Origin of the sequence: Sulfitobacter sp. HNIBRBA3233 (assembly GCF_040149665.1) — a bacterium.
In the GTDB taxonomy this organism is placed as follows: Bacteria; Pseudomonadota; Alphaproteobacteria; order Rhodobacterales; family Rhodobacteraceae; genus Sulfitobacter; species Sulfitobacter marinivivus.
On the sequence record NZ_JBEFLP010000003.1, the window covers coordinates 1 to 55828 of the forward strand.

Below are 55828 nucleotides of genomic sequence, written 5' to 3' on the forward strand. Positions count from 1 at the left end.
CCTGGCAGCGCGCGGATTGAAGCGGCACATGGCGATGACCGTCGCAAGCTGGTTTGAAATCCCCGATATCGTGGCTAATTCAGACGTGATCGCCATTGCCCCGCGACGCCTGTTTTCACTCGACCCTCGATTGAACAACCTGCGGTCCGCCCCCCTGCCTCTGCAGGAAGTGGTTTTTTCCTTCGACCTTTGCTGGGATCTGCGAACAGAGCGCGAGCCTGGCCAGAAGTGGCTGCGCAAAGTCATCTCGGACGTGTTCGGCGAAATGCGCGTCTAAGGATCAGGATGTGCAGTATTTCGGCTAAGTGGCGGATAGGTGCTGTCAGACCAATTCGAACCAGTCTCAGTTAACCGCCAGATGTCTGAACCTATGCCGAACAAAGCTGGCGCCACTCGGCGAGGGCGGCGGTGACCTGCTCCCCATAGAGCCCGCTCTTATGGGTTAGCTCTGTTTAGGTTTGTCTTCCTTTAATCGGTTAGCATATTCGTATGGCGTCAGGTCAGCGAGTCTGGAGTGCGACCGGCAGTGGTGGTCAACCAAACTCCCAATCAAGAACGAACCGCATTGATTCAAGCGGCCGTTGCAGGGTCGCCCCTTCTTGGTATGGCAATCTTACGATGAGATGCGTAGAGTTAGTACCGACACGCTTACTCATCTTCGTTGTCGTTTCTTTCCGTTCTAGCAAACGGAACAACTTTTCTATCCTTGCGGCGGTCAATGGTGTCTTGATCCGCGTTCCAAGCCTTCATAAGGGCCAAAAAGCGACGCGTGCTTATGCGATCGATTTTGACTGATCTGGATTCTGTTTCTTCTGGCATGCCGTATGCTCTCAGGGCTTTGGTAGAGGTAGTTTTTCAATCCAATGTATTAACAAAGCCTTAACGATTGAAATTAGATTAGCAGGACATGGCTCGGAATGCTGATCCTGAGAGAGCCTGCGGTCAAAACAGCCGGGTGAGGTACCCATAGTTTCCTAGACGCCGGCCTCGTTCATTTTCTTCTGTTCTTTTTCATAGTAAATTGGCGACAGCATGCTGTCGTTGGTGTGCTTTCGGGTCGGGATGTAGAACATCTCTATGTAATCGAACACGTCCTGCCTTGCTGCGTGGCGTGTAAGATATATTCGCCGTCTGATCCGTTCGCGTTTCAACAGATGGAAGAAGCTTTCTGCGATCGCGTTGTCATGACAGTTCCCACGGCGGCTCATGCTGGCATCCAGATTGTGTTTGCTGAGAAATAATTGCCATTCTTTGCCGGTGAATTATGAACCTTGATCAGAATGAATCATGACCCTGTGCTTTGGCTTGCGCCGCCAAACAGCGCTCAACAATGCCTGCAAAGCCAAGTTAGTCGTCATCCGAGATTGCATTGACCACCCAATGACCCGTCTTGCAAATAGGTCGATCACGACAGCCAAATACGACCAGCCTTCATGCGTTCTGATTTAGGTAATGTCTGTCACCCAAACGCGATCAGGAGCATCAACTTCAAATTGCCTATCGAGGGTGTTGTCGGCAACAATAGCGGGCTTGCCGCCATAGCGACCTGGACGGCGTCTGTAGCCAATCTGCGCCGAGAGCCCTGCAAGATTGGCCAACCGTGCCAAACGGTTCTCAGAGCAGGTCTCGCCAGCATCGCGCAGATCATCGGTCACCTTCCGATACCCGTAAACCTTCCCGCTCTCTGTCCATGCTTGGCGGATCAGCTCCGTCTGCCATGCATCTTCAAGCGCACCTGGCTTAACGGTTCTTTAACCCACGCGTAGAAGCCACTGAAATGCACAGCCAGCACACGACACATCGACCGCACCGAAAACTCTGCACGGTGAGCCTCTATGAACGCGTACTTCACTGAGACTCGCGCGCGAAGTACGCGGTCGCCTTTCTTAGAATGGTCCGTTCCTCGGTCACGCGGGCCAGCTCTCGCTTCAATCGTTTGATCTCAGCAGCCTGTTCGGCAACCTCTGATCGCACATGAGGTGACTTCGCAAATTGCGCCTTCCAAGTGTAAAGCGACTTGGTGCTTATCCCCAACCGCTCAGCAACCTCGCTGACCGCATATCCGCGCTCAACAACCTGCGCCACGGCATCCTGCTTAACTCATCTGTAAACCGTATTCCCTTACTCATATCCGTCTCTCCTTGCTTCCAAAATTACCAAGCAAAGCGTCTACAAATCTAGGGGCACCTCACACATCAATGCCCCGTTCATGCAGCAGATCTTCGACATTTAGAAGTGACAACGGAAAACGAATGTAGAGCATCACTGTCAGGCGGATGATCTCAGGCCTGGTTTTGAAGTACCGAAATAGAGAGCGTTTTGCCAATAGGCCAAATTAAAAAACCGCCATGCCCGCCTCAAGCCAGTCTCCCCAGGCAAAACCGACCTTGGCGGCCCATGCGGCAAAGGTCAGCTTTGAACTTAATCCTCTGTTCTAGTATCGCAAAGATATCGTTTTTAAAGCCAACTGTTAAGCATCGGCCGCCTTATCGTGATTCAATACAGCCCTTGGATCTCCAATGGCAATTGTTTCACCTGCTGATGCTTCAGCACAGTCTTTGGCTGCGGCGTTGATTCCGCCGACCTCAGCTTGTTGTAGCGGTTTGCCGATGCCGTCGATATATCGTCGCGGCTCCGCAGGATGGTAGGTCGTAGGAAAACAAATAGCGTGCGCTGGGTGTTACGACCATTACGGGTTTTAAACAGCTCTCCCACCACCGGCAGATCGCCCAGGCCAGGCACCTTGCTGCTCCCATTGATCCGGTCATCGGTGATCAAGCCGCCCAGCACCACCGTACCGCGGTTGTCGGCCATGACGGTGGTATTAATAACGCGCCGATTGGTAACAAGGTCAGCCGCGCCTTCGACAATGGCGTTGGTGAGGCTCGAAATCTCTTGTTCGATCACCAGTTGCACCACGCCGCCTGCGGTGATCCGTGGCACCACGTTCATGGTGATGCCGACGTCGCGCCGTTCAATCGTTGTGAAAGGCGTGGCGGTATTGCCGTCCGTGGCAAAACTGCCGGTGCGGAAAGGCACGTTCTGACCCACCACGATGGTCGCTGGTTCGTTGTCGAGCGTGGTAACAGAGGGCGTGGATAAGAGCCGCGCACTGGTCGATTGCGAAAGCGCTTGAACGAGGATGCCGAAATCATTACCCCCCGCTCCGAGCGTCAGGCCGGTTGACAGTGCGGAGCCGGCAGGCACACCAACCGCAGACAATACGGAGCCAAGAGAGACCCCGCCGCCATTGGAAAAATTGGTTGCAGCGATGGCGCCATTGGGAATGTTCGGGCCCAGACCAAGCTGCGCGCCGAGCCGCTCGGCGACCTCGCCCGAGACCTCGACAATGGCCGCCTCGATCATCACCTGTGGTCGGCGCACGTCGAGCGCATGGACCAGTTGGCCGATTTCCTGAACCTGCGCAGCGGTGCCGCGCACGATGATAGAGTTAGTGGCCACCGAGGCCGTGATATTGACCGCATCGGGCGTCACAACCCGACTGAGTGGGACAAATGCACCCTCGGCACTATCTTGCCCCTCTGGCGCCGCACCGACATCGGCGGCCACGACATTGGTGATGTCGGTCGCTTCGCCCACGGTGCCTTTGATGATTTCGGCAATCACCTGAGCATCACCGTATTGCAAGTTGAAGACCGTGGTGGCCACAGCCTCGCGCGGATCGCGCCGCGGGGCCACATCCATGGCGATGGCGAGGTTGCGGATTTCGGAAATGTCCTCGGGCGTGCCACGGACCAGCAAAAGGTTCGATCCGGGATCGACGGAGAGCCGCGCACCCGTGCCGGCGGGCCCCAACACCTCAAGGATGGCATTGCCCACGGTGGCCGCATCCGCACTGCGAAAGCGCAGCACTTCGGAGCGCACCTGTGCGTCGCCGTCAAAGCTGCGGGCGATGGCCATGATCCGGTCCACATTGGCTCGGGTGTCGGTGATGACAACGCCATTGGGGTCTTCCACCGCTTCGATATAGCCTGACTCTGCCACCAGAGGGCGTAGCACCCGGACTGCTTCGACCGAAGGCAGACGGTTCAGTCGCAACATCTCGGTCACGAAGTCCTGACTGCCGGCATCGTCGGCTTCGCCCAGATCGGGGCCGCTTGCGGTACGGGCCTCGGCCTCCGGCACCACCTGCCAGATTGATCCCGCCTGTACCGCTACAAAGCCGCGCACGCGCAGAATTGATTGGAAAAGCGACCAGACCCCCTCACTATCAAGCGCCTCGGCAGAGACTACCGTGACCTCGCCCACAAGGCCCGGATCCAGCACCAAGGTGCGGCCGGTAATCTCGGAAATCTGTTCGACCAGTAGGGAGATATCCGCATCGCGCAGGTTGATGACAAAGGTCTCCTGCGCGCGCGACGGGGCGGGCAAAAGGGTCAGCAGCCCTAAAATCAAGGCGGCGAAAAGGGTAAGCGGACGCGTCACTGAAGCGGGAATGACATCACGATCGTGCGGCCATCCCTTTCCAATTCGATGCGGGCAAGGCCGGAGTCGGCGATCACGTCATAAAGCGCGCGATCCTTGTCCACATTGCCGACACTCTGCCCGTTCACTCTTGTCACGATGTCTCCTGCCCTCAATCCAGCGCGGCTTACACCCACGTCGTGCTTTTCCGCTATGGTATAGCCTTTTTCGCCTGGCACCAAACCAATCGTGTCGAGCACCTGAGCCGGATTAGCGATGATGCGCTTACGCCACATGTCGATATAGTCTTGCGTGGTTATCGGTTCGGCCCGCGCCGCGGCGTCCACCTGTTCGCTGATTGAACCGCCCTGCCCCGAAGTGATCAGCGCCATCAGCCGCTCGGCTCCGGTGGGCACTGCTTCGACATCTGAGGCAGCTTCGGCACCCGCGAAATACAGCACAATGTCGGCGCCGTCCTTTGACAGGGTAACACGGTTCTGCGCAATGGCGGTAAGCGTAACACCCGGCGCCACCTCCTCTCCGATGCGGTAATTGCCTTCTGATTGGTCCGAGCGCAGCAGGGCCAGCGAGCGGCTGTGGTGATCCCGCACAATCACCCCCAAGAGGATCAGGTTGAGCGGTGCCTCCGGGGTCTCGGCCTCGGCCACCGGCACCTCGGCGGCACCAAATGGCGCGAGCATTAAAGCAGGGCCAAGATCGGTGGGCGCGGCTTGCACTTCGACCGGCGCGCGCAGCACCGCGACGGGGGGCATGACGCGGTCATGTCCCATCAGCCGCCATGTCACATCCGCCCCGGCCACCGCGACACTGCCCAGAGCGCCAAGGATCACGGCAAGGCGCAGCCATCGACCAAGGGGCGCTATCTTTCTCATGATGGTTCTCCTATGTCGAGATAGCCATCCAAGATGTAAAGCGGCTGGTCCGTCCCCACCGGCGCGCTGCGCAGGGTCACGGCCTCAACTGCCGGGTCTTCGGTGGGGCGGCGGAGCACGATGACATCGAAGTCGATGCCGTAGATTTCCAGCGCGGCGGCCTCTGTCGGCAGCCCAGCGCGCAATTCAGACAGACGGTATTCTGCGGCCCATCGGGCGGCAACGCGATCCGACAGATCGGTGATGCGCCGAGTATGCCCCTCACTGGCCGACAGCAGAGACACCGCGCCGAGCGCCAACACCGCCATGGCCACCAGCGCCTCGATCAGGGTGAAGCCAGCATCCGCCTGCTGGGTCATGGCGCCCCCTCCAACCGCACAGCGTTAAGACCGTCAAATCGTATTACCTCCGAAGGGCCTGTCCCAGACAGCAATTCCAGCGTCAACGGCCCGGCGGCACCGGGATCCATGTCGCGTGACAGCACCATAGCGCCCGCTGCATCGGCGATCCGGGTCTCGCCCCCCAGCAGATGCGGTGCGGCAAGGATCGGCAAGTCATGGGGCTGCCATGTATTGCCATCATACAGATCAAAACGATAGCCCTCCGCCGCCCAGACAAAGCCCATCGGCACCCCCGTCAGCATCACCTCATCCGCCGCGCGGTTGAGCCGTGCCACCAACAGGTCAGCCTCCTGACCTGCTACATCCCCCCGAGGGCCAGAGCCAAAGCTCAGCCCCACCACTCCGGCCAGAATACCGATCAACGCAAGGACAACGAGCACCTCAACCAGCGTCACGCCGGCATCAGGCAATCGCGCTCGGGTTGAGCCGTGGACGGGGGAGTGCTTCACCTGTTGGCCTGCAACTGGCCATGAGCGATATCGGCATTGGCACCCTCGCCCCCCGGCGCGCCATCCGCACCCAGCGACATCAGATCAAATCCGCCAGTCTCGCCCGGCGAGGCGTAAAGATAATCATTGCCCCAAGGGTCAATCGGCACCGCGGTCAAATAGCCATCGGCGACCCAGTTGCGCGGCTCGGGCGGTGAGGTCGGGCGCACGGCCAGCGCCTCAAGCCCCTGCGCCGTCGTGGGGTAAGTGCGGTTATCGAGCCGGTAGAGTTCCAGGGCCGAACTGACCGCACGAATGTCAGATTGCGCCACGGTGACCCGCGCCTCATCTGGGCGACCAATGACGTTGGGCACGATGATCGCGGCCACCAGCGCGATGATCACCAGCACCACCATCATCTCGATCAGCGTCACCCCGGCCTCGCGGTCGCGCAGCGCTGCGCGGGGTCGCGCGTTGCGAAGGCGGGCGGGCCGCGAGTTTTTCCAATGAGACATGAAACTGTTTCCCTATCTGTCGCGTGACTTTGGCTATACTATGATAAAGACAGGATGGATGAAAAGGTAAATTTACGTGACTAATCAAAGTATTACAATGGATTTGGACGCCTCCGAGCGCCCCATTGGCCTGCGTGAAGCACATACTTTGAAACCTTCCCTGTCCCCTGCATCCGCGGGCCTTATAGCGCGGGCAGAGACCTATTGCCCGAAGGAAGATGGACTGTCACCACGGCTGGTGGCTGCCGAGCAAGTTGGCAGCTTCCTCGTCGAGGTGCCCCGCGCCACCGCACGCCAGCGCCGCACCTTGCTGACCTTTGCCGTTGAAGACCGTATCGCGGCACCGATCCAGTCGGTGCAGGTGGTCCAAGGCCCGCTTGACAGCGCCGGTCCGGGGCAGCTGCTTGCCTTTGTCCTGTCGAATGAAATTATGGCCGAGATCGCCGCCGCCGAGCCCCCCCACCTGCCCGAGTTCCTGATGATCCCGCGCCCCCGTGCCGAGGGCGGCCCGTCGTGGTCGGTTTGGCGCGAGGGCGGGCGGGCGGTGGTGCGCACCTCGGAAGGCACCGGCTTTGCCCTGCGCGCGCCGATGCTGCCCCTGCTTTGGGCCCGTGCCGGAAACCCCAAGCTCTACAGCCTCGCCGAGCCACTGGACAACGCCGTGCCCGCCGAAGACCTCTCGGCCGTGCCCCCACCACCAGATCCGCGCGACCTTGCCTTCAGCTTTGCCAGACCGCTTGCCGCCGGGACTGAGGGGGTCGCCGGATGGCGGTGGGCCGCGATGGCCGCTGGCGCGGCCTTGTTGATCCATCTTGGCCTGACTGCTTTTGAAACCGCTGCTCTGAAGCGCATCGCGCAAGACGAACGCAGCGCGGCCGAAGCAGCCATCGCCAGCGTGTTGCCTGGCGTACCGCTGACCGGCGATGTTGCCCCAATTCTTGCCCGTCTCACTCCGGCCCCGAGCGACGCAGGACGCGGCCCTTTTCTACCGCTGCTAAACGAGGTCGCAGGCACCTTGGCGCAGAATCCCGCCACCGTGGAATTTCGCCGCCTGTCCTGGGGCCGCCGCGACAATACGCTGATCGTGCTGATGCAAAGCCCCGGGCTGGAAGATTTGCAACGCATCGAGCAAGATCTTGAAACGGCAGGCTTTGCCGTGCACAGCGGGGCGGCCACCGCCGGCAATGGCGGCGCTGAAGTGGAAATGCGCATCACCGGAGGAGCGGGCGGATGACAGGTTTCGACCGACTCAGCAGGCGCGAGAAATATCTCGTGGCCCTTGTGATCCCGCTGGCTCTGCTGGTGGCGCTTTATCGGTTTGTCTGGATGCCATTGCAGCTGGCCGAGGCGCAGGCGCGCGCCGATATCGCGGCCTATCGTCTTGTTCAAAACACCGCCGCCCTGGCTGCACGGGCCGAGATCGCCCCGACCACACCGGTCAACGACACACCGCTTGCCACTCGCATCACCAGTTCCGCCAGCGCCGCACAACTGACCCTGCGACGGATCGAACCCGAGAGCGACGGCATCCGTGTCACTTTGGACGACACGCCATTCGCCACCTTGTTGCTCTGGCTCGCTGATCTTGAGGAACAGCATGACGTGACCCTCGAGGCGCTCGAAGTCGACCGCCGCCCGGCGCCGGGTGTGATTTCGGCGCGTCTGCTGCTGGGGGAGTTGTGATGACAGAAGCACGCCCACTGCCCCGGCTCGCCTACGGCTTTGCCCAGAACCAAGGCGTCATAATCACGGCGGGGACCAAGGGGCCGCTTTGCCAATACCGGAGCGACGCGCCGCTGGAAGCCCTGATCGAAACGCAGCGGGTGTGTGGCAGCACACTGATCTTCGAAGAAATTACAGCCGCAGAATTCGAGGCCGCGCTTGGCACGATTTATCGCGATTCCGCTTCAGAGGCCGCACAAGTGGCGGCTGATGCGGATGATGATCTGGTCACGCTTGCCGATACCGCCGCCTCGATCGATGACCTTCTGGCACAAAACGACGATGCGCCGGTGGTGCGATTGATCAACGCGCTGTTGCTCGAAGCGGTCAAGGAAGGCGCGTCGGATGTGCATATCGAGACAGAGGAACGCCGCCTTCTGGTGCGCTTCCGGGTCGACGGCATCCTGCGCGAAGTGCTCAGCCCCAAGCGCGCGCTGGCGCCGCTGCTGGTGAGCCGAATCAAGGTCATGGGCAAGCTCGACATTGCCGAAAAGCGCCTACCGCAGGACGGACGTGTGTCGCTGCGGGTCGGCGGCTATGACCTCGACGTGCGGATCTCGACAATCCCCTCGCAATTTGGCGAGCGGGTGGTGCTGCGTCTCTTGGACCGCGGCCAAACCCTGCGCGGCATCGACCATTTAGGCCTCTCGCCGCGCGATAATACAGTATTGAAACGCATCCTTGCCCTGCCCGACGGCATGGTGCTGGTGACCGGCCCCACCGGCTCGGGCAAAACCACGACGCTCTATGCGGGGCTCGACATGCTCAACGACCGGCAGCGCAATATTATGACGGTCGAGGACCCGATTGAATATACTATGGACGGCGTCGGGCAGATGCAGGTCAATGCCAAGACCGACCTTAGCTTTGCCCGTGGGCTACGTGCGATCCTGCGACAGGATCCGGATGTCATCATGGTGGGCGAAATCCGAGACCGCGAAACCGCGCAGATCGCGGTGGAATCGGCGATGACGGGGCATCTGGTGATCTCGACCCTGCACACCAATACCGCCATCGGTGCGGTGTCACGGCTGGTGGAGATGGGAGTGGAGCGGTTCCTGCTGGCACCGATGCTGCGCGGGCTGATCGCGCAACGTCTGGTGCGGCGCAACTGCCCAGATTGTCTGGGTGATCATGCAGTTACCCAAGCCGAAAGTGACCTGCTGGCGGGCAAGATCAAAGCTGGGGAGATCGTGCAACGCGGCCTGGGCTGCGGCAATTGCCAGAACAGCGGGCATCGCGGGCGCCTGCCACTCTATGAGATCATTGAGGTTGATGGTGATCTTGAGCGGATGATGCACGAAGGCCAGTCCGAAGCCAGCCTGATCGCGGCGGCACGGGCGCGGGGGCCGGGAATTTTGGAAGACGGCATTGCCAAGATGCGCAGCGGCCTAACCACGGCACAAGAGGTTGCCCGCGCGATCCACGAAGGCGCGGCTCTTCCCCCGCCTGCCCCCGATGCCGTGTCCGCGCCGGAGGCTGACTGATGCCCGCCTTTGCCTATGAAGCCCTAACCACCGCAGGGAAATCCGCCAAAGGGATTATCGAGGCCGCCAGCGCCGCCGCAGCGCGCCGCAGCCTGCGCCAGCGCAACCTTGCGCCGCTTTCTGTCGAACCCACAAAACAAGGAAAGGCGGCCAAACCTTCGGGCTTTGGCAAACCGCGCATCCCGCGCCGCGCGTTGACGCTGCTGACCCGGCAGTTGGCCACGCTTGTCGGGTCGGGTATCGGGGTCGAACAGGCGTTAAAAACCGTAGCCGATCAAAGTGCCAAACCGGCAGTGACCTCGCTGCTGCTCAACCTACGCGCCTCCGTGCTGGAGGGCCGCAGTTTTGCCCAAGCGCTTGGCGATTATCCGGCCGTTTTTGGCGATTTCTACCGCGCGTCGGTGGCAGCAGGGGAATCCTCGGGCCAGTTGGGTCAGGTGATGGAGCATCTCTCGAGCTTTGTTGAAACCCGCGCCAAGAACCGCCAAACCGTGCAACTGGCGCTGCTTTATCCGGCAATCCTTGCCGTGGTGTCTCTCGCGGTGATCGTGGCGCTGTTGACCTTTGTCGTGCCAGACATCGTGCGCGTCTTTACTTCGCGCGGCGCGGAACTGCCGTTTCTTACGCGTTCGCTGATCTCAGTCAGCGATTTCATCAATACATGGGGATTGGTGGTCCTTGGTGGGCTGGTGGCTTTGGGGCTGGCGGGAGCGAGTCTGCTGCGGCAGCCCGCGATCCGACTGCGCTGGCACCGTTTTCTGTCACGCTCGATGCTGACGCGAGGGTTCTCGCTCAAGACCAATGCGGTGCAGTTTGCCGGCACCCTTGCAACCCTGACTGTAAGCCGCGTGCCCTTGGTCGACGCGCTGGCCGCAGCTGCCCAGACCGTGCCCAATCTGCATATCCGCGCCAAGGTCGCTCAGGCGACGGCGCGGGTGCGCGAAGGGGTGGCCCTGTCTCAGGCGCTTGAGGAGGCCAAGGTCTTCCCGCCCATGTTGATCGCGATGGTGGCCAGTGGAGAGGCCGGCGGCGTGCTCGGCGCGACCCTAACCCGCGCTGCTGACGATCAGGAACGCGACCTGAATGCGCTGGTCGCAGCACTGGTTGCGCTGGTTGAGCCAGCGGTTTTGCTGATCATGGGTGGGATTGTCATGCTTTTGGTGCTGTCGATCCTGCTGCCCATCGTCAACCTGAACAATCTGGTGAACTAGAAGGGATATTCGATGATGATCGGGCCGCCTGTCGGCATGCCGGGCACCAAGATCGCTCCTTCGGGTTCGATCCGTGCGATCAGGCGGCGGTCACCCGTCACCGTGATCTCTGCCAACACGCTGTCACGGTCACGCAGCAAGCCGCGGGCGTCGCTGCCTTGGGTGGTCAGGTCAAGCGTCATTTGCGGCACTGTCGCCGCGCGGCCCAGCAGGTCTTCGCAGTTGCCCGCATCGACCGAGACAACCCCTGCCGCAGCCGCACGGCCCTCCTGCCAGCGCAGGGTCTGCACATCGACTACCGCACGGGACGTGCAGTTAGTTAGTGCGAGGTCAGGCACCAAAGCCAAAAGCCCCGGCCCCGCGCGGCCCACGACCGTCCGGGCTTCAAGCGCCCAAGGCGTGGCGCTTGCCACCCCGGTTAACTTGGTATCACCGCCCTGCAGCGCCCAATCGACCACGGCGCGTGCCAGCAGCAAGGACCGCCCCCGGACCTCCCAATCCAGCGAATATCCACCGCTGAGCACTGCGCGGCCTTTCCACAGGCTGCCATACAGGTCAGTAATCTGTGCAGGGACTACCGCAACGCGGTGCAGCGCGGTCGCCGGCAGGGTGACGATCAATGCAGCTAAATAGATAAGGAACGCAGTAGATGCCAAAAGCACGAGCGAAACAAACGACCGAAACCGCGATTTGCGGAGCCGGTGCGGCGCTGACGCGGCGGCGTCTGTTGCAGGGTCTTGGTGGGTCATCGGCGCTCTTTGGTTTGTCGGGCTGCGGCGGGCTGTCTTTGACGGGGGGTGACAAGCTGCCGCCAGCCAATGCGGTGGGTCAGGCGGTTCTGCTGGCGCCGCTCAGCGGGCCGCGTGCCTCATTAGGGCAGATCATGCTGGCCGCCGCAAGCCTTGGGGGCAATTCCACCACCCCGGGCGCAGAGGTGGCTGTTATTGATGCGGGTGACAGTGACGCTTCGGCAGTCGCCGCGGCCAAGACGGCGCTGGCAGGCGGTGCGCGGATGTTCCTCGGGCCGCTGTTTTCGGGGCAAAGCCGCGCCGTGGCGGCAGCCGTTAATGTGCCGGTTGTGTCGCTGTCCAACGACAGTTCGATCGCAGGCGACAATCTGTTTGTCTTTGGCATTACCCCACACCAATCGGCCAAGGCGATCCTCGGCTTTGCCGCCTCACGCGGTAAGCGCAGCGTGGTCACCGTTGTCCCGCCCGGCGCCTTTGGTGCCCTGTCGGCGACGGCCGCGCAGGCGATGGCGGCCAGCGTGGGGATCAAGATGCCCGCCCCGGTTGTCGCCGCTACTGCCGCCGGGCTGATGGACCAGATCCGCGCGGCAAACGGTGGTGCGCTGCCCGATGCGGTCTACCTGCCTGTGGTCGGTGACCCCTTCGAGGAACAGGCGGCTGCGATCAAGCCCAGCGGTGTGCAATTATTGGGCTCCGAGCAATGGGCTTCGATCACCCCCTACCGGATCGGGGCACTGCAGGACGGATGGTTCACGGCACCCGACCCCGTGGGCTTTGAAGCCTTCGCCACGGCCTTTGCTGAAGTCAGTGAGGCCGATCCCGGCGTGCTGGCGGGGCTGGCCTTTGACGCGGTGGAAATGGCCCGCATCCTTGGCCGGATCGCCCAGCAAGACCGCAAGGGGCTGCTGCGAGAGGCTGGTTTTGACGGCGTCGTGGGCCCTTACCGGTTCCAAAAAGACGGGCAATGCAGCCGCGGTTTGGCAATCCTCAGCGTGACCAATGGTGCCAACAACTTGATCGGCTCGACCGGGGCATGAATTCCCGGCGCGACCGCATGGCCGGGGTGACACTGGTCGAGATGCTGGTGGCGCTGAGCCTCTTTGCCATGGTCGGTCTGGCCGCCTTTACCACCCTGGAAACGATTCTGCGGGTGCGTGCACAGACCGATGGGCGGCTGGAGCATCTGGCCCGGCTTGACCGCGCATTGATGATCTTTGGTCGCGACATGATCGAGGCCGACCCGCAGGCTATTACGCTGGAAGAGGGCATACTGTCGGCGACGTTGCAAGACGGTCGCACCCTGCGGCGCTACTTGCTGACCGAGGGGGCTTTGCAGCGCCAGTCTGGCAAGCCAAACGCCGACCCTGATCTGATGCAGACACTTGTGGAGGAGGTCGGGACGCTGACCTTCCGGGTGCTGGACAACGAACGGGTCTGGCATGGCATCTGGCCCGATCCCGCAGGCGATGGTGCGGCCTCTGCCATCGATCTGACATTCGAAGTTGCCGGGTCGAGAACGCTGCGCCGGTTGGTGCTGCTCAGTCAGACGGTGCCGAAATGAGGGCGCACGATGCCGGGGTGATCCTGATCAACGTGCTGGTGGCGCTGGCACTGGGCGCGACCATTGTTGTCTTGATGTTCACCTCGCAAGAAAACCTGATGGACCGCACCCGCCGGGCAGCGGCGGCCACGCAGGCCGAAGCTCTGACGCTCGGCGCGGAGGCGTCGCTGGTAGCAGCCCTGCGCCGCGACATGGAAGAGGCACCCGAGACCGACCATATGGCCGAGCCTTGGGCGCTGGCCGCGCAGGGAGAAGTGCAACTGGAGACCGGCAGCTTCTCGATCACCGTGAGTGACGCACAAGCGCGATTTGATCTAAACGCCTTGGCCGCGGGCCGTCTTGCGCAGCAACAGACGCTGGCGCGACTAATCACTGCAGTCGAACTGCCCGACCAAGTGGCCCTCGACATCATTGACCACCTGACCCGGCGCGGCCCGGTGCGCGATCTGGCCGAGATCGAAGCGCTCGACGCCACGACCCGTGCCGCCTTGGCCCCCTATGTAAGCCTGCTGCCGCAGCCCGGCGATGTGAATATGAACACCGCCAGTGAGGCGGTAATTGCCCTGATGCTAGGCTCGCCCAGTGCAGCGCGGCAGTTGATCAGACGACGCGCAGCGGCAGGGTTTCTCACCAAAGGGGACCTTACGGATGCAGGAATCGTGGCGCTGAACGGGATCGGGTTCACTTCAGCGGTCTATGATGTAGAAAGCCGGGCCGAGGTCGATGGCATTACTATCACTTTGACCTCCCGGCTTTTGCGCCGCACGGTGCTGGGCCAGAAGGAAGTGCGTGTCATCACCCGCAGCTTCTCGCCGCGGGGCTCAGGCACGCCCCCCCTGCCCGCGCCACCACCTCTTCGCCCCTGAAAGCGACAGGGCAACAAAAATCGCGGCCCTCGTTGCCGAGGGCCGCGCTCCAAATGTCATGCAGTACCCTGCGTTTGGCCTGAACCTTACGGATTGAACGGCTCGCGCGTCGGGAACTTGGGCAAGGTCACACTGGCGAGCGAAATCGGCTCGCCATTGCGGTCTTGGGCGAAGGCACGGGCAAAGTCCGCGCCTAGGGCCGCAAGGCCATTCGCTGCGCTGCCGCCGCCACAGGCGACCAGAACGCCGCCCACAAGCACCAGGATCGAGATATTCTTCAACATTGGAATTTTCCTCTTCCTTTGTGTTTAGTTGTTGGGCGAACCGGCGATCGGCGTGTTTAGATAGGGGAACACATCCTGCAGTTCGGTGGCCCGCAGCGGCGCACCATCTGTCAGCGGCACAAGGCCAGCCGGTGCAGTTTCGCTGGGTTCACCATCGCCACAGAGACCAAGGTTGATGCTGTCCTCGGCATTGGGATCGCCACTAACTTCCTGACCAAGCGGCACGTTATGGCACAGACGGCCCATCACGACACGCAGAGCAAGGTCGACGGTGTCGTCACCGGGGCGACGGCCATTGGGGAAACCACCCAAGTCTTCAGCCAGCAGGCCAAAGGTGTGCTGTTGATCACGCGGGGTTGCCGGGAAGGCTGTGTTCAGACGCAGCATTTCAGACAAGTCGGTCGATGCGTCAAAGCCCGCGGGCTGGTTAACCCCCGGAAAGCCGCTAAGAAAGGCAGTCACAAGGTCGTTGCGCGGGAAGTTCGACGGCGCGATATTGTCGCTTGCGCCAAGCGCGTCGCGGAACAGGATGTCGATCAGCGCTGGCAATGTCGGATTGGTCACATAGACCGCCAGTGCCTCGTCGATTGTTGGCTCAGCGGCGTTGAAGAGATCCTTGTCGGCCAAACCGATGACGACTTCGTTGACTAGCGGGTTCGACAGACGCGACTGCTGCACCCAGGCACCGCCATAAAGTGAAGTCTGCTCATAGGTGGGCGATGGATCCTCAAGCTCACCCTGCGGCAGGCTCGCGGTTGTCCATGCGCCGATCACAGTCTCGTCACCCTGTGTCAGACAGTCGATCGGGACTTCCAGCGCCAGTGTGGTCACATTGGCCTTATCGATCAGGTCGTCATTAGCGCGGTCTTGCACGATGCCGTTCGGATTAAAACCCGGGTCATTGTACTGAGGCCACATCGGGTTGTCCGGGCCTTGGACGGGCACAAGGTTCACGAGGTCAAAAATCTCGCCAAGGTTCACCGCAAAGGCTTCTGCACGCTGGCCGGCAAAGACACGGCCAGTGCCGCAGCCTGGGATCTCGACTTTGTCATAGATATAGGCGTCAGCATAGGCCTGGTAGTCGGGCAAAGTCTTGTTGCCGACATTGTCGAGCGGCTTGGTAAAGGTCGCGCCACCGGAATGGGTCAGCGCCGCACGCTCACCGCTGCGACGGTCGCCGGTGATCATGGTCACGCCGTAAGTCTCGGTCTCGCCCAAAGCGGCTATCGGTCTGCTTGCGGTGATCTGCCCGGCTGTGCGCAGCGGGATGCCGACCATCTCGCCATTAATGTCGAGTTGGATGCCGGTGCCGTCTTTCAGATTGTTGTCGAACTGGAATTGGAAGGTGATTTCTTCTTCGGCGTCAGCGTCATTGCTAACGTGGATCTCATATATCGCATCGGGGTCCATGGTGAAATAATTCGGACCGCCGTAGGGCGCTTGCAGAGGCTGGTAGTTGGCAATCAGCGTCACATAATCGCCGCGGCCTGCCTCATAGCTCTTGAACATATAAAAATCAGTAGCGTCGATCTTTGGCTGCTCGGTTATGCTAGGCGCTTCGCGGTGTGACGAGGCTGATGCGAGGGTTGCGGTCAGGCACAATGCGCTGGCGCAGCTCCCCTGCAGCAGGGTACGAATGGAAATGGTCATTGGTCTCTCCCAAGTTGGCATTTTTCTTACATAATCTTAGGTTGTCTCTCCCTGCGAACGCTGAAAAAATGCAACTCAGTTTTCGCATTGTGGTAGTCACGTAACCCGTCCGGAAAGGTTTCAAAGTTTGTGAAAAAAGCTTGTTTCCGGGTGGCGGGATGATTTGTAGGCCAGCAACATGCCTTTGATTCCCGATATGCCACCTGCCCTATTCGTTGTAAGCACGGCCATATTGGCCGTTCTTCTGAGCCTGCTTGTCAGGACCGACCTGCGCGAGAAACGCCTACCGGACCGATATACTCTGCCGCTCATCGTTCTGGGTCTTACTCTGAATACCTTTGTCCGGGGTGCGCTACCGACAGGTGAGATCTGGGGGGCGATATTTGGCTATTTGGCCTTCTGGGCGCTTGGTAGTCTTTTTTTCAGCCTGCGAAGACAAGAAGGGCTTGGGCTCGGCGATGCCAAGCTTCTCGCCGCCGCCGGCGCCTGGCTCGGGCTTGAGGCCTTGCCGTTGGTCGTGCTGATCTCGGCACTCGGGGCTTTGGGTTTCGCTTTGATCTCCCGGCGCGAACGAACGGACCAACTCGCTTTTGGTCCTTGGCTTGCCGCAGCCTTCTTTGTCTTGTGGATAGTCAGGGTAGATACCATTTGATAGCGCCCGACAATGTCACTGAATCACCGCCCCACTTAATATTGAAGTGGTCCTGCTTTTCAGGACAGGTTTGCGGCTCAGCTAAGATGTAATCGGGTTGGTTTCATGCCGCCTTCTGGGTTCGTGCTGTGTCGAAGAATGCGTCGTCAGGGGATTGTTTGTCGAGAGCCGTGTGGGGCCGCTCAGAGTGGTAGAACCCAATCCAGTCAGTGATCACGCATTTAGCTTGGATCCCTTCCTGCAATTCGGGCAGATACGGCACCGCACCCCGGGTCTTTGTGGAACCGCCTGCCGGATGAGACGCGGGCGGATATCATCGAATTTGCCTTGGAGCATGAAGACTTGGCGCCCCGTGAGTTGGCGGTGAAATATACCGATGAGAAGCAGTATTTTATTTCGGAATCAACGGTTTACCGCATCCTGAAGGCGGAAGATCTGATCACGGCGCCAGCGCATATCGTGATGAAGGCCGCCAGTGAGTTCAAAAACAAGACCACGCGGCCCAACGAGCTCTGGCAGACCGACTTCACTTATCTGAAGGTCTTGGGCTGGGGCTGGTTCTACCTGTCGACCATCCTGGACGACTACAGCGGGTACATCATCTCCTGGAAGCTTTGCACGACGATGAAGGTTGAGGACGTGACCGCCACGCTCGACCGGGCGCTGGAAGCCTCGGGCTGCGACAGCGCAATCGTTGTCGCCAAACCCAGGCTGCTCAGCGACAACGGCTCGTCTTACATCGCAGGGGACTTGGCGGATTACCTCGACGAAAAGGGCATGGATCATGTCCGAGGCGCGCCATACCACCCACAGACCCAAGGCAAAATCGAGCGGTGGCACCAGACCATGAAAAACGGTGTCCTGCTCGAGCATTACTTCCTGCCCGGTGATCTCGAGCGCCAGATCGGCGCCTTCGTGGAATACTACAACAACCAACGCTACCACGAGAGCCTTGGGAACCTGACGCCAGCCGATGTCTACTTTGGGCGCGCTGAGCAGATCCTGAAACAGCGAGAGGAAATCAAACGAAAAACCATGATCAAGCGGCGCTTGCGCCACCAAACTGAAAACGCATAAACTCAATCAAGGATGAGCCAGAGCCTCCAAATGAAAGCATGCTCTGATGTCCCAAATTATCTGACGACGGACAGTGCGTTACTCATTGAACTCCAGACCTTATACAGGGTCGAAACACCGAGAAGTTGCGACTAAGCGGACGTTGGTACAGAGTGCAGCGAATGGCGGCTCTCCGCCCTCTGTGACCGTCAGACCATACCCACCGCCCTACCGATGAATTGGCCTTTTGCCGTCCTCCTCCTGCAGCATCGCTTCCATTTCTTCTAAGCCATCGACTGCAGAGCGCATCTGCGCCTCATCAGCTACGCTAGCAGCTTCAGAATCCGCAACTTGGCCCCCAAAATCCATCTCCATCTGGCGCTGTTCCTCAACGACGACGGCTTGAACAACTGGCGCAGTCTTCTTTGGGGCGACATCGGATTGCTCTGACGATTGGCCATCAGCCGCCTGGCGTGCGGCCTCAACGTCGGCGTTGTATCTGCCTGATCCATCCGGCGGTGTCATCGGCATGGCGCGCACACTCAGCGGCAGCGTGCCGTGCGATCCCCCTCCTCCCGGCTTCGGAAACGGCAACTCGCCCGTCTGCGCCGCATGGATCGCCTTGAACAGGCGGTCGTCAAAATACTGGATCCGCTTTGCGCGGACCGGCATCTGGGCATCGATGACCATGACGATTTCATCGAGCGGCAGGCGGCGCGCCTCATCTTCGGGCAACAACGAGCTCTCTTCAGTCCGTGTGGATTGGCTGCGCCCTTCAAAGGGGTTCTTGCCGATGGACTGGGATCGCGTGATGACGGTCTTCGTGGTCTTGCCGACCGCCTTGCTCAGCTCCTCGACGGTCTTTTCATCCGAAGGTGTCAAGTAAAGCTTCACGCCCGCGTTGCCCTGCAGGGCGCGGCGGGTGTTCTCGCCGTAGATTTCATCGAGGGCGGGGATGGTTTGGGTGACCACGGCAAGGTGACCTCGATAAGTGCGCAGGGTCTCGATGCTTTCGACCACGATGGGCATTTTTCCGAGACGGTTGAACTCGTCGAGCATGATCATCACTGGCCACGGCTCGTCTGGCCCGGGATCCTTTTCCTGCATGGCCGAGAGCAGGTCGGAGAAAAACAGCCGGATCAGCGGCGCGAGCGGCTTCACCATCAGCGGCTGGACCACGAGATAGACCGAAAAGGGCTTCTTGCGGATCGTTCGGAAATCAAAATCCGACACCGCTGTCGCCTGATCGATGGCCGGGTTCTGCCATTGATCGAGCCCCGATGTCATCAGGAGCGAGACGTAAGAGGTCAGCGTATCGTTGTTGGTCGAGGCCAGCCGCGTGAAGATCAGCTTGGCGGCCCTGTTGTCCACCTCATGGCCCCGCGCGAAATACTCCTTCTGCTTGTTCCCGCCCGAGGCGGCGATGCGGTAGATCTCGCCCAAGGTCGGACGCTTGCGCTGGAAGGCCAAGAGCCCTGCTGCCACAAAGAGATCGATCCCGCCCTTGAGCAGCCCCTGCACCCGGTCATTGTCGCTTTGCAGGAAGAGCGTCGCCAGGAGCTGCAATTCCATCTGCTGGCGCGCGGGATCTTTCAACTCATAGATGCGCAGGAGCGGGTTGTAGCGATGCGTGCGCTTGCCCTCCCAATCGGTGGGGGCAAAGCGATAGACCTTGTCGCCTTGGGCTGCGCGGTGCCGGGCCGTGGCCTCGAAACACTCGCCCTTCACATCGAGCGTCACGGCGGAGCCTTGCCAGGTCAGCAGGTTCGGAATGACAAAGCCCGTGGTCTTGCCGCGGCCCGTGGGGGCCACGATCAGCGCATGGGGGAAGACCTTGGAGCAGATGTAGTTGGCGCGGGAGCCCGGCGGCCCCAGCTTGCCGAGGATGAACCCGGTACCGGGCGCTCCGAAGAAGCCATTGGCCTTCATCTCGCGCGCGGTCTGCCAATGGGTCTGGCCAAAGCGTGTCAGAGCGGACCCCGAGAGGGCGAGGCTCAGCATCAGGCCGGCGGCGGCGAAGCTGCCGATGATCAGGTGAATAAGTTGCGCGTCTTCCGGGCGGCGATCGAGGATCGCCAGATAGTTCTGCGCGATATAGGCAAAGTCGATCTCGGCTCCGAAGCCGAGATCCTGATAGGTCAGCACCGCCGAGGCGATGGTGTAGCCTATGGCGGCGGTCACCAGCGTTACCAGCAGGACGCCCGTGGCGATCCGCGCCTTTCCCATGGCGGCGCTCAATGGACGTGACCCCGCTCGGTCTCGCCATCCACATCGCCAATGCGGTGTTTTTCGTATTCGGTGTCGGCAAGATCATCGACCACCTGGCGCAAGGCCTCCGTGTTGGCCGTCGCTGCATCCGATTGCAGGTAGACCTTGGCGACATAAAGCCGGTCGAGGCGGTCCTCGAGAACCTTGTCCAGCGCATCGGCATCGCCAGATGTGAGCCGGTCGAGTTGGCGAAGGTCCAGCACCCGCGCGATCTCGTCGCGAAATGCGTCCCGCTCCGCCTCGGTCTCGAAGGGCGCGGACAACTCCCCCGCCCGCTCATGCTCCAGAACACGCGTAATCTCGTCTGCAAGGCGGTCGGCACGGTCAGACTGCGGCGCAGTTTCACCGCGGGCTGCGAGGAGTGCGTCGCGCGTGCCAGACCCAAGCCCGTCGCGCATCTCGTTTTCACGGCGGACCTGATTGATGACCTCCGTGTCGCGTATCTCGACGACGGCCGCGTAGGTCGCGCCAAGCCCGCGGGCGAGGTGGGACGGCATGTCCGGATAGCGCTCCCTGAATTCATCCGTGACAGCATCTGCAACGGGCGTGCGGACGTCGCGTCCCTCCATGATCCGGTCGACCTCGCGGGTGATCTCGCGGGCGCGGGCGGCATCGGTAATGGTCTCCCTGTAAGGCTCAGACCGGTCAATCACATCGCCAGGGCGTGCGAGCAGATCTGGGTGTGCCTCGAGATATGCACGCTGCTCCGTCTCGATCCGGCGCTCCGCCCGTGAGACAACCTCCCAGTCCCGGTCCTCGATCTGCTGCGCAGTCAGGCCGTCTGCGCGCATCTCCTGACGGATTGTCCCTTCCATCGCCCGGACCGCGTCCCGGTGATAATGGAACCGCTCGCTGACCGGTTCCGCTTCCATGACGCCATCCCGGCGCAGCACGTTCTCGCGCTCCAAAAGCGTACCAAGCGCGACATGCACATCGTTGAGAATGTCGCGCGCCTGTTCCAGATCAGCGCGGCGTTCGAGGTTCAGATCGCGCGCCTCGGCCACTTTGGAGAGATTATCTGCGATCCATTGATGCTCGAGCGCTGCATTTGACGCGCCCGTCTCGATCCGGGCCACCACTTCCGATGTGCTGATCCCCGTGCCCCTTAGTGCCGCGTCAATGCGCGATCTCAGGTCGGGCTCGGCCAGTCGCTCGCGCTGGCTGGCGTCGATATTGGCTTCGGAATAGATCCCGCCCTCCGAGGGGGTCTCTGACAGCGTGGATGATCGCAGCCCCAAGGGCTGCATGTGCTGGACCTGCGTCTGGATCTCGATGAGGCGCTTTTCCAGCACGGGACGTTCCGCGTCAGACTTCTCGGCGATCATGCCCTGCACCCGCGCGAGCTTTTCCGCATAGAGGCTTCTGAGATCCTCGAAGCTTTGATCCTCGGCCATATACACATCTCCTGTTCGGTCCACCTGCCCGCCATGCGCCAGCACCTCGCCCGCGCGGAAGAGTGCCGCGGCAATATCCTCGCGGGCTTCACGCGAAGCCTCCGCGGCAAGCGAATGGTAGACGGTTCTGGTGTTGGCGATCTCCGCCAGCGTCCGCGCCAGGTCCTGCCCCACACGTTCGCGCTCGCGGGGCGCGCGCCCCTCTTCTTTCGCGGCGTAGACCTCGCTGGTCCGGGCTGGGTAATGTACAACCCCGCGATCCACCCGCCGCGTGGCCTCCAGCCGTACACCATACTTCTCGGCCTCCTCGACCATGGCGAGGCGGAAGTCGTCATAGTTGAAGCGGTGGTTGCGCCCCAGAAAGAAGAACTCGCCTTCCTGCGAGCGGCGGTTCAGCACCAAATGCGCATGCGGGTGATCGCGGTCCTCATGCACCGCGATGATGTAGTCGAAATGCCCCGCGTCGGTCTGGAAGAACCGCTCGGCCACATCCGTCGCGATGTCGCGCACATCCTCCCCGCGCGTGCCGATGGGGAAGGACATGAGCATGTGGGTGGTCTGCCCAAGCTTGGGCTTGAAGCCCGCATCCCACCGCTTGGCAAAGCGCTCGGTCAGATCCTTGATGTCACCCGCCTCGAGCTTCGTCTTGCCATCCAAGAACCCGCTACTGTCCACGATATGGGTGGACTTGGTGGTGAGGTAATCGAGCTGGTTTGCGAGCTGCGATTTGGTATGCGTTCCCCCGCCCCGGATCGCCTTGAAGACCGCTGGCCGGTGGCCTGCTGCCGCGCGCACAAGCTGGGTCTGCTTGGCCACGTGCAGCCCCTGCATTGAGCCCCGGACGCGGCTCCAGCCATCCCGAAACACCTCGCCCGTGACGGCATGGACGGCATCATTCAGCTGCATGCGCAAACTCCCTCAGCGCGGCCGTGGCCTGCAGCTGCATCGCATCCCGACGGCGGCGCAGGAGCAGGTCGATCTCGTCAGCGGAATCCAGGATGAACCGCGCCAGACCGCGCATCTGCGCAAGGCGTAGTTCGGTGAACTCGGCACGCGTGCCACCATCAGCCCCCTGCCCCTGCCGGTTGGCCCGCGTCATCTGCTTGGCGATCTGCGCGACCCCATTGCCAACCTCGTGCAGAGAGGCGCGGTAGCGCGCCATCTCTGCTGCCATCTGCGCGTCCGGAACGAACACCCCGCCTGCCGCCTGAATGAGCCGCCTCAGTCCCTCAGCCCGGCTCTCGATCCCCGCATTCGCCAGCACCGCATCGAGCGCCGCCAGTTCCACAGCTGTGACCTTCACACTGACCGCTGAGACCGGAATTGCGGCATCCGTCTGACGCTCGGCATTGGCTTTGAGCGTGTACTGGATCGCCCGGACCGACACGCCAAACCGTTCCGCAAGGGCAGATGTGGTCACACCTTCCGCAGCCTCGCGAACGATCTCCATGCGGTCCGCATCTGTGAGACGTTTTGAGCGCGACATGCGAAGAAAGACCCCCTATTTCCTGCCACCTTCCACCAAGGCTGCTCCTACCTTACGATAATATACCATGCTGTCAATTATATACTTACGTCGCATTCAGGCTCAGGCAGCCTTGGTGTCTGCTTCACGCCGCGGCCCGCAGGGACGCGGCTCTGCCGCCCTCACCACCGGGCGACCCACCTGTCCTAGGGGTCCCGTCCGCCAGCCCCGCCCGAGGGTCTGGCCGAACACGCATGTGTTCGGACGGAACCGCGGGCGGGCGCAAACCCCACCGACAGGGCGGACAGGCAGGGTCAAGGAGGGCCAGATTTGGCTTGCCAAATCTCTGCCGCAAAAACCGGGAGGCCCTGGCCGATAGGTTTTTGTGGATGGCCCCCTTGAGGCTGACTGGCCGGTCTGTCGCGGCCTGATCATTCCGGGCGGAGTGCGTCTGATGAATGCGCAGCGACCGGCAACTTCGTGAAGTCGCCTCGGGCGATCTGACCGCCGGACACGGCATCCCTGAACAGGGATTGGGCCGCCCCAAGATCATCCTGGGGCGGCCCATCCTCGTCAGAGGATTTAGTCCTGGGGATCTTTCGCGCTCGGCGGGAACATGACCAGCTCCGAGACCGCGACCGGGAAGTCGAGCTTGAGGCTGAAGAACTCCGAGCCGTCCCCGTTGCGAGTGTTGCGGAACATCGCACCCACGCGTTGGAAGCGGGTGCGCTCCTGGCCATCGGTGTCGGTGAACTTGACTGGGACGGTGGCGACGTAGTGGTTGGTCATTTGGGTTACTCCTTGTTGCGATGGGGATCACCCGGCACGGGGGCAAGAGGCCCGGTCGCAAGCGCAAATGCGGAGGGTCCGCGGCCCCGCCGTGGAAGCCGTATTTGTGCTTGCCGGAGCGCAAGCGCAGGGCACGATTGGGCCGACCCCGTGCGATCCACATCTATGAGCAAAAAGGAGAGACCCGGATGACCCGTGCCATCACGCAGTCGCCACCATCCGCGTCCACGTCCTGCCGAACCTGGCCGAGGTGCTGATGACGCCCGCCCGCGTGGGTGCGATGTTCCGAAACACCACCCGAGGGTTGTGCAGGTCTTCAGCCTCATGTGCGACGTCTCGACCCCTCGGTCTTGCGCTGCTGACGATGTGCGTGATGCGCGCACCATCCCCAACCCGTACCGATGCGGATGGGCCGCACTCTGACGGACTTGGTAGAGGGATAACGGTGCTGGCCGCCGCGAGCTCCCGATCACGCGTGACCGACCGCACGCGCCATGAGACATGACGAAAAGGCCGCGCCAAGCGCGACCCCCTCTGTTCAATCCTGCGACGCCTTTTTCGCCGGGTCCGCAACCCGCATGACCGTCAGACCTTTCGCTTCCGCCTTCTGCCCGAGGTTCAGCGCGACCCCGTTGCCGCCGAAGAGTACAACCCCCGTCGCCGCGAACTTGTCGTCCAGCATTTCGTCGTTGCACTTGAACGGTGCCGCCCGCCCATGCGCGGACCAGCGCGGATCAAAGCGCGCCTGCGCTACCCCGCGTGCCCGGGCCCACCGAGCCGCAATCATCTCCGCCCCGTGCTTGCCGCCCTTGTGGCAGAGGAAGATCTCCTGGTTCCGGTTCTGCTTGATCCGTTCGCGAACCTTGTCGAGCGTGTTGAAGATCACATCGACATCGGTCCAGTCGGTTGCGCCCGAGACGATCAGAGGCACCCCCTCGACTTTCGACTTCTCGGCGGTTTCACGGTCGTGCTGCTCCAGCAGTTGCCGCGCCTCGAAAACCGCGCCTGTCTCTTGCGCCCGGACGCTCGCGCGCGACCCGGCTGCCGGGATGAAGGCGTGGCCCGTCTCGATCTCATAGCATTCCGCCGCCGCCTCGCTCATCACCTCGATGGCGCTGACGATCTCGGGCAGCTGCACAAAGCGCGCTTGCGCCTCTTCGAGCGCGGTCTCGGCGATCTCCGATCCGTCATGGGATTTTGCCAGTGCGCCGATTTTGTCGGCGGTGCGGTCGATCTCCTTGCCAAGCGCCACCTTACGCCGCTGCAGTATCGTCGCCAACCCATGGGCCAGCGGTTCGATTTCTGCTTCGAGCCCGGTCCCGCGCAACTGACCAAGCAGAGCCTCGAAGCTCTCGCGGATGACGCGGTCGGTCAGGATGTGATCTTCCGGGATCGGCAGCTGTGCATCCTTCTCGGTCAGCCCGAAAAGCTCAATGGTCTCGTAGGTGTTTGCTGTGTCGTAAGCCATATTCTTTCTCCAGATATTGGGTTCGACCACCACGTGAGTGTGGTGGCATGGCCGAATGCCTGGTTTCCGAATCTGCCCGGGTCAGGGACGGCGCAGCCGCCGGCTTGCCGGGTGCAAAAGTTTTCTGCGCGCAGCACCTGACAAATGCGCGGCCTCACACACGGGACTGCCCCCGCCGCTGGCGCCAACCTCGCCGAAAAGTTTTGCGATCCTTGACGCGGGCTGATTTGGGGGCCATCCGGAGGATATGCTTCCACGCTCATGTGTGTGTGTTTTGACGGTAGGTTTGCCCGACCCGAGCAGGCAAACGGGCCGACCGGACGTGGGAGACGGATGAAGTGGCGGGATCGTTTTGGCCTCAGGCCAAAACAGACCAGAGCGCAATCCGGCGGAGCGGCCGGGGAGGAACGTGCTCGCGAGGCGGGCAAACCGGAATGCCGGGCGCAACGCCGCGGTGAGGCCGCATGGCCGAATGCGCGACGGACCGAAGGGCCGTTCTCCCCTGCGACACGCGAAGCCAAGCGGGGGAGGCCGCAAGGCTAAAGCGAAGAAGAGCTTCGCAACAATTTCCTTCCAGCAAGCCGAATAAACAAGCTAGTATCTCGCAAGGCGCCTATTGATTTCCCTAATGGGAAGTCTGCATCTCGGGTGATCACGAACCGCCTCGAGGCCCGACTTGAGGAGGACGGTCGAACAAACCTCGTGACGTTCCATCTGATCGAAGACCCACAGGACGCCGTGCATCGCGATTTCTTGGCGCTCGGCCTCAGCCCTGAGCGCACCGTCTCCGGTAAGGAGAACCCAATCCCTTCCAGCCGCCAGGCAAAATGCAAAGACATCTGGCGTCGACAACATAGATTTCGCCCGCTTCAGCTCTGTCGCACGTGCGGTTTCTTCTGGAGTGAGCTCTTCCACTCTCAGACCCAGATCGATCAGATCAGGACCCATCCAGTCGAGGAGTTCCGCTTCATAAAGAATATCTGGGACAACAAAATCATAGGGGAGGTCAAAGAGCCTCGCGGTCAGCGAGGCTCTCTCGATGTCGATCAGGACAGAAGTATCAGAAACAAGAACTTGCACACAGCGACTATGCCATGTGGTCCAAACGTTCTTCCAGTTCTTTTACTCGTATTTCGAGAAGCTCAGCCGCGCGAGACAACCCAATCAATCCCTCGGAGAGGGCACGAAAACACAACCTTTGAAAACGGTCCGGTTCTTCTCGCTCCCAAGGAATGGAATTCGGCTCCTCGAACGGCTCATCCCGCCAACCTCGTTGCTTATAGACCTTAAACAGGCGCGCAAATGTTGCCTGGTTGATGATCTCCAAATCCTTGCATCGATACGTCAGCGCTTGAATGCTAACGCCAAACCGATCCTTCAGACTAATGAGCTCACCAATGCTTATGTCCGTTCTCCGGGCACCAATCTCCTGCCGAAGCACTTCTGCCGGAACGAGGAATGCGCCAGCAAATCGATTTGCCGCGCGTTCTGAATCGCACCCTTCGGCGACTTTAAGAACCATGTGGCCCAATTCGTGAGCTAAACTGAAGCGCTTCCGCTCAGACCAGGTCTTCTTCTTGATCATGATCACCCGCGCGGAGTGATGCTCTTTTCGACGGACTTTCGCCGCAAGCCCATCAACTCGATCAACGTCCAAAGACAACACCTTGATACCGTGCTCCTCTAAGAGTTCGGCAAGCATTGGAATCGGGTCGTGACCCAGCTGCCAGGAAGCACGCATGTTGCGAGCCGCGTCTTCGGCATCACGAACATCGGCCACCCAGTAGGGCGCTTCGTGCGGGGCATCCCATTCCTGACTCGAAAGATTCAGCAAGCTTTCGATAGCTAGATACTTTTCAACCATATTGAGCGTTTTGGCTTCGATCGTCGCGATCTCCTTGGCTGACGAGCTGGCTGACTTGCGAAACTCCACGCCCTCCAACTCAAGCTCGTCATCGCTGAGCAGGAAATCCACAGAAACGTCGAGTGCTCGGGCAAGACTTAGCAGCACGCCCGATCCGGGCATGTCTTCATTGCGCTCGTACTTGCCTATGGCTTGAGCGGATACCTTGTTCTCCATGGCATCGGAAAGTGCACGGAGCGAGAGGCCAGATGCCGCCCGGGCTCCTTTGAGTCTCTTGCCAATCATAACGTCCTCCCAGTGGGTGGTTTACACTTCACCCATATGATTGATATTTTGTAAACTACAACGCTTGAAAGCGCGGCTTTTTATCCCTACTTTGTAACACGAGGCCAAATGGAAGGCAAATTTGTAAACCGCCAAGCCGCCTGAAGAGGCGCTGAACAGGCAAAGAACCGAGGAAGCAGCCATGAACGCAACGTTTGCTGGCGACCTGCCAAAAGGAATTCAGAAGATCACGGCACTGCCGGATCCGAGTCTGGCAGAACTTTGGGACTCAATCATCGTCGAAGCCGAGATGAAGGAGCGCCTGCTTTCTCAAGCGGTGCTGAATTTCACAATGCGACCAAAGATGAGCCGAACCGTGTTGCCACTCCATGGCGTCCTCCTGTTGGTTGGCGCACCCGGGACGGGCAAAACGTCGCTCGCGCGAGGGTTGGCCAACCGAACAGCGGCGGCTTTCAAGGGGGGAAACTTCCAACTGGTCGAGGTTGAAGCGCATGGCTTGACGAGTTCCGCCATGGGGAAAACGCAGCGGGCGGTTACTGACCTCTTCGCGCAGACACTTTCAGAACTTGCCAATGCAGGCCCGACGATTGTGCTGCTAGATGAAGTGGAAACACTTGCGGTCGACCGATCCAGACTCAGCCTCGATGCCAACCCTGTCGACATTCATCGAGCCACGGACGCTGTTCTGGTTCAGCTCGACCTGCTGGCAGAATCTCACAAGAACCTGCTGTTTGTGGCGACCAGTAACTACCCAGAAGCGGTGGACGATGCCTTCGTTTCCCGATGCGATCTGGTGCTTGAAGTACCCCTTCCCGGAAAGGAAGCCTGCAAGACCATATTGCGGGAGTGCCTGTTGGGGCTAAGCAGCACCTATCCTGAGATTGAAGGGCTGACTAAGGACCGTGGCTTCGATACCTGTGCTGGCGAATTCGTCGGCCTTGACGGAAGGACTATCCGAAAAACCGTTGCAAATGCGCTCGCCTCAAACACTCAGGTGGCACTGAACCCCGGCTCGGTAACACTGTCACAGTTGGCAGCAGCCGCGAAATCAGCCCAAACCAACAAAAAAGCAAATCGGGGGAAGTGATGGCAACTGTAACCCGCAGAACATTCCGAAGCTCTCCGCATCGCGACGCATTGGCAACATGGGCCGCCATCAGCGACTTGCTCACCCGTACAAATACCGGAGCGCAGCAAGAACTCAGCAGTGTCGCTGGCATTGCAAGCAGCATAATCGCGGACAAAGCCTGCGAAAACTCACCAATCATTGTCAGCTGTGAAGGGCCGCAGACGCGCATCTACTGCCTTTACGATGACGATGCGATCGACGGGTCGGACGCGAACGAAGACGTGCTCGGGTTTGACCCGCTGAAAGGTGATTGGTCGATTTCACTGCCATGTGAACCCGATGATCTCGGTTGGGTCCAATCTGCGCTGCAACAGAAGAGCAACCGCATCACAGCACGCGACAGAACCGAAACCAAAAAGCAAGACACAGCGAACAACTCGCAAGGTGCTACGCTCGAAATTGATCTCGAGGGGTTGTTGAAACCATGACAACAGTCATCACGTATTCCCGCACCCAGTCTGTCACCTATGTGGCCGATAACATCCTCAAGAGCCTCAAAGACATTATCCGTCTGAGTGGCATGGATCCAACAAATTTCGTGAACGACACGGAAATCAATATGCGCGGAATCAAGGCATGGTTGGAGAGCGAAGACCTCGAGAAGATCACACTCGAGATATACGATCCGGCAACCAATGGACTGATCCTGCGTTGGGATATCGACGTGAACTACAGTTGGTCTGCTGGAGATGGAAACTTCTGGACGGACACCGATCAGCTTCGTTGGGCAATTCGCAAAGCGGGAGTTGCGCCGGCAAGCGCCAAGTATGACCTCCTGCTACGTACAAAGCCGGGACGACCTGATGTCCCGGGTTGGTACCGGACCACCGCCCGATCTACAGACGGTATGGTTCGCCAAAGCCTTGGCTCCACCATCGAACACAACGGTCTGGGAGCGACGGCAGCGTATTGGAGGCAGGCATCATGATTTCACTCCCGGACGCATTCAAAAAGTTCAAGAGCCGAATGGAGTTGAACGAAAGAGAGCAGCAGAACGCATCCAAGCGGCAGAAGGAAGTTCGCGAGCATCTGGATAATGCCTTTCAGATCGACCGTAGCTTTTTGACAGGAAGCTACGCCCGCTGGACCAAGTCCAAACCACTCAAGGATGTCGATATCTTCTTCGTTCTTGGAAAGGACGAGGACCACTATCGAGACAAACATCCTGACAAGATACTGACCGCATTCTACGATACGTTGGTTGACGTTTATGGAAGCAGCGCCGTCAAAAAACAGGGACGCTCTGTGGGTGTGGACTTTGGTGTCGTCGTCGATTCCGACGACAACACAGATTACCGGGTTGTAAGCGTGGATGCAGTGCCCGCATTTGCAAAGGGCGACGACTACGAGATCCCGAACAACACAACCGGGAAGTGGATGGGAACAAATCCCGAAATCCATGCACAGAAGGCTGTTTCGGCCCACCAAGCTTATGGCAATGAGTGGAAGGGCCTGGTCCGCATGGTGAAGTACTGGAACCAAAACAGCCGACACGGAGAAAAACCTATCAAGCCATCCTTTCTGATCGAGGTCATGGCGATGGAATGCCTCCATGGTGGATGGGGTGGTTCACATGACCGCGAAATCCAAGCGTTCTTCGCTACGCTACGCGACCGAATTCACGAGGATTGGCCAGATCCGGCCGGGCTCGGCTCTCCTGTTAGCGATCGAATGGACGCAGCGATGGTGAAGCGCGCCCAGACAATTCTGGATCAGGCAAACCGCGACATCGCTGCCGCAATCCACTTGGCGCGCCAGGGCAAGAACGGAGACGCCCTGAAAGCGTGGCGCGCTTTCTTCGGACCAAAATTTCCGCTGTCTTAGAAAGAAGAAACAATGGCTGAATGGTCGCTATCACAACTTCTATCATCGTTGCACGAGGATATTCAGCATCGGCTGTCAACGGCGCGGAAGTCGTTCAAGCATCCCGGTACAAAAGGGGACGCAAGCGAAGCGATTTGGATCGATATGCTCGCACAGTACATCCCTGAGAGATATCAGGTTGCAAGTGCTCATGTCGTCGATAGTACAGGGAATTTCAGCGATCAGATTGATGCTGTCGTTTTTGACCGCCAATACTCGCCTTTCATTTTCACGTACGAAAACCAACTCATTGTCCCGGCTGAGAGCGTTTATGCTGTCTTCGAGGCGAAGCAGACGGCAGACGCCAATCTTGTCAAATACGCACAAGACAAGGTTGCATCAGTGCGAAGACTGCATCGGACCAGCCTACCAATCCCGCATGCTGGCGGCGTCTACCCACCAAAACAACTCATTCCCATCATCGGCGGGCTTTTGACTTTCGAGAGCGAGTGGAAACCTCCCTTGGGGGCATCGTTCGAAAAGGTCCTCGACGGAGGTGAAAATGATAGAAGGCTGGACATCGGCTGTGTCGCTTCTCATGGGCATTTTCTGTTCGACGAGGAAGGCGGGTATGACCTTGTTGAGGGATCGAAACCGGCAACGGCCTTCTTGTTTGCGCTGATCTCACGCCTCCAGTTCAGCGGCACGGTACCAATGATTGATATTGACGCTTACGGAGATTGGCTGACCAAATAGTAGCCGCAAAGTTCGTTTTCGTATTGCTATGCCGTCCAACGCCGAAGGATCCTGCTCATAGAGTAGAGCGATCTTAGACCCAAACAAACACGGCAAAAGGGGAACCGTGTTTCCACGGCTCCCCTTTCGGTGCGTATCGTCTAACCGCGTGCGCTGATCACGCGACCAGCGACAGCCCCGCGCCCGCGTCCTGCGGCTGCTCACCGCTATCGATGAACGGGATGATCGAGAAGGTCTGCCCGCCGCGCTGTGCTTCGTTCTGGACGGCGTTCACGCGCAAGTCGCCATCGGGCGTATTGATCAGCAGCGACAGGTAGTCATTGCCCGTGCGGCTGCTTGTGGCCATCCAGGCCGAGCCGACGCGGATCGGCGTGCCCCGGGGCGAGCTGACCTCGATGCGGTAGTCAGGGTGGGTCTCCTCGGTCTTGTAGCTGTTCTCGATCAGCATGAACTCCAGATCGAACATCATGTTGGCGATGTAGCCGGTGAAGGCGTTGTCGGCGTCCATGGCGGTAAGCTCACCCGAGATCGAGCCGGATTTCATCAGGCCGTTCGAGACCAGAGGGATGATCTCGAATTCGCCGCTCTGGGCCGCGCGCGCCTCTTTCGTCTGCACCGCGTTGACCCGGAACGGGCCCATGCCAACATCGAGCTGCATCGAGATGTAGGGGTTGCCGCTGGTGTTGCCAGTTTCGTTCCAGGCCGTGCCGATGCGCACCTTGCGGCCCGACTTGTTGATCGCCGTCACGTCGTAATCGGGGCTGCGCGCGGACATCTTCGGGCGGGTTTCAAGCTGGATGGCGATGTCGAAACGCGTCGAGTGGATCATGCCGGTATACTGAGCGGCTGCGGTCTCGACATTGCGTGTAAGGGTTCCTGCGAACATGGGATGGTTCCTTTCAGATTGGTCGGTGCCTGACGTTCTTGCCAGCACATCCGGGATTGCTTTCTCGACCCCTCTTGGGATCACAAATCAGAAAGCCTGCTTTCCTTTCAGCCCCGCCCAAGGGTCAGAGCTGCCGTCCGAGTGGGGATGCCCCCGCGCCTCCGGGTGCTACGCCCCTCCCCTGCACGTCTGGTCTTGATTGGCTGCCCGGATTTTCTGCGGCGTCCTTCGATTGCGCGATGAAGAACTCTGCCGCTTTGCCATTCAACCGGTGCCCGCCCCGGTCGGTCAGGCCGATACAGCTGCCGTTCGGCACATAGGTGATGAGGTACTGGCCGAGCCGGTCCTTGTGGACAACGTAACCGGTATTGGCCCAATGCACGGTCTGGCCGGCATCGACAGCGGCCTTGATTTCATCGAGTGTCATGGGACCCTCCTCGCTATTCTGCTGCCACTGGAGCGGCATCTGGTGCCTGCCCCACGATCCGGGCCAGAATGCCCGCTGTGTCGATTCCGTCCCCATGCGGCAGGAACACCCGCAGCTGGAAGGCGATGATCTCGGTGAAGCAGCCGAGGGCCTTGAGGCCGTCGATCATGCCCTTTTCGGCACCGCCCAACTCAAGACGCATTTCGCCTGCGACCCGGCGACGGGTCAGGTTGAGACCCCGGCCCAGATCGACCGGCGCGGTGGTGCCCATGGCGGCGATCAGCATCTCCTGCGGCGTTTGTGGGTTGGAGACGAGGAAGCGGGCGCGTAGCGCCGCCGCCCCTTCCTCGCTCAGCGTTCGCCCGATCATGGCGGTCGCCCCATCCGGCGTGACGCGGTAGATGCGCTCATTGGTGGTCGGAATGTCCTTCCAGATCGGCAGCAGCAGCCCAGTCAACAGGTAGAGCTTGGTCGTGGTGGTTTTTGGCAGGGACGCAGCCTCGGCATCCCAAAGCCGTGCGAACTCGGGCCTGTCGATCTCTTCCCAGGCCGAGGACTCGAACCGCGTCTCTTCGAGATAGCTCGACCCGTTTGGCCGCACCGCCTTGCGCATCAGCGTGACGATGTCCTCGTCATACATCTGCATGGGGCGCGCCGAGATGAGCGCCGCCCGACCTGAAGCGCGATTGACCATCGGCAGCTTGTCGGGATTGCGCGACTTGGCCTCGTCTGCGCCCAGCACATACACTGGGTCGGTCATCTCAAGCCCGATGATCCGCGTCACGGCGCCGGATTTCGGGCAGGTCCAGAGATCCTCTGTGGAGACCTGCTCGATCTTTTCGCCACGCAGGGTTTCCACGCCGAGATCGAGCGTGCCCGCCGCCCGCGCCCGTTCAGTCTGATCGGCAATCCGGCGCATGAACTCGGCAAAGAGCGCGTTCTGCATGTGGATGGGCAGGGCCAGAACCCGGTTGAGAAACCGCTGGATCGGGGGAAGCTCCTCGAGAAGCACACTGTCCTTGTCGATCAGTCGCAGGGCTGTCCAGTCGGTGAAGCTCTCGTAGCTCATCGCCTCAGCGCGCCCGGCGGCAAGATCGGCGAAATACCCGCGCAGCGCGGCCCGTGCGATCGGGCTTTCCAGATTGTCCTCCTCGCGGAACATGCCCTGCGAGCCGGTTTCGCGCTGGCCCTTGGTCAACGCGCCCAGCTGGTCGAGGCGTTTGGCAATCGTCGAGGTGAAGCGCTTCTCGCCATGCACATCGGAGGTGCAGACCCGGAAGAAGGGCGCACTCACCTGGGCAGACCGATGCGTCCGTCCCAGCCCCTGGATCGCCGCATCGGCGCGCCAGCCGGGCTCCAGCAGGTAGTGCCGCCGCCGCTTCTGGTTCTTCGCCGTTTGCGCCGCGTGATAGGAGCGGCCCGTGCCGCCTGCATCGGAGAAGATCAGGATATCCTTCTCGCCGTCCATGAAGGCTTGAGTCTCGGACGAATTGCTGCTGGCGGCGCGCTTCTCGATGAAGAGATGACCATCCTCGGCCTTCAAAGGGCGGATGGACCGACCCGTGACCTCTGCGACGGCCTCGTCGCCAAAAGCCCAGAGGATCTGATCGAGCGCCGAGGGGATCGGGGCCAGCGTCATCAACTCCATCATGGCCGCATCACGCAGGGCGAGCGCCTCGCGCGAGACGACGAGCGCGCCGGTCTCATCCCGCAAAGGTTCCGCCACCATATTGCCGTCGATCTCGACCAGCTTTTGCGCATGGATAGGGAAGGCCTGTTCGAGGTAGCCCAGCACGTAGTCGCGAGGCGTTAGCGCGCCCTCGACCAGCTCGTCCTCCGGGTCCATCGCCTCAAGCCGGCGTTTCAGCAGGCTCTCACCCGTTGAGACCACCTGGATGACGCAAGCCTTGCCCGCCGCCAGATCGTCCTTGATCGCGCGGATGATGGTCGGGGCTTTCATGCCCATGAGGAGATGGTTGAAGAAGCGTTGTTTCGTGCTTTCGAAGCGGGACTTGGCCGAGGCGCGTGCGGCCGAGGCATTGGTCTCTCCCGAGGCGTCGTTGACGCCAGTCGCAGTCAGTGCCGCTTCGAGATTGTGGTGGATCGTCCGAAACGAAGCCGCGTATGCATCGTAGATCTCGATCTGGGCCGAATTGAGCGCGTGTTCGAGTACGTCATACTCCACGCCATCAAAGCTGAGGGCGCGGGCCGTGTAGAGCCCGAGCGTCTTGAGATCGCGGGCAACCACCTCCATGGCGGCGACACCGCCGGCTTCCATCGCAGAAACGAAGCTCTCGCGGCTTGGAAAGGGGTATTCGGGGCCTTGCCCCCAGAGCCCAAGCCGCGCGGCATAGGCGAGGTTGTGTACGCTCGTGGCCCCCGTGGCCGAGATGTAGAAGACGCGGGCGCGCGGGGCGGCCAGTTGCAGCCGGAGGCCTGCAAGGCCTTGCTGGGAGGGTTTGACCCCCCTGCCCTGCTCGGACCCCGCCGCATTCTGCATGGCATGGGCCTCATCGAATGCCAGCACGCCTTCAAAGTCTTCGCCCATCCAGTCGAGGATCTGGCTCAGCCGCGTGGTGCCGCATTTGCCCGCCGAGCGCAGCGTGGCGTAGGTGACAAAAAGGATACCGTCGCCCATCGGGATCGGCTGGTCCGGTTTCCATTTGGAGAGCGGCTGGATGTCGGCGGGCGAGCCGCCGAGATCGGTCCAGTCGCGGATCGCGTCCTCGATGAGCGTGGCGGATTTGGAGACCCAGATGGCCTTCCTGCGGCCGGCCAGCCAGTTCACGAGAATGAGCCCCGCGCATTCGCGCCCCTTGCCGCAACCGGTGCCGTCGCCGAGGAAATAGCCAAGGCGATAGGCCCGTGCATTAGGGTCATCATCGGCCCGCGTCAGTTTGGTTTGGTCCTCGTCGATGGTGAAGCGCCCCGGGAGGTCACGCCCATGGGCATCATTGGCCATGATGATGGTCTCGAGCTGTGCCTCGGAGAGATCGCCCTCCTCAATCAACCGGGCGGGCAGGCGCAATTCCGCACTGGTCGTGCCTGAGGGCGCGGGTGGTGCGACAGAAGCCATGGCGATGCTTTCAACGAGCGGCGTGGGATGTTCCTGCGAGCCCGCGATCGCGATCCGCTGCGGACGGTAGCGCGCATAGATGTCCGAAATGGGCGTGTTGTCGCGCGGGATATCAAGGCTCGTGAAAGTTAGCGGGACAACGGCATTGGCCCGGGGTTTGGAGGCAGCGACAGGCGCAGCGGCGGTCTTGCGCGGGGCAGATGATGGAACGGTCAGCCGAGCATGAGGGATCGCTTCAGCCCATTGGGCGGGGCGCATCTCGGTCCTGGTTGCGGCCACTGCATCGACATATGCCAAGGCTTCATCCAGATCCCGCACAGGGATACGGATCATCTCGCCGTCCTCCTGCACCTTGTCAAAGACCATCAGCTGGGTTTCGACAGAGGTGCCGAGCTTGCGGTAGACCCGCCCCGGCATCGTTAGAGCCAGGCGCGGTGTCAGGAGACCGCAGGCGCGAGACCAATGCGCGGCATCGCGTTCGGGCGTGAATCCCGGCGGCATGATCGCCACCAGCCGCCCGCCAAGCGCCAGGCGCTTTGCAGCCGCGATAAGATGTTTGGCGGCGATGTGCTTGTCTCGGGAGCGATCGACCGAGGAGGCGAAGGGCGGGTTCATCACCACGACGTCAGGTAGAACCGGCGTCTGCAGCAGATCGTCGATATGCTCACCGTCATGGCCCGTCACATCGCCGCCAAAGACCGCGCGCAGGAGGCGCGGGCGAAAGGGGTCGATTTCATTGAGCACAAGCGTGGCACCGGCCCGGGCGGCGAAAGCAGCCAGGGCACCGGTGCCAGCCGACGGCTCCAGCACAGTCTCGCCCTTGCGAATGGCTGCCGCCCGCACGACCATTGCCGCGAAAGGCAACGGCGTAGAAAATTGCTGCAGCCGGATTTGCTGCTCTGACCGGCGCGTTTCCGTCAGCAGCCGTGAGGCAAGCAGCTTTGCGGTGGCGATGTCACCTGCTGCACCGTCCCCACGCAGCAGCACCTGGATGGCCGCGGCCTGCATCAGGTCATATGCCATGCGCCAGTCCCAGGCACCGCCGGCATCGCTGCCATGGAACGTCTCGCGCATGATACGCGCGAGCGCTGAACTGCGCAGGGGCTGGTAGTCGACCTCCGCGCCGATCTGCTCGAGGGCAGAGGCGAGGTCAGGGTGGGAGATCGAGAGAGCCGGGTTTGCCGGTTTGGGCTTGGTCATGGGGATTTTCCTTTGGATCAGGGTCTGAGTTCCAAAGGACAAAAAGCCCGCTTTCGCTTTTCCGGGGTGATTAGGTCAGACCGCGCTGACCTCCAAGGCTTGGTCAGGGCTTGGATTGGCCCTGGCGCTTCGCATCAATCAAAGCCTGTGCGGCCTGCATCACCTGAACTTGAGATATTCCCGTGCATTCCTCCTCCAGCGCGGCCTGCACCTTCGCGCGAAACCACGCGTCATACGAATTGACATCAGCCGCCACGGAAATGCTCCTCGAGCCCGATATCCAGCAGCTTGCCGAGGTCATCGGGCATGTCTGCAACGTGCACAACAATTGGGAAACGGTGCCCCGTCAGGTCAGGCGCGCATTGCTCCTCTAGCCCGAGGTGCTGCCTATCCTTTTTCGCCTCAATCATTGTGCTTTCTCCGACCCTATTATCAGCCGAGCTACATCTTCCAGCGGGGCGTCGTAAACGATAATGCCAAAGGGTCACAGCAAGCTGGCCCACTTATCGATCGGGCACCGCTTCAAGGGAAGTTTCGAACCGCTTGTCCGCCGCCGCAGCTTCTTTCAAGAGCGCGTCGAAATTGTCAGGTGGATTTCCATCTTCCAGCATCCCTTTGAACGTCGCATAGGCATCCGTCTTGCTGCCGTAGGCGCGCAGAGTCTTATCGTCGTTCACCCAGGCCACCACGATGACCTTGGCATCGCTGTTGAAGCGGTAGAACAACCGATACTGCTGGAAGAATTTCGCCCGGAACCAGTGCTTGCGGTGATCGCCGAGTGTGCCGCCTTGCCGGAAGGCGGCGGCACCCGGATCTGCCGGTATGTCCTCGGTGACCAGCTTGAAGATGGCGGCCAGCCGTTTCGTCGGGTTTTTCTTGCGCCAGGTCTTAGGATCGCGTGCTTTACGCGCCTCGACCTCTTCAATCAGCCCTTCGACCTGATCCAGAAAGAGCGGATGCGCATAAATCGACCATCCGTTTACGACAAGGGGCGATTGGGCGGGCACGCTATCGCCGCTCATTCATCCTCGAGCGATAGCGGCGCATCGAGATCGACGTCAACGTCTCCGACCAGTGCTGCAAGACGGTCATGCAAAGCCCCATCGAACGCCCGAATGCGGACCGGATGCGCCTTGATATCGGCCTCGACAAAATCGAGAAAGGCTCCGAGCACGGGATCTTCCTCGTCGCTGCGCACGGGCTCGATATAGACCCTGCCACTCGGCTCGGTGCAGTAACGAATCTGGTCGCCCTTCCCCAACTTGAGCTGTTTGCGCACACCCGCCGGCACGGTCGTCTGATACCGATCCGTGAGTTTCGAGACATCTTGTGCGAGCGCTGTCATGGCAGTCTCCTGAAGGGAAAAGGGTCTTTGCTACCCGTGATAGGTAATGCATTTGCATTGTCTTGTCAAGACAAGCCGCAGGATCTGCTGTCGCCGGGCAGGTCGATGAGCTGTCCGGCGCAGCACCTATTCTCGCCCCGCGAGATACTCTGCCAGCACCGGGCTGGCCTCGCCTTTTGCGGAGATGAGCAGCTCCGAGCCCGCAAGCGAAGCTTTCGAAAGGCGCACGAGCCCACCGGTTTCCTCGATGCGGTAGCAACGCCGTTTTTGCCGCCCCCGCCTGTAGTACGTCGCAGTGACGATCTGGCAGGTGCTGCCATCGGTGAGCGTCACAGGGGTGGCGAGCCTGATCTTGTCGCCTTCCTGGTAGTCTGGGATCGCAGCCCAATCCCGGCAGCGCTGACGCCAGTCCTGGGCGTAGCTGTCCGGGTTTTTCAGGTCGGAGAGGAGCTCGATCAGCCCAAGCGGAGCACGAGACACGTTCGGGCCAGCACTTTCCTCCATGTCCTTGTAGCCCCAGCAGCCGTCATCGTATCGGGTGAGGAAGACAGCCCCGAAAGTGATGGAGCCATCCGCATCGGTGACATAGGTCGCGTCTTCGACAGCGGTGCCGTCGAGATTGGTGACCCTTGCCGCCGCATACCAGGTTGAGCCGACCTTGCAGGCCTTGACCAGTTCGGTTTTGCGCGTTTCGCCCTCAAAAGTGCAGAGCCGGGTGATCTCCTCTCTCTCATCCACGTAGGTTTTAACGCGGCCGTCGGTGTAGAAAAGCCATCCCATTATGCCACCCTCCGGTCATCGATTTCCATCAGCGCATCCAGCGGCACGCGGTAGGGCTGCATGGCGTCGAAATCCTCGCAGCGTTTATGGGAACAAGCTGAAGCACCAATACCCTGCCGCGCTGCGCGCTCTCGGGACATTGGTGCTGATTCATCTTCTTCGTATTCCCAAATCGCCGAATTGCCGCAGTTCTGCACGATCGCGAAGGTGTCGCAGGCATCCTTGAGGACGACCCGGAAGGTGCCGCCGAGGCCCGAGGGCACTTCGTAGGTCCCGCCGATGAGATAGTCCGAGGCCCGGCGCACGAAGACGCGGATGCTGTGGCCATCGGTGGCGAGCCGGATCACCCCCCGCCCCCGGTCGATGAGCACCTGCACGTCATCCAGGATGTCGGTGTAAAACTGGCCGGTCAGATCGCGAAACGCCATGCGGCGCTGCGCCATCCAGTCGGTATCCCGAAACGGGTTCATGCCGTCGGCAAAGGCGAAGGATGGATCGGCCTGCTCGGTCGTGACGATGCGGGTTGTCGTGCCGTCGATGCCGTTTGAGCGCAGATGCACACCATTGCCGACGATGAGGATCAGGGCCGGCCTGTCCACGGACCCGTTCCAGTTGGGCAGGAAGGTCTTGCAGGCGCGCGCATGGGCGATCTGCGCCGCAACTGCGGAGGCAGAGAACTTGAGAATAGCCATGGGGATGTCTTTCTGTTCGGTTTTGAAGAGGGTCGACCCGCGCAGGGAATGCCTCGCGCGGGTCGCGTGATGGCTCAGGCCGCTTGCGCGACCTCGCCGTCAGGTTCCGAGGTTTCCGTGATCGGCGCCGTCTCATCACAGGCGCCACCGGCGGTCTGCATCATCGGCGGGCACCAGGCGGCCACGGCAGCGCGCTGCGCGTCCGTGAGGGTGGCGAAAGGCTCCGCGAAGAGCTTGTCGCAGAAGGCGACGATCTCCTTCTTGCTCGACGAGGCCAGCGTTACCGCCTCCTGGGCGAGACCCAGATCGTCGCCGAGGATTTTCAGGAGCCAGGCCTTCTTAAAGCGATTGAAGAGCGCCGCATTCGGCGTCCAATGGACGCGGATATCGGGCATGATCTCGATCTCGAAGTCATGCATCAAGCTGTCGCGCTGGCGGTCCCGCGCGAAACAGGACTGCGTGGTGCTGGCCGTCGCATAGGCAACGAGCTTGGCCTTCTCGCCCGGCTTCAGCGCGCGAAACGCCGCAAATTGATCGGCGGGCGCGCGGGTGTCATTGAGCCAGGACAGATCAAGCGTATCATGCGCCGCCGCCACCTGCTCGAGCGAGGTTGCGTCGATCTCGTCCATCTTGGCGTGGTTGCGGTATTCCTTGCGGGCCTCGACCCTGATTGCCTGCGTCACGGCCATGCCGGTGCCCAGGACGTCGCTCACCAGCTTGAAGAGCGTCAGATCGAGCGTGGCCTCGGGATGCAGCGCCATCGCGGCCCCGAGCGCCATGGCCCGCTCGGTCTTGAGATCCTCGGCCAGCGAGGCCGGGTAGCTGATCTCGCCAGCGTCGGGTGCCTCCTCCCCCGTCGCGTTGCCCGAGGCGCCGCGCGTGTTCTCCGCTTTCGCGGTGTCCTCCGGGCGGACGAGGCCGATATGGAGCGTGATCTGCCCACTCGACCAGGACGCAATCACACCGGCGCGGGCCAGGTCATCGGCGCTGTAGGCCTCCTGCAGGTCGCGAGCTTCGTCTTCCAAGGCGTCCACGCGCTCGTAAAGGGCGTTGTAGGCTTCGTCCTCGAGCCCCTCATCCTCCATTTCGAGCTGGAGTTGCTCGAGCTCGGTGGTGATCTCGTCGATGCGCTTCTGTGCCTCCTCATCCGGTTCGATCGGGCCGGGATAGACGCGGCCGAAGTCGGCCATGGTCGCGTAATCATAGCGCACCATCGCATCTGCCCAGGCAAAGCCCAGTTTTGCGCGGGCCTCCTCAGCGGCAGCCCCGAGTTTCTCGCGCAGGATGGTCTCGACCAGCGCCGCATCCTCGAGCACGGAATGCTCTTCCAGAAGGTCAGCTGCGACAGCGCCACCGCGGGCCTCATAGTCTTCACGCACGAAGGCCCCGATATCGTCACTGACCTGCACCCCGCGGGATTTGAGCGCCTGACGGACAGTATAGGCCTGCAGATAGCTGTCTTCCTTGGTCAGCGCCTCATAGACCTCCTTCTGCACCTCTTGGCTCGGGTGCTCCGCAAAGGCCTTCATCGTGTCGAGCGTGATCGTCTTGGCCCGGGCCGCGGCGCGGATATCGGGATGAATGAGGCCGTAGCGCAAGCGGCCTTTCACGGCGGCGATCGTGGTACCGAAGGTCTTGGCGATGGTCTCGGGCGTCTGACCGTCGACCTCCATCATCCGCGCGAAGGCCTCGAACTCGTCGATGGCGTTCATCGGCGCTTGAGTGATGTTCTCGGCGAGCGACAGAGCCGTGGTGACTTCGCAATCCTCAGGGACAACACGGCAGTCGATCTTGGTCGTCGCGGTGAAGCCCTTCTCGCTCTGGTCCGCGACCAGTTCCTTGAGGGCGGCATGGCGGCGACCGCCTGCGAGTACGGCATATTTGCCGTCGATCTTCTGAACCAGGAGCGGCTGGAGGAGACCCAGCACCGCGATGCTGGCTTTCAGATGTGCGATGTTCTCGGGGTCGTAGGTTTCCGGGGAGTTGCTGCGTACATTGGCGGGGTGAGCTGTCAGATCGCCGATGGCGACGGAGACGGGTTTGAAACTTGCGGTCATGGGATATCCTTCTTGATGGCTGGAATGCGGTCCGCGCGATCCTCCGCACGGTCAATCCCCGGAACCGGGGATCACGACGACAAAAGGCCCACTCTCCCTTTGAGGGGTCAGTGGGCCTTCATCGCCTGGGTTGTCGGGAAGGGGTGTCCCCTGCCCTACCAGTCGCGCGCCAGCATGATGGTCAGCACGCGCATGGTGGTCGCGGGATTGTCCGGGGCGTCAGCCCCGTAGCGGAAGTCGGAATCCGCCTCATAGAGATCGATTTTCCAGAACACGGCCTCGCCCCGGATCTCGACCGCCCCGAAATCATGCCATCCTTCGGGATCGTTCTCGGGCTCGAAGGTCTCGAACATGCCCGTGGCCTTCACCGCCTCGGCCATGAAGCCGTCCCCCGCCTCCATGAGCGATCGGGTGACGTGCATCCGACCTTGGATAGGCGCCTCTGGTGCTATCCCGAGGCAGGCGAGCTTGCGAAATGCGTCGTTCTGCGCTGCGATCACACTCGGATCAGGGCGGTCTGTCTGGGGTTGTGCGGTGATGGTCATGGGGCATTCCTCTGTGAAGTTGAAACACCCATCTCAAAGCCTGCTTTTTCTTTTCCGCCTGGCGGCAGGACCGAAGGAGAAGGTGCCCTACCCGAACAGCCCCTTGGATCTGTAATTCGGGTTGGGGATGGTCTCGACCCAGCCACCCTGTTCCTTGATGGTCTCGAGCGCTGCCGAGAGTGGATAGGCGCCCTCGGATGGGCTCCACCAATATGCTCCGCGTTTGAAGGTGATGATCTTGCGGCGGCCACCTTCAAAGCAGGCCACCCGCAGCGTCTTGGGTTCCTCGCGCGACATGGGCGTCTCCGTTCTCCCTGTGGTCAGGCGGCCTCGGCGTCCTCCCCTGCCCTCCCCGCGTCCGACCGTGCGATCAGGTAGTCGCAGGCGCGCTGCGCGTCAGCGGCGTGCTTGAAGATGGCGCCCTTGTCCGAGCGCAGAACGCGCAGCCAGTTGTAGAGATACGCCGCGTTCATCTCGAGCGTATGGGCCGTAAAGCCGAGCGTCTGGCCAAGGAACACCGAGGTCAGCTCGGCGACGATCTCTTCGCGAGCATAGGACGTGTTGCCAAACTTCGAGAACCCGAAATCGCGGTTCAGCCGATGAGGGACTTTCGTGGCATGGGCGAGCTCATGCGCCCAGACCCCGTAGAAGTTCCGCGGGTTCTCGAACCGCGCAATCGACGGCATGAAGACCTTATCCACGGGCGGCAAATAATACGCCTCCGTGCCCGTGAAGACGGTTGTGATGTCGATGGCATCGAAAAACGCCTGCATGTGCGGGATGGGCTCGGAGGGCGGATGTTCAGGCGCTGGCTCGGGGTCCGGATAAAAGCTCTCGGGCAAGCCATCGATCTGACAGGCATTGAACACGCGGTAGGATTTCTGGAAGCGGAAGATGCGGGCTTCCTTGGAGCGATCATTCCTCTCCTCCTGATCATCCTCGCCGACGGCGTCTTTCCGGCTTTGGCCGTAGTAGACAACGACGGACGACTTCTCGCCCTTGCGCACCTTTGCGTCCAACGCATTGGCCTGCGGCAGTGTCATCCAGAAAGGTGAGCTGTGGCCCGCCATCACGGTGCGCATGGTCAGCAGGAAGTTGTTGACCCCCTGGTAGGGCTCACCGCCCACGCGCAGGGGACGAGAGCTACCGCCTGCAGTCCAGGGCTTGCGCCACGGCAACACGCCGCGCTCGATGATACGGATGATTTCGTTTGTGATGACCTCGGAGGCATCGAATTTGGGCGTGCGGGATCGGGCCATGACTGGCCTCCTTTCGAGTGTTGGTGAGAAGATTGTGGGTCAGGTTGACTGACGGGGGCGTGGATCGTTGACGATCCTCGCGCCGAGCCGCTCGACCATGTCGATGTAGGTGGTCAGCGAGACGGGCCTGCCGGCACCTGAAAGGTCAGGGTCGACAGATCCGTCCCGCGCCACCCGCGGCAGGTTCGCAAAGGCGATGACATCGGTGACGGGTCGGATATCGATGAATGGGGTCCCTCGTGCGACCGCAAGAGTGGCCAAGGGAAAGCGCTCGATCGGCGCGAAACTCGACACGGTGGTCCAACCGAGATGGATGAATGTCCCACCCTCCCCGCAGATCACATGCGCGTTTGGCAATAACGACGCCTGCTTCAGATAGCCGAGATCACGCAGGACAGTCTCGCGCTCGAGCCGTTGTGCCTGCCCCGTCTGGCCGGTTCGGCGTAGTTCCTTGTGTCGCCACCACGAGGCAGCGGTGGCGCGTAACACGCGCAAGACACCTGTTTGCATGGGAATGCCCTTCATCAGGAACGGCAGACCGGAACCCGGCCCGGACCCATCTGAGGGACCCCAAAGGCCCTCATCCGTCAGTCACAAAACCCGAAGGACACTTTTACTTTCTGCCAGCCCGGAGGCAAAGGCCGAGGACTTCCGAGGCCGTCAGGACTACGGTTCACCTTCATTGGACTCAGCACCTCAAGATCGGCAACGTACATCGGCAAAGACGCGCTTGAATCTGCTTTTTTTCTCAATTTATCAATAATTTAAGATTATTCACAGACCGGCAAGACTCACCGGTGCGTGTCTGATAATTGCTTGGAGTGGGAGCCTGGGGCGTCGCCTCTGACAAGCCTCTTTACGTCGCCGTCAGGGAATAACTGGTGCTACGCCCACCAGCCTCATCTTTCTCCAGGGCACCCAAGTCGATCAGATCGAGGATGTCGCGATAGGCCGTGTCTTGTGAGCACTTTTCGATCTTTGCGTACTTCGACGTCGTCAGCTTTCCTTCGAATCCATCCAGCAGACGGTTCAGCATGTCCCGTTGGCGGTCGTTTATGTTCGCCGCTCCATATTTCTCCCAGAACCGCGCCTTCCGGAACACGGCCTCAAGGATGATCTCTGCACCATCGAATGCGCAGTCCAGGCAAGCCAGAAACCAAACGAGCCACGCCGTGACATCAAGCCCGCCTTTCTGCGTCGTCTCAAGCATGTCGTAATAGTCGCTCCGCTCCTGCCGAATTTGCGTCGACATGCTGTAGAACCGCTGCGCGCTGCCTTCCGATCGCGCCAACGCCATATCCGCGATCGCGCGCGCAATACGGCCGTTGCCATCATCGAAAGGATGGATTGTAACGAACCAAAGATGGGCGATTGCGGCATGGATGACTGGGTCAATGTCGGATGTCTGATTGAACCAGGACAGAAAGCGCGCCATCTCAGCGTCGAGCCGCGCGGCTTCCGGCGCCTCAAAATGCACGCGTTCGCTGCCATAGGGTCCTGATACAACCTCCATCGGACCGTCACGCCACTGTCCCACCCTGATCCGGGTCATTCCGCTTCGCCCGGTCGGAAAGAGAGCCGCATGCCAGCCAAACAGACGCTCCGCATCCAATGGCTGGTCATACGCTTGGGTCGCGTCCAGCATCATCTCGACGACACCATCAACATGGCGATCAGACGGGATCAGTCCGCCAATTTCCAGACCCAACCGCTTTGCGATAGATGAGCGAACCTGATCCTTGTCGAGCGTCTCCCCCTCGATCTCGCTGCTTTTGACGACATCACTGGTCAGTGTTCTGAGCATCGCCTCGTTGCGAAGATCGAAGCCAAGACCCTCCATGCGCCCCAAGAGCTTGCCTTGACGGTGACGGACCGCAGCAAGTTGTGACGACAGCTTGGCCTTGTCCCAGGTAAACTGGGGCCAATCAGGGAGTTGGTGAATGTAGGTCATATTTTACGCATTCCTTGCGGAGATTATACGGCACAATCTCCGCAAGACAACAGCAAACACCGCAGAAGGTGCGGAGAAAAGGGGCGACAATCTCCGCGTGCTCGACCTGGAACTTCAAACGCGCGGTAACTGCTACCCTTCCCATTACGCCGCCTGTCCGCTCAACCGGCCATAGAAACTGCGCTCGAGATGCAGCTCCCCTGCCCCGGCCTTCTCGACCATACCCCGCAGATATCCACCCGGAGACGCCACTTCGCCGGCACAATGCTTGTCAAACGTGAGAACCAGCGCTGCTGTCGCGATTTGGGGCCCGAGACGGTCCTGTGCGAGGTTCCAAGCGTGCTCTGAGACGCCGATCATCGGCCTGAGCTGCCCGACAACGCGATGAAGATCGCCCCAATCCTTCAAATAACCGCCCATATTGCGTGCCCAGGACGCGAATTCAGGACATGCTTGCATCACCGTCGGCAAATCAAGCGCTGCACCTCGTTTCTTACGTGTTTCAGCCACCCAGTCTTCCAGTTCCCTATCGACCTTCTCTTCTGGTGGCGCATTTGGCACCACGGCCGCCGCTTGCTCAGTTTCTGAGCGATTACAGGTTACAGGATTAAGTTGATTTGTAGTTAGTATATGAGGTTCAGAAATGACCTCCCTGGGGTTCACTTTTCGAGTCTTTTCACTGACTTGTTCAGTGGATTCGGCGGTGTTTTCCACAACTTCATCCGCTCGAACTGCCTTGAGATAGGTCACTTCGACACGCTCCTGAAGTTCCCTGAACCATTTCAGAAGCCGCGCAAGCGTCTCAGAACCCGTGTTCCGGCGAGGCAGGCGGTCCAGAAGATCCTCAAAGAAGCTTGAGAGCTGTATCCAAGGGCCTCTCAGAGCGCTGCTGAAGGCCGCTTCGATCCTCGCGCGGATCATTCGGCGCGCAACAGTGATCTGGCGCTTCAGGCGCTGGCAGAGTTCACGTTCAGCCTGCAGTTCAGCATGTAGCTGCTCAAACTCTTCGGCGCGAGCCGACAGCGGCGACAAATCAAAGCCGTAGGCCTCGATGATACGGCCGTCAGCGTCCCTGTGGCCCCACCGCTTGCCATTGGGGCTGTCCTTGAAGGCAATCACGCCGATCTCGGCCAGACGCCGCGCATGGCGCTTGAGCGCCGAGAGCGAGAAGCCTGTTTGCTCCATCAGATAAGAGTTGGACGCCCAGACGATCGGACGCTGTCCCTCTTCCCAGTCCTGGGCCTGCGTGAACGCCCCAAGCGTATCGAGAAGCAGCATGTCGCCAGCCTTGAGGCCAATATGCGCACCAACGCGTTTCACAGCGACAAAGGCCTGTGTCTTGGGCACGGCTGCTCTTTCACCAGCTTGTGCGTGTCGTTCAGCGACCGCGAGTCCTGCCGTAGCTTTGCGCCACCCCGATGGCTGGTTGATATTGGTCATACCTCCACCGTTCTGAGGCATGACTCTCCCAGTCGCTCCATGCGGAGCATCATTGAATTTTGTCATTTTATGTCAGCGGCAAAGAAATCCCGTTCGCTCAGAAGCGTTTTCTCTTGTGTGGTGATTCGTTGGCTGCTAGGTTCTAGGTGTCTAATCTAAGAACTGCGCTCTGCGCAGCAGCCCTCGAAGCTCCGGTTTCGGGGGTTTTCTTTGTTTGCCGTTCCTCCTTTCTGCTCGTCCTCAGTTGTCATCCACTGAATTTACATCTGTAAATTCGGCATAGGATTGCTTGATTATTTCCGCGAGATTGCTCTCAAGCCAGGTTGCAAACTCAGCGTTTGCGCCAGACTTCTTCACCGAAAGTGACAGTGTTGCGCGACCAGCTTTGATCGTAACGCCCTCTATGGGCGTGATCTCCCGAGTTTCACGCGAGTTCTTCGCGCCGCGCTTAGTCGCTTCCTTAATGAGCGATTCAAGGCGCTCATCTGAATTCGATGTTGCCCTGATCTTAGCCAGAATATCGAGAGCCGTACGTTCAGTGAGCTTCCCAGAGAGAAAGAGCTCGGCCAACTCGGTCCACCTCGGCCGCCCGGACTTTGGTGCCGCGCCAATGAGGTCACCGATCTTGACTGGGACATTTTGCGTCACCTTCGTAAGGTGTGACTGACCTGACGCCGACAGATTTAGGACCTGCCGAACAGTTGCTCCATCGTGGCCGGCATTTTGGATGGCCTCGGCGAACCTTGCTTTTTCGTAGAAAGACAGGTTGCGGCGCGCAGCATTTTCCAATCCTTTCGCCAGCAATGCCGTCGCATCATCAATGTCATGGACGTTTGCACGGACCTTTATGCCGAGTTCGCGGCAGGCCTTTAGACGGCGCCTCCCGTAGATTGCTTCAAAGCGCCCTTCTGCGACTTTTGACCGCCGAACGAGTATTGGCACTTGCTGCCCGCCTTCGCGAATGCTGCTCTTAAGTCGTTCGAAGCTCTCGTCGTCGTCTTCGACGTTTACAGCTGTAAACTCCTCAAGCCGGTCTACTGGGCCCCAATCGTCCATCAGATTGGGATCAATCTCACGAATAGACGCCAAAGAGCCTTGAAGAGCCCCCAAAGCCGGAGCGCTGGCCTTTGGCGGTCTCTCTGGCTGTGCTCCGCCGGAACGGGCGATTGTGTTGGCAATTCCCGACATTTCGCGAAGAGATTTCCTGGCCATTACTTACGCCCCCACGATTGATGGATCATTGTTTCCACTTCGAGCCCAACCGCATCCATCGAGCCCTTGGCCCGATCATATGTGGCGCGTGTCATCTCCGAACGCACCACTTCATAGATCGACTGCTTGAGCATGGTGGCATCACTGATTGCTGTGCTCTTCAAAGCAGTTGCCGACATGACCCGGTCTTGAAACAGAGCCCGCATGAAAGAGGTCAACTGCTGAGAAGGGACGTCCGTTGGTTCGTCTCGTGTGATGAGAAACTTAAAGAAATCATACTGCAGAGATGCGCCAGCATCTTCGATCACACCCATGTAAGCTCCAGCCAGTTCGAGAAATTGAGCTGTTGAAGAAACATCTAACATCGATGGAGTTAGAGGAACGATCAGGGAGCTGGCGGCAGCCATCCCTGCAATGGTCAAGAAACCCAGTTGTGGCGGGCTATCCATGAGAACAATATCAAAATCATCCTCGACCTGGGCCAAGGCATTTCGGATGCGTGTAAAGAATGGCTGGTCCGGGTTCGAATGAACGGCCGACTCCGTCTCAAATTCCGACAACATCAAGCGTGAAGGCGCAATCGAGAGCCCAGGAAAGTATGTCTGAACGACAACGTCCGCCATGCTGACCGGATCATCGTAGCGGATCGCATCATAAACGGTCAGTCCATCAAACTCGATCTCAGGGCTAATCCCACACATTGATGTGAGCGACCCCTGCGGATCCAGGTCCAACGCCAAGACCCGATAGCCCCGAAGAGCAAAGTAGTGAGCGAGGTGGACGCTCGTTGTGCTTTTACTTGAACCGCCTTTAAAATTCATCAGCTGCAAAATCTGCAGCTTTTCCTCGCCAGAGCGGCGAGGCATATACCGCCCCTTCTTCCGAGAGGTTTTTTCCAGGATTTCGCGGGCATCCCAAATCTCTTGGGCTGTGTAGTAGCGTCTGCCACCCCGGATATCTTCGGGCTCCGGAAGTGTCCCTTCGGCGTGGACCTTTCGCATGAATTGCCCGGACACACCCAAGAGTTCAGCAGTCTCTGGGGCCGAAAAAGAACGTAGCGTTTTCGAATTGTCTGGGGCAAAAGCAGAGAGTAGGTGCTCCCTGATGGCGGCGTTGAGCCGTTCGGATATCTCGGTCGCAAGTGCCGATGGGCGCTCATTTGCCAATGGTGTCACAGGAATCATCTGGTTGCCTCAATTTCCAAAATGTGGCCTTTTTCACGCCACTTGAGGATAAAAGCAGCGATTCACGCGCCTAAGTCAAGAATTTTCCTCTATTTAGTGTCTAACCATGCGCTATGGAACTATATCGACGAACGCAATCTAGACTGAGTTTACAGCTGTAAACGTGGTGACAACGAGCATTGTACATTTTCCTATCCGCCCTCACGCCTTTCAAACCTCGCATTGTTCCTAGAGATAAACGTCGAAGTGCAACCGCCGACCGTAGTAACTCCGATCTCTCCACCCTCTGTCGTCGCCCTAATCGTTCATTGGTTGCGTCTCGATGCGCAGCAGCCAGGCAGCTGACTGAATATCAGCCACGCAGGACACGAAGCGCCGCGGGGCAGGGGAGGGGAGTCAAAGACAACTGATTAAGAACCGACGACTGCAGAGACATGTGATTCATGCGACCCGGCCACATCGAGGGCGAAGGTCGTCGTCCACGAATGACTGCCATTCAATCGGAGATCATGCCAAGTAGCGGAAGCCCACTCATGGACGAAATTTGATGCACCATAGGACAGCAATTAACGGGCAGAACCTGCGTTGCCCTAATGACGATGAGGGGAGTTCTTTGAACGACCCAAAGCTTGTCTTTCGATGTTTTTAGATATACATACTCGGATGTTTATCCACACCTGAGAGGACGAGATGCAAGTTGCCAAATGGGGAAACTCCCTTGCAGTCCGGCTACCCGCGGATCTTGTGCGGGAACTCGGCCTAAAGGAAGGCGATCAGATCGACCTGGTGAAGGACGATGGAACCATTCTGGTCAAGCGCCAACTTCGCGCCGATGAAGTCCTGCAAGGACTAAGACGGTTTCGCGGAAAGCTATCCAAGGACGCACGCCTGAGCCGCGACGCTGCGCATGAGCGCTGAATTCGCGGATACAAATGTAGTCCTTTACCTTCTTGACGACGGCCCAAAGGCGGATCGGGCGGAAGACATCCTGGGGCAGGGGCCGCGGATCAGTGTGCAGGTCCTGAACGAAGCGATGGTCAATTGCCGGAGGAAAGCTGGGCTCAGCTGGGAGGATACCGGCGCGTTTCTCGAAGGTATCCAGTCCCTGTGCCCGGTCGAGGACCTGACGTTTCAAACCCATCAGGTGGGTCGAGCCTTGGCAGAAAAATACCAGCTTTCGATCTATGACGCGATGATCGTGTCAGCCGCGCTGTTAGCTGGATGCACGACGTTGTGGACGGAGGACATGCACGACGGATTGCTGGTCGAAGATCGGCTGCGCGTCGTCAATCCATTTGCCTGATCAGCAAGCCAAGTCGTTCCGCTCGTTCGAGCAGCATCTTAACAGAGGACGGTTGCCAACTTGTCCGACCACGTGGTGTGCGTTCGCGCATGGATTCCAATCGGTCGCAGATTGCCTGAAGCGTGATGTCCGGGTCCGCACCCTTGATGCCCGCCACGATGGCAGGCAGGCGATCGTCGGTTTCGCGGCGTCCGGCGCGGCCAAGCACTTCATCGGGGAGAAACCCGTCGCGGACATAGGCCTTCACAGCGCGGAGCAGGCGGCTTTGGGTCCAACGCCGATCATAGGGCAGGGGGGCATTGATAATCCGCAGGACGTCTTCCCAAGCCATTTCGGGGCGCAGGCGGCGCACATGGGGCACCCAATCTTGCGCGGTCTCGTTCAGGCGCTCCATGTAGCCGTCCTGTCGCGCCAGCCGTACCTTGCGCAGCGCAGCGGGATCCTTGGCGCGTAGCCCAGGATTGCCGCCAACGCGCCCTTTGGCGCGCGCAGAGGCAAGCCCGGCCTTTGTGCGCTCACGTATCAGCGCGCGCTCGAATTCGGCGGCGGCGCCCAGAACCTGCAGCGTGAACTTGCCCTGCGGGGAAGCGGTGTCGATGGGGTCCTGCAGGGAGCGGAAGAAGGCGCCTTTGGCCTCCAAACGCTCAATCACCTCGAGAAGGTGCGACAAAGACCGCGCAAGGCGGTCGATCCGAACGACGACAAGCGTATCGCCGCTCTGGACGCGTTCGAGCACGCGCGCAAGCACCGGACGCGCGCGATTGCCGCCCGAGGCGTGCTCTTCGAAGATCTCGACACATCCCGCAGTTTGCAGGGCCTCAGACTGGGGCAGGGGGGTCTGATCCTCTGTGGATACGCGGGCATAGCCTATCAGGGGCATGAAAACGGGCCGTTTGCAGTTTAGGGTATCACTAATAAACGACCGTTTGTAAACGAATGCAAGCATGTGTTCTCTCGTCGGGCTGGGGCACAATCCCTTGGTTTCCTTGAGTAGAGCGCGAACTGAGAGGTTCCGCCGGCAGTCGCGCGCGCGTACTATATAAAGGGCGTGGGCAGCGGCCACAAAAACACTTGGGTAATGTGCAAAAGATAAGTATTTTGCAGATATGAAGACGCAAGCCCCCATTTTGACTGATGATTACGACGACCCCCTCATCACTACCGAGGAGGATGCAGAGGCTCATGGAGACGATCTCTGGTTTTTACCTGGGCCACTCGAGGAAGAGCCGGATGTTTTGCCTCCGGGGCCACGGGCGGAACCGCCCGACACTGCTGTCATCGAAGACTGGGCAAAGGCAGAAGGCGTTCACGCTGCGCGACTGGCAAGAGTGGCTGGACGCCTTGGAGCTCTGGATGACCGGCTGCTGCGCGGCCCGGAAGGCTGGCGACAGCGCCTCGCTCTTATCGAGGCAGCGGACCTCAGCTGGTTCGCAGGGGATCGGGTGAGCCCTGATCGGTTGGCGCTTTGGATTTCCATGCGATTGTCCGGCGTACAGGATGACCCAAATTCGCTGGTTCGGATCGGGTGGGCTGTCCGGCGCCTGACAGGTGGTCCGGGCCCGATGGTCGATTTGGCGGCTTTCCTAGACCGCCGCGATCCTGAAAACATGGAGGACAACGCGGAACGCTTCAAAGATCGCGCGAGCGGATGGCTGGACGTGATGATGGCTGCGGCCGATCTACATCCGATAACGTGCGCTTGCATGGGATTTCATCTCTGGAGCCTCGCGGGTCTCGTTCGGTACGGAGATAGGATCGAGGCAGCGGTCACCGCAGCCCGGGTCGCAGCCAGCGATGGGAGCGGTGCCATCTTCGCACCGTTGGCCATGGGTGGGGCAATGGGGCTGCGCGCTGATGGCACACCTGCCGAGCGCCTGGTGCGGTGGCTCGACGGGATGGAGACGGCATGTTTGACCGCTATGCGGCACCTTGATGGTGTTGAGGCATGGTCGGCGCGCGCGGATGCCGAGATGATTTCGCTCTCGGGCAAGACCTCGCGCGCTTTGCGCGCTGCACTAACCGAATGGCCGCTGATTTCCGCCCCGATGGCCGAGACCCTAACCGGTGCTAGCCGCGCCGCCGTCCAGCGTAACCTCGCCTGGATGGAGAGCAACGGATTGATAAGGGAAGTAACAGGGCAGGGTCGATTTCGCATGTGGCGGATTTCGTCCTAGACCGCACACGACTTAGAGGAACTTCGGCTACCCCTCCCACGGAAGTTCGCGACTTGCCGCAGTCAGTTGATCGAGAAACAGGCGCAGGCGCGTCGATTGAAACCGGTTCTGCGGATAAACGGCGTAAATTTCGCGTTTCGGGTAGGTCTCGTGATCCGCGAGCACGACCTCGAGTTCCCGGGTCTTCAGGTGGTCGGCGACATAAAAGATGGGTAGAATGACGATGCCCACACCGTGCAGGGCTGCGGTGCTCAATAGGACGCCGGAGTCCGCTTTGAAGCTGCCGCGTAAGGACACCTGACCTCTGTTCCCATCATCCATCGAATAGCGCCATTCGTGCACGCCGCTGTTTCCGGTGAATGCAAGCACGTTGTGGGTAGCAAGGTCATCGGGCCGTGCCGGGCGGCCGTGCGCCTCAAGGTAGGCCTGACTTGCACACAGAACAAACGGGCAGGACGCCATGCGCCGCGCAATCAGCGTGCTGTCGTCGAGCGTGCCGATCCGCACCACAAGGTCAAATCCTTCGCGCTTTTGTCGGTTGCATTGGACATCTGGGACAAGGCCGACATGGGCGAGGTTCACGCCAAGTCCATCGAACTGCCAGAGTTGTTCATCCGCGAGGTTGAAGCCCGATGCCCCGGCCTGAAGTTGGTCAGCCCGCGCGATCCGGCCGCGCGCGGCAGCCACGTGTCCTTCGCATTCGAGCACGGCTATGCCGCCATGCAAGTGTTGATCGCTGACAACGTGATTGGTGATTTTCGGGCCCCTGACGTCATGCGCTTTGGCATCACACCGCTGTTCGTGAATGAGGCCGATATCATCGATGCCGTCGACAAGCTGGAACGCATCCTTGAGGAAGAACGCTTTAAGGACGCGGAATTCCAGAAACGCGAGTTGGTCACGTAGACTCTCATCACGATGAGGCCAACGGCTCGGATAACGCAGAAAAAATTGGCTGAAGAATTGCCAAAAGCGACATGAAGTGGCGTGAAGGTGTTAGCCGGGTTGCGTGTCAGTATCTTACCAGTGCGACAAGGGTCGGCGATGGCGTCGCCAGCACAAAGTGCACACCCTCTTTCACCATCCTGAACGCCGGGATCTTGCTTTGTCGTTTGCGCGATGAGGAGAGATTTCCATCTCCATCGCTCAAACGCTTGATAGGAGTTGGATTTATGGAGCGTCCACAACATTACCGCTTTCACCAGGGTCAGAAGACCCTGCCGTTTTCAGATGCCGAATATGAGGCGCGCCTGGGCAAACTGCGCGCGCAGATGGCTGAGATGGGCGTCGACGCTTGCGTCCTGACGTCGATGCACAACGTCGCCTATTATTCAGGTTTCCTCTATTGTTCCTTTGGTCGTCCCTACGCACAGGTTGTGACGCCCACTGAAACCGTGACCTTCAGCGCTGGCATCGACGCGGCGCAGCCGTGGCGGCGCGGTTATGGCGACAACATCACCTACACCGACTGGCAGCGGAACAACTACTGGCGCGCGATCCAGTCCGTGACAGGGTCGGGCAAGGTCATTGGCTTTGAAGGCGATCACATATCCTTCGCGCAGTTGGGTTTGCTGGATGAATTCCTGTCCCCGTCGGCGAAGAAAGACATCGCACCCACGACGATGAAACTGCGTATGCACAAGTCTGCGGCTGAGATTGAACTGATCCGCGCAGGTGCTGCGACCGCTGACGTGGGTGGCTATGCGATCAAGGATGCGATCAAAGCAGGCGTCCGCGAGGTCGATGTGGCGATGGCAGGCCGTGATGCCATGGAGTTGGAAATCGCCCGGCGTTTTCCGGACAGCGAGATCCGCGATACCTGGGTCTGGTTCCAGTCCGGCATCAACACCGATGGGGCCCACAACCCGGTGACAACCCGCGTTCTGGAGCGTGGCGATATCCTGTCGCTCAACACCTTCCCGATGATCTCAGGCTACTACACCGCGCTGGAACGGACATTGTTTGTTGAAGAAGTTGACGCCGCCAGTCTGAAAATCTGGGAAGCCAACGTCGCCGCGCATGAGCTAGGCATTAGCCTGCTGAAGCCGGGTGCAACTTGCGCCGAGGTTACGCACAAGATCAACGATTTCTTTGCAGAGCATGATCTGCTGCAGTACCGGAGCTTTGGGTACGGCCATTCCTTCGGCGTTCTGTCGCACTACTATGGCCGCGAGGCGGGTCTGGAGTTACGCGAGGACATCGATACGGTGCTTGAGCCGGGCATGGTGATCTCGATGGAGCCGATGCTGACCATTCCCGAAGGTCAGCCCGGGGCAGGCGGCTACCGCGAGCATGACATCCTTGTCATCACCGAGGATGGCAACGAAAACATCACGGGTTATCCGTACGGCCCTGAGTTCAACGTGGTTGGCTAGTTTGCAGACATCTGAAGTGAGCAATAACTATTGCTCACTTCATTCACTTTTCTGTTTGTTTTTCTGGTGCGCAGAAGGAGAGTTTCCAAACCGGTCCTTGTAGTGGCGGGAAAGTACTCCAGTAGAACTGAACCCGCTCGCAATGGCAATTTCCGCAACAGTCATATCAGTTTCAACGACAAGTGCGCGTGCTCGATCCAGCCGGATGTTGCGGTACGCAATCATGGGGCTTTCCCCCAAATATTGCTTGAATTGACGCTCGATCTGTCGACGAGACAGCCCGGTTATCTCACTCAGCTCATCAAAGGATACCGGCTCTTCGATATTGTTGTACATCGCCTGAACGACCTGAACCAATTTGGCGTTGCGGGTACTTAGCGCGCGAGCAAGTGAGGACCTTTGTGCTGCGTGCGGTGCCAATTCACCGTAGTTGAGGCACATGTCAGAGACGACAATCGCGAAATCCCGACCATAATCGCGCTGGATGATCGAAAGCATCATCTCGGTTGCAGCAGCACCGCCACCACATGTCCAGAGATCACCGTCAATCTCGAACCGCTTCGGCGAAGGGATCAAGTCAGGATACCTTTCCACAAACCCGGGCTGGTTTTCCCAATGCATGGTGAAGATGCGATCGTTCAGCAAACCTGCACGTGCAAGAGTGGCGGCGCCCGTACAAATCCCCCCGACCTTGCCACCAAAGCGGACGTGTTTGCGAAGCCGCGCAACCGTCGCGTCTGACGCCGCGTCCAACCCCTGATTGCCTGAGCAGACCAGCAAACGCAGGTCTTTTGGCAAGGA

Annotated in this window: 54 protein-coding genes and 3 pseudogenes (1 of these 57 cut by a window edge); 20 read left to right on the top strand and 37 right to left on the bottom strand. The window is 60.1% G+C overall.

Annotation, left to right across the window (positions count from 1 at the left end):
* A partial coding sequence (locus ABMC89_RS15870; RefSeq protein ID WP_500812334.1) for a type 2 periplasmic-binding domain-containing protein occupies positions 1 to 277 on the top strand: 277 nt, incomplete at its 5' end.
* A 697-nt stretch (positions 278 to 974) separates the two neighbouring features.
* Here the strand turns inward: ABMC89_RS15870 and ABMC89_RS15875 are convergent.
* From ABMC89_RS15875 to gspG, 7 genes and pseudogenes are all read right to left on the bottom strand, one after another.
* Positions 975 to 2129 (bottom strand): annotated as a pseudogene (locus ABMC89_RS15875) (IS3 family transposase).
* A 62-nt stretch (positions 2130 to 2191) separates the two neighbouring features.
* Positions 2192 to 2326, bottom strand: a pseudogene (locus ABMC89_RS15880) (IS6 family transposase); the annotation flags it as partial.
* Between the two features lie 170 nt (positions 2327 to 2496).
* A complete protein-coding gene (gene gspD / locus ABMC89_RS15885; RefSeq protein ID WP_349569726.1) occupies positions 2497 to 4446 on the bottom strand; it encodes a type II secretion system secretin GspD in 1950 nt (649 codons plus the stop codon).
* Entirely contained in the window at positions 4443 to 5318 is an 876-nt protein-coding gene (locus tag ABMC89_RS15890) for a type II secretion system protein N (protein WP_349569727.1), read from the bottom strand. The genes gspD and ABMC89_RS15890 overlap by 4 nt, the downstream gene beginning before the upstream one ends.
* Complete coding sequence (gene gspI / locus ABMC89_RS15895) at positions 5315 to 5677, bottom strand: type II secretion system minor pseudopilin GspI (protein ID WP_349569729.1); 363 nt, start codon at positions 5675 to 5677, stop codon at positions 5315 to 5317. The genes ABMC89_RS15890 and gspI overlap by 4 nt, the downstream gene beginning before the upstream one ends.
* Positions 5674 to 6114: a prepilin-type N-terminal cleavage/methylation domain-containing protein gene (locus tag ABMC89_RS15900; protein ID WP_349569731.1), complete on the bottom strand. Its 441-nt coding sequence runs from the start codon at positions 6112 to 6114 to the stop codon at positions 5674 to 5676. Before ABMC89_RS15900 ends, gspI begins: the two co-directional genes overlap by 4 nt.
* Positions 6115 to 6164: 50 nt before the next feature.
* Positions 6165 to 6662 carry a type II secretion system major pseudopilin GspG gene (gspG, locus tag ABMC89_RS15905; protein ID WP_349569733.1) on the bottom strand — a complete coding sequence of 166 codons (498 nt, stop codon included), beginning with the start codon at positions 6660 to 6662 and terminating at the stop codon, positions 6165 to 6167.
* Between the two features lie 238 nt (positions 6663 to 6900).
* On the opposite strand from gspG, the gene gspL reads away from it, so the two are divergent.
* Genes gspL through gspF form a run of 4 tightly spaced genes read left to right on the top strand, consistent with a single transcriptional unit; the run spans position 6901 to position 11082 of the window.
* Complete coding sequence (gspL, locus tag ABMC89_RS15910) at positions 6901 to 7896, top strand: type II secretion system protein GspL (protein ID WP_349569735.1); 996 nt, start codon at positions 6901 to 6903, stop codon at positions 7894 to 7896.
* A complete protein-coding gene (locus tag ABMC89_RS15915; RefSeq protein ID WP_349569737.1) occupies positions 7893 to 8345 on the top strand; it encodes a type II secretion system protein M in 453 nt (150 codons plus the stop codon). The genes gspL and ABMC89_RS15915 overlap by 4 nt, the downstream gene beginning before the upstream one ends.
* Entirely contained in the window at positions 8345 to 9871 is a 1527-nt protein-coding gene (locus ABMC89_RS15920; protein WP_349569739.1) for a GspE/PulE family protein, read from the top strand. The genes ABMC89_RS15915 and ABMC89_RS15920 overlap by 1 nt, the downstream gene beginning before the upstream one ends.
* Positions 9871 to 11082 (top strand): type II secretion system inner membrane protein GspF, encoded by a 1212-nt coding sequence (gene gspF / locus ABMC89_RS15925; RefSeq protein ID WP_349569741.1) that lies wholly within the window; start codon positions 9871 to 9873, stop codon positions 11080 to 11082. The genes ABMC89_RS15920 and gspF overlap by 1 nt, the downstream gene beginning before the upstream one ends.
* On the opposite strand, the gene ABMC89_RS15930 is transcribed toward gspF, so the two are convergent.
* Complete coding sequence (locus ABMC89_RS15930; RefSeq protein ID WP_349569743.1) at positions 11079 to 11702, bottom strand: hypothetical protein; 624 nt, start codon at positions 11700 to 11702, stop codon at positions 11079 to 11081. The two genes, gspF and ABMC89_RS15930, sit on opposite strands and share 4 nt — an antisense overlap.
* 29 nt (positions 11703 to 11731) lie before the next feature.
* Here ABMC89_RS15930 and ABMC89_RS15935 point away from each other — a divergent pair, with 29 nt between their 5' ends.
* Genes ABMC89_RS15935 through ABMC89_RS15945 form a run of 3 tightly spaced genes read left to right on the top strand, consistent with a single transcriptional unit; the run spans position 11732 to position 14258 of the window.
* A complete protein-coding gene (locus ABMC89_RS15935; protein ID WP_349569745.1) occupies positions 11732 to 12868 on the top strand; it encodes a type 1 periplasmic-binding domain-containing protein in 1137 nt (378 codons plus the stop codon).
* Positions 12865 to 13392 carry a type II secretion system protein GspJ gene (locus tag ABMC89_RS15940; protein ID WP_349569747.1) on the top strand — a complete coding sequence of 176 codons (528 nt, stop codon included), beginning with the start codon at positions 12865 to 12867 and terminating at the stop codon, positions 13390 to 13392. The genes ABMC89_RS15935 and ABMC89_RS15940 overlap by 4 nt, the downstream gene beginning before the upstream one ends.
* A complete protein-coding gene (locus ABMC89_RS15945) occupies positions 13389 to 14258 on the top strand; it encodes a type II secretion system minor pseudopilin (protein ID WP_349569749.1) in 870 nt (289 codons plus the stop codon). The genes ABMC89_RS15940 and ABMC89_RS15945 overlap by 4 nt, the downstream gene beginning before the upstream one ends.
* An 86-nt stretch (positions 14259 to 14344) precedes the next feature.
* Here the strand turns inward: ABMC89_RS15945 and ABMC89_RS15950 are convergent, their stop codons facing one another.
* Both ABMC89_RS15950 and ABMC89_RS15955 read right to left on the bottom strand, forming a co-directional pair.
* A complete protein-coding gene (locus tag ABMC89_RS15950; protein ID WP_349569751.1) occupies positions 14345 to 14542 on the bottom strand; it encodes a hypothetical protein in 198 nt (65 codons plus the stop codon).
* 24 nt (positions 14543 to 14566) lie between these two features.
* A complete protein-coding gene (locus ABMC89_RS15955; protein WP_349569753.1) occupies positions 14567 to 16192 on the bottom strand; it encodes a DUF4331 domain-containing protein in 1626 nt (541 codons plus the stop codon).
* Between the two features lie 232 nt (positions 16193 to 16424).
* Between ABMC89_RS15955 and ABMC89_RS15960 the strand changes: the two genes are divergently transcribed.
* Together ABMC89_RS15960 and ABMC89_RS15965 are read left to right on the top strand one after the other, a co-directional pair.
* Entirely contained in the window at positions 16425 to 16844 is a 420-nt protein-coding gene (locus tag ABMC89_RS15960; protein ID WP_349569755.1) for a prepilin peptidase, read from the top strand.
* 273 nt (positions 16845 to 17117) lie between these two features.
* Positions 17118 to 17921 (top strand): annotated as a pseudogene (locus ABMC89_RS15965) (transposase); the annotation flags it as partial.
* Between the two features lie 207 nt (positions 17922 to 18128).
* On the opposite strand, the gene ABMC89_RS15970 reads toward ABMC89_RS15965, so the two are convergent.
* The 7 genes from ABMC89_RS15970 to ABMC89_RS16000 all read right to left on the bottom strand — a co-directional run bounded on the left by ABMC89_RS15970 (position 18129) and on the right by ABMC89_RS16000 (position 27433).
* Complete coding sequence (locus ABMC89_RS15970; RefSeq protein ID WP_349569928.1) at positions 18129 to 20126, bottom strand: type IV secretory system conjugative DNA transfer family protein; 1998 nt, start codon at positions 20124 to 20126, stop codon at positions 18129 to 18131.
* Between the two features lie 8 nt (positions 20127 to 20134).
* Entirely contained in the window at positions 20135 to 22468 is a 2334-nt protein-coding gene (locus ABMC89_RS15975; protein WP_349569757.1) for a relaxase/mobilization nuclease domain-containing protein, read from the bottom strand.
* A complete protein-coding gene (locus ABMC89_RS15980; RefSeq protein ID WP_349569759.1) occupies positions 22455 to 23048 on the bottom strand; it encodes a helix-turn-helix domain-containing protein in 594 nt (197 codons plus the stop codon). The genes ABMC89_RS15975 and ABMC89_RS15980 overlap by 14 nt, the downstream gene beginning before the upstream one ends.
* 561 nt (positions 23049 to 23609) lie before the next feature.
* Entirely contained in the window at positions 23610 to 23816 is a 207-nt protein-coding gene (locus ABMC89_RS15985) for a hypothetical protein (RefSeq protein WP_007120662.1), read from the bottom strand.
* Positions 23817 to 24354: 538 nt separating this feature from the next.
* A complete protein-coding gene (locus tag ABMC89_RS15990; protein WP_349569761.1) occupies positions 24355 to 25284 on the bottom strand; it encodes a DUF2493 domain-containing protein in 930 nt (309 codons plus the stop codon).
* A gap of 594 nt (positions 25285 to 25878) precedes the next feature.
* The gene (locus ABMC89_RS15995) at positions 25879 to 26364 is read right to left on the bottom strand and encodes a PIN domain-containing protein (RefSeq protein ID WP_349569763.1); all 486 of its coding nucleotides are present in this window, start codon (positions 26362 to 26364) and stop codon (positions 25879 to 25881) included.
* Between the two features lie 7 nt (positions 26365 to 26371).
* Positions 26372 to 27433: a helix-turn-helix domain-containing protein gene (locus tag ABMC89_RS16000; RefSeq protein ID WP_349569765.1), complete on the bottom strand. Its 1062-nt coding sequence runs from the start codon at positions 27431 to 27433 to the stop codon at positions 26372 to 26374.
* Between the two features lie 181 nt (positions 27434 to 27614).
* On the opposite strand from ABMC89_RS16000, the gene ABMC89_RS16005 reads away from it, so the two are divergent.
* The 5 genes from ABMC89_RS16005 to ABMC89_RS16025 are packed head-to-tail and all read left to right on the top strand — an operon-like array spanning position 27615 to position 31121.
* A complete protein-coding gene (locus tag ABMC89_RS16005; protein WP_349569767.1) occupies positions 27615 to 28520 on the top strand; it encodes an AAA family ATPase in 906 nt (301 codons plus the stop codon).
* On the top strand, positions 28520 to 28990 hold the full coding sequence (locus ABMC89_RS16010; RefSeq protein WP_336099014.1) for a CBASS system Cap8 protein: 471 nt from the start codon (positions 28520 to 28522) through the stop codon (positions 28988 to 28990). Before ABMC89_RS16005 ends, ABMC89_RS16010 begins: the two co-directional genes overlap by 1 nt.
* Positions 28987 to 29490: an HORMA domain containing protein gene (locus ABMC89_RS16015; protein WP_336099015.1), complete on the top strand. Its 504-nt coding sequence runs from the start codon at positions 28987 to 28989 to the stop codon at positions 29488 to 29490. The genes ABMC89_RS16010 and ABMC89_RS16015 overlap by 4 nt, the downstream gene beginning before the upstream one ends.
* Complete coding sequence (locus ABMC89_RS16020; RefSeq protein ID WP_348312124.1) at positions 29487 to 30386, top strand: CBASS oligonucleotide cyclase; 900 nt, start codon at positions 29487 to 29489, stop codon at positions 30384 to 30386. Before ABMC89_RS16015 ends, ABMC89_RS16020 begins: the two co-directional genes overlap by 4 nt.
* A gap of 12 nt (positions 30387 to 30398) precedes the next feature.
* A complete protein-coding gene (locus ABMC89_RS16025; RefSeq protein ID WP_289085232.1) occupies positions 30399 to 31121 on the top strand; it encodes a DUF6602 domain-containing protein in 723 nt (240 codons plus the stop codon).
* Positions 31122 to 31278: 157 nt separating this feature from the next.
* Here the strand turns inward: ABMC89_RS16025 and ABMC89_RS16030 are convergent, their stop codons facing one another.
* The 17 genes from ABMC89_RS16030 to repA all read right to left on the bottom strand — a co-directional run bounded on the left by ABMC89_RS16030 (position 31279) and on the right by repA (position 49175).
* Positions 31279 to 32007: a DUF736 family protein gene (locus tag ABMC89_RS16030; protein ID WP_349569769.1), complete on the bottom strand. Its 729-nt coding sequence runs from the start codon at positions 32005 to 32007 to the stop codon at positions 31279 to 31281.
* 124 nt (positions 32008 to 32131) lie between these two features.
* Entirely contained in the window at positions 32132 to 32434 is a 303-nt protein-coding gene (locus ABMC89_RS16035; RefSeq protein ID WP_336099023.1) for a hypothetical protein, read from the bottom strand.
* A 13-nt stretch (positions 32435 to 32447) separates the two neighbouring features.
* On the bottom strand, positions 32448 to 36710 hold the full coding sequence (locus tag ABMC89_RS16040) for a strawberry notch-like NTP hydrolase domain-containing protein (RefSeq protein WP_349569771.1): 4263 nt from the start codon (positions 36708 to 36710) through the stop codon (positions 32448 to 32450).
* A 103-nt stretch (positions 36711 to 36813) separates the two neighbouring features.
* Entirely contained in the window at positions 36814 to 36966 is a 153-nt protein-coding gene (locus tag ABMC89_RS16045; protein WP_349569773.1) for an antitoxin PaaA2 family protein, read from the bottom strand.
* A 247-nt stretch (positions 36967 to 37213) separates the two neighbouring features.
* Complete coding sequence (locus ABMC89_RS16050; RefSeq protein WP_349569775.1) at positions 37214 to 37732, bottom strand: type II toxin-antitoxin system YhaV family toxin; 519 nt, start codon at positions 37730 to 37732, stop codon at positions 37214 to 37216.
* Positions 37729 to 38055, bottom strand: a complete 327-nt coding sequence (locus ABMC89_RS16055; protein WP_349569777.1) for a type II toxin-antitoxin system PrlF family antitoxin — start codon at positions 38053 to 38055, stop codon at positions 37729 to 37731. Before ABMC89_RS16055 ends, ABMC89_RS16050 begins: the two co-directional genes overlap by 4 nt.
* A 126-nt stretch (positions 38056 to 38181) precedes the next feature.
* A complete protein-coding gene (locus ABMC89_RS16060; RefSeq protein ID WP_349569779.1) occupies positions 38182 to 38835 on the bottom strand; it encodes a DUF6927 domain-containing protein in 654 nt (217 codons plus the stop codon).
* Positions 38835 to 39527, bottom strand: coding sequence for a regulator (locus ABMC89_RS16065; RefSeq protein ID WP_349569781.1), 693 nt, complete (start codon positions 39525 to 39527; stop codon positions 38835 to 38837). Before ABMC89_RS16065 ends, ABMC89_RS16060 begins: the two co-directional genes overlap by 1 nt.
* A 74-nt stretch (positions 39528 to 39601) precedes the next feature.
* Positions 39602 to 41584, bottom strand: a complete 1983-nt coding sequence (locus tag ABMC89_RS16070; RefSeq protein ID WP_349569783.1) for a ParB/RepB/Spo0J family partition protein — start codon at positions 41582 to 41584, stop codon at positions 39602 to 39604.
* A gap of 155 nt (positions 41585 to 41739) precedes the next feature.
* On the bottom strand, positions 41740 to 42129 hold the full coding sequence (locus ABMC89_RS16075; RefSeq protein WP_349569785.1) for a DUF3768 domain-containing protein: 390 nt from the start codon (positions 42127 to 42129) through the stop codon (positions 41740 to 41742).
* 87 nt (positions 42130 to 42216) lie between these two features.
* On the bottom strand, positions 42217 to 42426 hold the full coding sequence (locus ABMC89_RS16080) for a DUF6330 family protein (RefSeq protein ID WP_349569787.1): 210 nt from the start codon (positions 42424 to 42426) through the stop codon (positions 42217 to 42219).
* Positions 42427 to 42449: 23 nt separating this feature from the next.
* On the bottom strand, positions 42450 to 43388 hold the full coding sequence (locus ABMC89_RS16085; RefSeq protein WP_349569789.1) for an ArdC family protein: 939 nt from the start codon (positions 43386 to 43388) through the stop codon (positions 42450 to 42452).
* A 39-nt stretch (positions 43389 to 43427) separates the two neighbouring features.
* The gene (locus tag ABMC89_RS16090; RefSeq protein WP_349569791.1) at positions 43428 to 43913 is read right to left on the bottom strand and encodes a hypothetical protein; all 486 of its coding nucleotides are present in this window, start codon (positions 43911 to 43913) and stop codon (positions 43428 to 43430) included.
* A 331-nt stretch (positions 43914 to 44244) separates the two neighbouring features.
* The gene (locus tag ABMC89_RS16095; RefSeq protein WP_349569793.1) at positions 44245 to 45339 is read right to left on the bottom strand and encodes a Fic family protein; all 1095 of its coding nucleotides are present in this window, start codon (positions 45337 to 45339) and stop codon (positions 44245 to 44247) included.
* Between the two features lie 144 nt (positions 45340 to 45483).
* A complete protein-coding gene (gene repC, locus ABMC89_RS16100; protein WP_349569795.1) occupies positions 45484 to 46779 on the bottom strand; it encodes a plasmid replication protein RepC in 1296 nt (431 codons plus the stop codon).
* A gap of 240 nt (positions 46780 to 47019) precedes the next feature.
* The gene (repB, locus tag ABMC89_RS16105; protein ID WP_349569797.1) at positions 47020 to 47991 is read right to left on the bottom strand and encodes a plasmid partitioning protein RepB; all 972 of its coding nucleotides are present in this window, start codon (positions 47989 to 47991) and stop codon (positions 47020 to 47022) included.
* Entirely contained in the window at positions 47991 to 49175 is a 1185-nt protein-coding gene (repA, locus tag ABMC89_RS16110) for a plasmid partitioning protein RepA (protein WP_093994021.1), read from the bottom strand. The genes repB and repA overlap by 1 nt, the downstream gene beginning before the upstream one ends.
* A 690-nt stretch (positions 49176 to 49865) precedes the next feature.
* On the opposite strand from repA, the gene ABMC89_RS16115 reads away from it, so the two are divergent.
* Both ABMC89_RS16115 and ABMC89_RS16120 read left to right on the top strand, forming a co-directional pair.
* A complete protein-coding gene (locus tag ABMC89_RS16115) occupies positions 49866 to 50093 on the top strand; it encodes an AbrB/MazE/SpoVT family DNA-binding domain-containing protein (protein ID WP_093994020.1) in 228 nt (75 codons plus the stop codon).
* A complete protein-coding gene (locus tag ABMC89_RS16120) occupies positions 50083 to 50478 on the top strand; it encodes a PIN domain-containing protein (protein WP_349569799.1) in 396 nt (131 codons plus the stop codon). Before ABMC89_RS16115 ends, ABMC89_RS16120 begins: the two co-directional genes overlap by 11 nt.
* On the opposite strand, the gene ABMC89_RS16125 is transcribed toward ABMC89_RS16120, so the two are convergent.
* The gene (locus ABMC89_RS16125) at positions 50462 to 51358 is read right to left on the bottom strand and encodes a recombinase family protein (protein WP_349569930.1); all 897 of its coding nucleotides are present in this window, start codon (positions 51356 to 51358) and stop codon (positions 50462 to 50464) included. The two genes, ABMC89_RS16120 and ABMC89_RS16125, sit on opposite strands and share 17 nt — an antisense overlap.
* Before the next feature lie 226 nt (positions 51359 to 51584).
* Here ABMC89_RS16125 and ABMC89_RS16130 point away from each other — a divergent pair, with 226 nt between their 5' ends.
* Positions 51585 to 52652, top strand: a complete 1068-nt coding sequence (locus ABMC89_RS16130) for a hypothetical protein (protein WP_349569801.1) — start codon at positions 51585 to 51587, stop codon at positions 52650 to 52652.
* 27 nt (positions 52653 to 52679) lie between these two features.
* Here ABMC89_RS16130 and ABMC89_RS16135 read toward each other — a convergent pair whose 3' ends face one another.
* Entirely contained in the window at positions 52680 to 53234 is a 555-nt protein-coding gene (locus ABMC89_RS16135; protein WP_349569803.1) for a substrate binding domain-containing protein, read from the bottom strand.
* Between ABMC89_RS16135 and ABMC89_RS16140 the strand changes: the two genes are divergently transcribed.
* On the top strand, positions 53220 to 53558 hold the full coding sequence (locus ABMC89_RS16140; RefSeq protein WP_349569805.1) for a kynureninase/PvdN C-terminal domain-containing protein: 339 nt from the start codon (positions 53220 to 53222) through the stop codon (positions 53556 to 53558). The two genes, ABMC89_RS16135 and ABMC89_RS16140, sit on opposite strands and share 15 nt — an antisense overlap.
* Positions 53559 to 53824: 266 nt before the next feature.
* Positions 53825 to 55027 (top strand): aminopeptidase P family protein, encoded by a 1203-nt coding sequence (locus ABMC89_RS16145; protein WP_072704134.1) that lies wholly within the window; start codon positions 53825 to 53827, stop codon positions 55025 to 55027.
* 39 nt (positions 55028 to 55066) lie between these two features.
* Here ABMC89_RS16145 and ABMC89_RS16150 read toward each other — a convergent pair whose 3' ends face one another.
* Positions 55067 to 55828, bottom strand: partial view of a GlxA family transcriptional regulator gene (locus ABMC89_RS16150; RefSeq protein WP_181389498.1) — the 3' portion only. 276 nt of this gene lie beyond the right edge of the window; 762 of the gene's 1038 nt are visible here — the last part of the coding sequence; the start codon falls outside the window, past its right edge; the stop codon is at positions 55067 to 55069.

What these genes read in the sequence shown, in the direction of transcription:
- ABMC89_RS16020 (WP_348312124.1), top strand. Translation starts at nt 29,487, where the DNA reads ATGATTTCACTCCCGGACGCATTCAAAAAGTTCAAGAGCCGAATGGAG.
- gspI (WP_349569729.1), bottom strand. Translation starts at nt 5,677, where the DNA reads ATGACCCAGCAGGCGGATGCTGGCTTCACCCTGATCGAGGCGCTGGTG.
- ABMC89_RS16030 (WP_349569769.1), bottom strand. Translation starts at nt 32,007, where the DNA reads ATGTTCGCAGGAACCCTTACACGCAATGTCGAGACCGCAGCCGCTCAG.
- ABMC89_RS16090 (WP_349569791.1), bottom strand. Translation starts at nt 43,913, where the DNA reads ATGAAGGGCATTCCCATGCAAACAGGTGTCTTGCGCGTGTTACGCGCC.
- ABMC89_RS16140 (WP_349569805.1), top strand. Translation starts at nt 53,220, where the DNA reads ATGGGCGAGGTTCACGCCAAGTCCATCGAACTGCCAGAGTTGTTCATC.
- ABMC89_RS15955 (WP_349569753.1), bottom strand. Translation starts at nt 16,192, where the DNA reads ATGACCATTTCCATTCGTACCCTGCTGCAGGGGAGCTGCGCCAGCGCA.
- ABMC89_RS16130 (WP_349569801.1), top strand. Translation starts at nt 51,585, where the DNA reads ATGAAGACGCAAGCCCCCATTTTGACTGATGATTACGACGACCCCCTC.
- ABMC89_RS16070 (WP_349569783.1), bottom strand. Translation starts at nt 41,584, where the DNA reads ATGACCGCAAGTTTCAAACCCGTCTCCGTCGCCATCGGCGATCTGACA.
- ABMC89_RS16115 (WP_093994020.1), top strand. Translation starts at nt 49,866, where the DNA reads ATGCAAGTTGCCAAATGGGGAAACTCCCTTGCAGTCCGGCTACCCGCG.
- ABMC89_RS16015 (WP_336099015.1), top strand. Translation starts at nt 28,987, where the DNA reads ATGACAACAGTCATCACGTATTCCCGCACCCAGTCTGTCACCTATGTG.
- repC (WP_349569795.1), bottom strand. Translation starts at nt 46,779, where the DNA reads ATGACCAATATCAACCAGCCATCGGGGTGGCGCAAAGCTACGGCAGGA.
- ABMC89_RS15915 (WP_349569737.1), top strand. Translation starts at nt 7,893, where the DNA reads ATGACAGGTTTCGACCGACTCAGCAGGCGCGAGAAATATCTCGTGGCC.
- ABMC89_RS16060 (WP_349569779.1), bottom strand. Translation starts at nt 38,835, where the DNA reads ATGGGATGGCTTTTCTACACCGACGGCCGCGTTAAAACCTACGTGGAT.
- ABMC89_RS16095 (WP_349569793.1), bottom strand. Translation starts at nt 45,339, where the DNA reads ATGACCTACATTCACCAACTCCCTGATTGGCCCCAGTTTACCTGGGAC.
- ABMC89_RS16035 (WP_336099023.1), bottom strand. Translation starts at nt 32,434, where the DNA reads ATGACACTCGATGAAATCAAGGCCGCTGTCGATGCCGGCCAGACCGTG.
- ABMC89_RS16055 (WP_349569777.1), bottom strand. Translation starts at nt 38,055, where the DNA reads ATGACAGCGCTCGCACAAGATGTCTCGAAACTCACGGATCGGTATCAG.
- ABMC89_RS15980 (WP_349569759.1), bottom strand. Translation starts at nt 23,048, where the DNA reads ATGTCGCGCTCAAAACGTCTCACAGATGCGGACCGCATGGAGATCGTT.
- ABMC89_RS16010 (WP_336099014.1), top strand. Translation starts at nt 28,520, where the DNA reads ATGGCAACTGTAACCCGCAGAACATTCCGAAGCTCTCCGCATCGCGAC.
- gspG (WP_349569733.1), bottom strand. Translation starts at nt 6,662, where the DNA reads ATGTCTCATTGGAAAAACTCGCGGCCCGCCCGCCTTCGCAACGCGCGA.
- ABMC89_RS15970 (WP_349569928.1), bottom strand. Translation starts at nt 20,126, where the DNA reads ATGGGAAAGGCGCGGATCGCCACGGGCGTCCTGCTGGTAACGCTGGTG.
- ABMC89_RS15945 (WP_349569749.1), top strand. Translation starts at nt 13,389, where the DNA reads ATGAGGGCGCACGATGCCGGGGTGATCCTGATCAACGTGCTGGTGGCG.
- ABMC89_RS15975 (WP_349569757.1), bottom strand. Translation starts at nt 22,468, where the DNA reads ATGCAGCTGAATGATGCCGTCCATGCCGTCACGGGCGAGGTGTTTCGG.
- repB (WP_349569797.1), bottom strand. Translation starts at nt 47,991, where the DNA reads ATGGCCAGGAAATCTCTTCGCGAAATGTCGGGAATTGCCAACACAATC.
- ABMC89_RS15950 (WP_349569751.1), bottom strand. Translation starts at nt 14,542, where the DNA reads ATGTTGAAGAATATCTCGATCCTGGTGCTTGTGGGCGGCGTTCTGGTC.
- ABMC89_RS15920 (WP_349569739.1), top strand. Translation starts at nt 8,345, where the DNA reads ATGACAGAAGCACGCCCACTGCCCCGGCTCGCCTACGGCTTTGCCCAG.
- ABMC89_RS16000 (WP_349569765.1), bottom strand. Translation starts at nt 27,433, where the DNA reads ATGATTGGCAAGAGACTCAAAGGAGCCCGGGCGGCATCTGGCCTCTCG.
- ABMC89_RS16025 (WP_289085232.1), top strand. Translation starts at nt 30,399, where the DNA reads ATGGCTGAATGGTCGCTATCACAACTTCTATCATCGTTGCACGAGGAT.
- ABMC89_RS16085 (WP_349569789.1), bottom strand. Translation starts at nt 43,388, where the DNA reads ATGGCCCGATCCCGCACGCCCAAATTCGATGCCTCCGAGGTCATCACA.
- ABMC89_RS16125 (WP_349569930.1), bottom strand. Translation starts at nt 51,358, where the DNA reads ATGCCCCTGATAGGCTATGCCCGCGTATCCACAGAGGATCAGACCCCC.
- ABMC89_RS15990 (WP_349569761.1), bottom strand. Translation starts at nt 25,284, where the DNA reads ATGGCTTACGACACAGCAAACACCTACGAGACCATTGAGCTTTTCGGG.
- ABMC89_RS15890 (WP_349569727.1), bottom strand. Translation starts at nt 5,318, where the DNA reads ATGAGAAAGATAGCGCCCCTTGGTCGATGGCTGCGCCTTGCCGTGATC.
- ABMC89_RS16145 (WP_072704134.1), top strand. Translation starts at nt 53,825, where the DNA reads ATGGAGCGTCCACAACATTACCGCTTTCACCAGGGTCAGAAGACCCTG.
- ABMC89_RS15935 (WP_349569745.1), top strand. Translation starts at nt 11,732, where the DNA reads ATGCCAAAAGCACGAGCGAAACAAACGACCGAAACCGCGATTTGCGGA.
- ABMC89_RS16065 (WP_349569781.1), bottom strand. Translation starts at nt 39,527, where the DNA reads ATGGCTATTCTCAAGTTCTCTGCCTCCGCAGTTGCGGCGCAGATCGCC.
- ABMC89_RS15940 (WP_349569747.1), top strand. Translation starts at nt 12,865, where the DNA reads ATGAATTCCCGGCGCGACCGCATGGCCGGGGTGACACTGGTCGAGATG.
- ABMC89_RS16040 (WP_349569771.1), bottom strand. Translation starts at nt 36,710, where the DNA reads ATGACCAAGCCCAAACCGGCAAACCCGGCTCTCTCGATCTCCCACCCT.
- gspF (WP_349569741.1), top strand. Translation starts at nt 9,871, where the DNA reads ATGCCCGCCTTTGCCTATGAAGCCCTAACCACCGCAGGGAAATCCGCC.
- ABMC89_RS16075 (WP_349569785.1), bottom strand. Translation starts at nt 42,129, where the DNA reads ATGACCATCACCGCACAACCCCAGACAGACCGCCCTGATCCGAGTGTG.
- ABMC89_RS15985 (WP_007120662.1), bottom strand. Translation starts at nt 23,816, where the DNA reads ATGACCAACCACTACGTCGCCACCGTCCCAGTCAAGTTCACCGACACC.
- ABMC89_RS16080 (WP_349569787.1), bottom strand. Translation starts at nt 42,426, where the DNA reads ATGTCGCGCGAGGAACCCAAGACGCTGCGGGTGGCCTGCTTTGAAGGT.
- ABMC89_RS16120 (WP_349569799.1), top strand. Translation starts at nt 50,083, where the DNA reads ATGAGCGCTGAATTCGCGGATACAAATGTAGTCCTTTACCTTCTTGAC.
- ABMC89_RS16005 (WP_349569767.1), top strand. Translation starts at nt 27,615, where the DNA reads ATGAACGCAACGTTTGCTGGCGACCTGCCAAAAGGAATTCAGAAGATC.
- ABMC89_RS16050 (WP_349569775.1), bottom strand. Translation starts at nt 37,732, where the DNA reads ATGAGCGGCGATAGCGTGCCCGCCCAATCGCCCCTTGTCGTAAACGGA.
- repA (WP_093994021.1), bottom strand. Translation starts at nt 49,175, where the DNA reads ATGATTCCTGTGACACCATTGGCAAATGAGCGCCCATCGGCACTTGCG.